A 56,494-nucleotide genomic window follows, 5' to 3' on the forward strand; every position below is an offset into this window, starting at 1 on the left:
GCCTGCTGCATAAATCTAAAGTAATGCTTCTCAGAAAAAAAACTTTTTATTTGCATAAACCATAGAATACGGGTTTATTTAACAGGGGGCTCTTGCCAAGACTCACGATTTGACAGATCCACAAGCCATCAGGAAATCGCTGGTCACGCTTAACGCTCACCGCAAAACGCCAGTCTAATTCACCTTCGCTGTTCTTACCTTTTTAGAAAAAATCTTCGGAAAAAAGCGTTTTAATAACACGGCTCTGGTTTCTTTTCCACCAATATAAACCTCTTCTTTTTTGTTGCTAACAGCCAGCACGATTTGTTTGGCACATTCAGCAGGTGTCATGGCATTTTCATGTGCATCGCCCATCATATTAAGTGGGTTGCCATCTCCGGTAAGTGCATTGTAGGTAACGTTTGTTTTGATAAAGCCCGGACAGATAATCGTGATATCGATGTTTTTGTCGTAAACTTCCGATCGGAGCGAATCGAAATAACCATGTAATGCATGTTTTGACGCCGCATAGGTAGAGCGGAATTTCGTGCCGAATTTCCCAACAAGGCTACTGATGATAACCAGTTGTCCGCCACCATTGCTTATCATCGAGGGCAAAACCGCTTTGCTCAAAACAACCGTTCCCCAGAAATTGGTGTCCATAATTTGCTGTTCGGTTTGCAGGTTGGTTTCGAGTGATAAACTCCGCTGACTTACGCCACCGCTGTTGATCAGTAAATCTATTTTTCCAAAAATGCGGATGGCATCGGCCGCTTTGTTTTCGAGTGTAGCCGTTTCGCTCAAATCGAATGGGAGAACATGTACATTAAAAGAGTTTTGGCAGTTTCCTTTTACACGGAACAACTCATCGCGATTTCTCCCTGAGATAATCAGTTTGTTACCCCCTTTAAAATATTCATATACCAGGGCCTCGCCAATACCTGATGATGCGCCTGTAATCCATACAATTTTTGACATAATTTTTTAATTAAATACTGAATGATTGGGTTTTGAATCAGTGAATGTTGTTTTTAAATCCTTCATGCTCTAATTCAATCATTTTCAATTCACTCATTCGTCTCCTACAATAAACAATTCTGAAGCAATATGATCGGCAAATAATTTTCCGTTCTGACTTAAACAAATTTTATCTCCGTCAATCACCAGCCAATCTTTATCCTCAAAATTTTTAAGGTTATGTTTTGTTTCTGCTAAAAAGTCTTTCCCGAAATCGGTATTTATTTTTTGTAAATCAGTTCCCCACATAGTTCTTAACGAAGTCATGATGTATTCGTTAAATCTATCGTTTAAACTCAATTCTTCAACAATTTCAGGGAGCTTGTTGTGGCCTAAGGTTTCCATGTACAAGGCATTATTGGCAGGATTCATATAACGGTTTTGGCCGTTAAAGCCGTGTGCCGATGGGCCGACACCAATGTAATCTATTCCCTTCCAGTAATTGGTGTTATGCACGGCATAATGATCTGGTTTGGCAAAATTCGAAATTTCATAGTGTTCAAATCCGGCATCGACCAGTTTATCCATCAAAATTACAAACTGAGCAGCACTTTGGTTATCGCTTACTGGTGTCTGTTTTTTGTTTTTGATGGCGTGGGCTAAAGCTGTACGGGGTTCTACCGTTAGCGCGTACGCCGAAATATGTGGCACCTCCAGCTCAATTGCTTTCTGGATATTGTTCAGCCATTTTTGGTCTGTAAGCAAAGGATAACCATAAATTAAATCAAGGCTTAGGTTTTCAAAACCGGCATCCTGACTTCTTCTGATACAACCTTCAGCTTCCTTTGCCTGGTGCGCCCTGTTCATCCAGGTCAGATCTTCATCGTAGAAAGATTGAATACCCACGCTAAAGCGGTTAACGGGTAATTGTTTCAGTTCTTTTAATTTTTGCGCGGTTAAATCATCCGGATTGGTTTCGATCGTAATTTCGGCATTTGAATCGACTGAAAAGGTATGATTAATCGTATCGAAAATCTTTTGCAGTGCTTCCTGAGACAGGATAGAAGGTGTTCCTCCGCCCAGATAAATACTTCCAATTTGTCCGCTAATCCGATCTTTTTTCATTTTAATCTCCTTGCAGATCGCATCAACCATTTCGTCAGCATATTTTAGAGAAGTGCTAAAATGAAAATCGCAATAGTGACAGGCCTTTTTACAGAAGGGGATATGGATGTAGATACCGGACATTTAATGATTTCTTATAATAAGGGTATAAAGCACCATAGAATGATGTAGTTAAGTTTTTGTTTTTTTAATTAGTTGTGTTTCTGTTTTTTGGCTAGCTTATTTTGTGCAAATTTTAATTAACCTACTTTTGTTACTGATAAAGCTAATCGTTCATTTTTCAAGTAACAAGAATAACAAATAGTAAGCGTAAGATATAAAGAACTTAAAAATGGTAAACACATGCCTGTCTAGATATTTATCTTAATACCGCAGGCAAAGGTAAGTGCAATTATGAATTTCTAAGCATGTATATAACCCCTGTCAAAATACGCTAAAAAATTGAGGTATATTTGTAAACAAGAAAGCCCCGGATGCGACCGAGGCTTTAAAACTTCACTTAGTTACGCTTTTCCGAAGAAAAGGAGGCTTGACTAAGCATAACATGACAAAGTTAAAAATATTTATAATTAAACCAAAATTTTTTAATGAATTACGCTCAATTAGAATCCTACCTTTCACAACCTAGATTAAATCGTTTTCTTCGAGCTACAGGTAATTCGAAAGTTAAGGCACAAAAATTATACAGGATAAATCTTCGTGTTTGCCAAGCTTTTTATCCCATAATGAATCTGTTTGAAACCTTTCTTAGAAATGCCGTTTATAATACAATTGCAGCACATTTTGCGGATAATGATTGGATAATTAATCAAAAAAGCGGCTTTATGAGCCACCTTTCTCTAGCCCCGTCAAGATATTATCTAAAAGGCCAGGTAGATAAGGGGGAGGTTGAAATTAGAAGAAAAAGAAATGTGGTTACAGCAAGTCGATTAATTGCTGAACAAACATTCGGTTTTTGGACAGCTTTTTTTGATAATCACCATTATATACTTGTCGGCGGTGCCCCACTCAATGCTTTTATACATAAACCTCAGAATATTAATCGTTCTGCGCTTGCTGCAAAGCTTTTGCGAATAAGAACTTTAAGAAACCGTATTTATCATAATGAGCCAATATGTTTTTCGGGGAATACTGTAGAATTTAGTTTGGCACGCAAGGTTTTAGACGATATTCATGATATTCTGGAATGGATAAGCCCCGATTTGAAAAGCTACACTGATTCATTTAATAGTATCGTGGCGAAAATTGATCAGGTAAATAATCTATAAATTTTATTTCCTAAGGACGGTTATGCGTTTAGATACTTAAATTTTAAGCCATATTTATTAATCGAACTCATGTTAAAAAGTAAAGATATAGCTTTACTTTATTGTTGTTTTTGTCAAGTAATAGCTTTACTTATGGTAATGCTTGATTGAAATTACTTCCGCATTTCTTTGCTGCTGTAAGTTTTTATATATCTTTTTCCATCTTTATCTCCATTCCAAACATTTGTAACAGCTGAAATTTTATGCGGTAGCCCTTTCTGTTTAATAATCAGGATTTTTGAGATTCTTCTAAAGGTTTTGTTCCATCGTCTTTTATCTAACTTTTCTGAAGTTGCAGTTGTTATTCCGATTATTGGCGTTTTCTTCTTTGAATTGGACATTATTAAAATTAAATATCGTACTGTTTTTCCATTATTGCTAAAGTTATTAATTAATCAACTTATTTTCTTTAGGTAAACAATGATTATTCAGCTACTTTTGCATCCTTAAGTTTTGATTTACAGCATGCCGAAATTCATTTTCATTTTGTTCGCGTTTTTATGTTCTACCCATTTTGTAGCAGCACAAGAAATTCCTGTTCAAACAGATAGCGTAACGGTAAATCAGTACCAGTATAGAAGGTATCGTCCCGATTCGGCAACACTGGCCAGGCAGAAATTTTCAACGGATTCGCTTGTTCGTCATACCTGGGTGCTGCCAGATAGTTTAATCAATAAAGGGGCACTGCTCGATACCATCGAAAAGGAATATCTTTTCCCTAAACTCGATTTACTGGCCTGGCAGAAGAAATACCAGCACTTAAAGAAAAAGGCAAATCCTTATCAATTGGGTACAAAAATTCCAAAAGGTAATGTTGGTTTGCTTGGATTTATTTTTGGTATGCTCATTATTTTTGCGATTCTAAAAAATGCTTTTTCTAAACAATTATCGGCCATTGTGCAATCGTTTTTTAGTAACCGGATTCTAAACAATATCAATAAAGAAGATAACCTGTTTAGTTCGTGGCCGTTTTTGTTGCTGTTTGTGCAGTTTGGTTTCGTTTTTGGGATGTTCTTTTTTCTGGTTGCCCAGTGGAATGACATGTATCAGGCTAAAGACGGATTTAAGTTTTTCTTTAGTATATCGATTACTATCATTGTTTTTTATGCCCTTAAACTGGTTCTTTTACGCTTTTTGGGTTACCTGTTTAATGTGCAGAAGCCAGTGGGCGAATACATCTCCATTTTGTACCTCAGCTACTTCAATGCATCGCTGCTGTTTATCCCTTTAGTTGTTGCTTTTGCCCTATCACCACTTAAATACGGTGCGGTTTATATCGTGTTGGCATTCTTGCTGTTAGGCATTATTTTTGCTTTTCAACTATTACGGGCAGGTATAACGATACTTTCTAATAATAAGTTTTCTAGAATGCATTTATTTTTGTACTTTTGCGCCCTCGAAATATGTCCTATCCTAATACTAATTAAAACGATAGGACTGTAGCAGGAAAAAGGAAAATGCAAGAAAAGAACGACTCTAGAATCCGCAAAGTAAAAAGTATTTTGGTTACTTTACCAAAACCTGAAACAGAAAAATCTCCTTACTACGATTTGGCCAAAAAACACAACTTAAAAGTTGATTTTAGGTCCTTTATTCACGTTGAAGGTGTACCCGCAAGAGACTTTAGAAAGGATAAAATTAACCTGGCCGATTTTACAGCGGTAATTTTTACCAGCCGTAATGCAGCCGATCATTTTTTCAGAATCTGTGAAGAAATGCGTTATGAAGTGCCGGCAGAATTGAAATATTTCTGTCTTTCTGAGACCATTGCTTTGTATCTACAGAAGTACATTCAATATCGTAAGCGCAAAATCTTTTTTGGTAAACAAACTGCAGCAGATTTAGCAGAGGTACTAAAAAAGCATGCCAACGAGAAGTTTTTATACCCTTGCTCTGATATGGCTACCGAAGACACGATGAAGTTTTTGGAAAAAAGCGGGTATAATTTTACCCCTGCTGTTTTGTTTAAAACAGTGGTGAGCGATTTATCTGATTTAGCCGAAGTGTTCTACGATGTTATTGCGTTTTTTAGTCCCTCAAGTATTCAGTCCTTGTTTAAAAATTTCCCCGATTTTAAACAGAATAATACCCGGATTGCCGCTTTTGGAACCAACACAAGTAAGGCTTGTACCGATATGGATCTGATCGTGGATATTGCTGCGCCAACCCCGGGCGTTCCATCTATGACGATGGCTATTGAAAATTACATCAAAATATCTAATAAATAATACGATTAATAATTTATTTTAAGTCAATACAATAAATGCGTAACTTTACTGTTAATAAGAGAGTTACGCATTTTATTGCACAAAATATAAGGTTGTTGGAAAAAAGTTAATCTAACTTTAATTGCCTTTGAGTGATGATTTAACGTAAAATATTTGCTTTTGTTGATAATTTCAGTGATTTTTGATAAAATTGCTCCTAATCGTGCTGTGCACACTATAAAAAATATGAAGAAAATCTACCTTCTAGCTATTGTAGGTATAACTGTAATGCTAGCAAGCTGTGGTCATGGCGGCCAAGGCGAGCTGGTTGGTGCTTATAACCGAAAATTCAAAAACGATAGAATCCCACTAGGAATGGTTTACGTGCCACCAGGGCATACGCCTCTGGGAGGTTCGGATGAAGATATCACTTTCTCTCAGAATGGGCCAAGTAAAATGGTAACCATTAGTGCGTTCTTTATGGACCAAACGGAGATTTCCAATGCAGAATATCGCCAGTTTACCAATTGGGTACGCGATTCGATTGCGATTGCGATGATGGGTAACCCTCAACAATTTATGATTACCCCGAGAGGAAATGCCGCAGCTGCTGTTGGTGGGGAGAAATACATCGACTGGAAAAAAGTTGGGCCAAACGGAGCCAACATTTGGCGTAATAAAGGTAGAGGCGCAGCCGCTGCTCAGGTGAGCCAGTTAGATGGGATGTATTATTCAGGTTTAGATGCGCTTCCGGGAAAAAAGGAATTAGATGTTCGTAAATTCGAATATTCTTATGCCGAATTAAATATGGAGAAAGCCGCTATCGGACATAAAGATCCAAACAGCAAACGCCAGGATTATATCGATCGTTATACCGTTGCCATTTATCCAGATACAATGGTTTGGAAAACAGATTATTCTTATTCACAAAACGATCCGATGGTGCGGGGTTATTACAACCACCCTTCATATGATGATTATCCTGTGGTTGGTGTAAGCTGGGAACAGGCAAAAGCATTCTCTCACTGGAGAACCAGGTTATATGATGGCGTTGCTACAGCAAGAAAATTACCTGTAGGATCTAGATCAGATTACAGATTACCAGCTGAAACTGAATTTGAATATGCAGCAAGAGGTGGTAATACCAAAACCAAATACCCTTGGGGCGGTCCTTATATCAGAAATACAAAGGGATGCTTACAAGCTAACTTTAAACCAGGCCGTGGCGATTATTCGAGCGATGGTGGTATTTATACGGTAGGTGTTAGGTCGTATTTCCCTAATGATTATGGTTTGTACAACATGGCAGGTAATGTTTCTGAATGGACATTAACCGCTTACAATAAAGGTGCAAGCCCGTTATTACACGATTTGAACCCGAATTTTACTTATGATGCCGGCGCAACCGACAGTAAATACAAAAAACGTAAAGTTGTAAAAGGCGGTTCGTGGAAAGACACCGGTTATTTTCTACAAAACGCTGTAGCAACATACGAATATCAGGATACACAAAGATCATATATTGGTTTCAGATGCGTTTCATCTTACCCTGGTACCGACTTAAGACATTAAACCAAACAAACTAAAAACTAAAGAAAAACATCAAAATTTTATGGCAGCAAAGAAACAACCAGGCTGGTTACACGTAGCGATTTCATGGGGAGCAAGTATTGTAATTATCGGAGCGTTATTTAAAATTCTACACATTGGTGGAATTTTGGGTAACTACATGATCGGTCTTGGTCTTGGTGTAGAAGCATTTTTATTCTTTTTAACAGGATTTTTCCCGCCAGAGCCAGAACCAGCTTGGGAAAGAGTTTACCCTGAATTAAAAGCAGATTTTAAAGGCGAGTTACCAACTGCATCAGCCAGACCAGTGGCAGCAACTGCATCGAATACAGCAGCTTTAGATAAAATGTTATCAGATGCTAAAATCGGTCCTGAATTGATTGAAAGCTTAGGATCTGGTTTACGTACTTTTGGTGATAAAGTGGCAACGATTTCTAATGTTGCAGATGCATCTACCGCAACCAACGAATTTACTGGCAAAATTAAAACAGCTTCAGCTGGTTTTGATAACTTAAGTGCATCTTTTGATAAAGCTACAGCTAATTTGAAAGCAATGGGCGAGAGCAGTGTAGATTCTCAGGCTTACCATGATCAGGTGAACAATTTAGCTAAGAATTTATCAGCTTTAAATGCAGTATATGAATTAGAATTGCAAGATTCAAGCGCGCATCTAAAATCGATGAATAAGTTCTATTCAAACTTATCATTAACCATGCAAAACTTTAACGAATCGATGGAAGATTCGAAACAGTTTAAAGAAGAGGTGAATAAGTTGGCTAAAAACCTATCATCGCTTAATGCAATTTATGGCAATATGTTATCGGCTATGAACGGCCCACGTGTATAATTTGTTTAGTTTTTAATTTTTAAAGGAAAAGCTACATCAAACATGGCAGGCGGAAAAGAAACAACAAGGCAGCGGATGATCAATATCATGTATTTGGTATTGTTGGCTATGCTCGCCTTAAACGTATCAGATACCATTTTAGATGCATTCAAAAATATCAACGATAGTTTGGATACCTCTAAAAACAATGTAAATACAAGTATTAATCAGTTATTTTCTGCCTTCGAAAATTCGAAGTTGAAAGAAGAGCCAGCCCGTGCCCAGCCAATTTACGATAAGGCAAAACAGGCGCAGAAGGCAGCTGATGACTTAAATAATTATATTGAAAGCATTAAAAAAGAATTTACCCAGGCAGGTGATGGAATAGATCCGGAAACCGAGGATTTGGTAAATAGATCAAATCAGGATATTGCACAGAATATCATGATCAATCAAAAGAAAGCGGATGAGTTGAAAAAGAGAATTAACGCCACGCGCGAAAAATTAATCTCTTTATTAGATCCGGCTGATAGGGCAAACGTATCATTCTCTCTTGAAGCTAAAGATCCGGCAAGAAAAAGAAAAGGAAACTGGCAGGAAACTTATTTTGGTGAGGGAACGCCTTTAACTGCTGCAATGACTATTTTAACCAAACTGCAAACTGATACTAAAAATGCTGAAGCAGAGGTGGTTAAAAAATTATTCGGAAATATGGATAAAGCACAGGTTAATTTGGATCAGTTTGCGGCAGTTGCAGTAGCACCTACTTCTTATGTAATTCAAGGACAACCTTATACTGCTGAAGTATTTTTAACCGCTAGTGATTCGAGATCTACTCCTGATATTACCGTTAACGGAAGTAAATTATCGGTTAAAGATGGTAAGGGAACTTATAGCGGTGGTACCAGCAGTGTTGGTCAGTTTACCTGGGTAGGTACGGTTCGTGTTCGCCAAACCGATGGTCAGGTAAAGGAATACAAAACCCAACCACAAACTTATCAGGTAGCGAAACCATCTGCATCGGTTTCTTCAACAAAACTGAATGTAATTTATGCCGGTATTCCGAATCCATTTACGGTATCGGCAGCAGGTTTTCCATTAGAAAGTATTCGTGCTTCCATTTCTGGCGGTTCAATGTCTGGTAGCAACGGGAACTACAATGTTAAAGTTCCGGGAAGCCTGGTTGGACAAGATGTTTCTATCAATGTATCAGCAAACAATGCCGGTAAAACCGTTAGCTTAGGCTCACAAAAATTCAGGGTTAAAGGGATTCCTACTCCGGTAGCTAAAGTTGGTGGCCGCGCTGGAGGCGATGTAGCTTCAGTACAATTAAAAAGTGAAACTGAAATTGAGGCAGATCTTGACGATTTTCCTTTCGATGTGAAGTTTAAGATACAACGTTATAAGTTAACAATTATCAAACCGCGTTCTGATGCTGTTACCATTCCAGGTAGCGGTGGAAGTTTCGCAGGTGCGGTTAAAGGTGCAATAAACTCGATTACACCAGGTACAAGAGTGTTTTTTGAAGATATTGTTTCGATAGGCCCAGATGGCCGTCAGAAAATTTTGCCTTCATTAGCGTTTAGCGTAAAATAAAAAGAAGATGAAAAGGATTTTAAGTATTGCTATTTTAGTGTTGTTAACCACGTTTGCTTTTGCACAAAAAAAGCCTACCAGGTTAGCACCGAAGAAAGCTGCACCAGTAGTTGCCGCACCTCCTGTGGCAGACACGGTGAAAGCTCCAGTTAAAACAGCTAAAAAGAAACTTAAGGTACCACCTAAAGATGGTTTTTATGCCCGTAAGGACATTGACAGTACTGAAATGGTTCCTTTGGCAGATGTGAGAGAAGAGGATGTTTTTTATGCAAAACGGATCTGGAGAGAAATCGATTTACGTGATACGGTTAACTCGGCCTTAAAATCGCCTAAATCTCGCCTGATTGATGTATTAATTGCCGCAATTAAGAAAGATGAACTAACAGCATACTCGCCAATTGACAGTGCGTTGAACGAAGATGATGCGTTTCTTAATCCAATGTCGGCAGATTCTGCAGCCAAATCGGCTTTAGGAACAGCAGAGGTTTCGAACAATAAAACCGGAACGGTTACTACGGTAGTTAATGATTTTAACCCGGAGTTATTCTTAAAATTCAGAATTAAAGAAGACTGGATTTTTGATACCAAACGTTCTGTTTTCGAACCGCGTATTGTAGGTATAGCACCATTAAAATACAATGAGGTTTCTAAACAATGGCAACCGGTATTTTGGGTGTACTATCCGGAGGCGAGGGAGATTTTAACGAAGAAACGTTTGATCAATACCAATAACGATGCTTCTTCATTGAGTTTCGATGATTTCTTTATCCGCCGCTTATTCAGCAGCTACATTGTAAAAGAGTCAAATCCTGGCGACAATAAGATCAGAGATATTATTACCGATCCCCGAGAAAGGTTGTACGAATCAGAAAGGATTAAAAAATCTGTTCTTGATTACGAACAAGGCCTTTGGGAATACTAAATATTACGAAAAAGCTCCGATGAAAGTCGGAGCTTTTTTTGTTTATATCGTTTCGACTATATGATAGAAATTGAGATTGCTTTTCAAAAAGAATGAGGATTAAAAGCGTTATTCCTGATTAAAATAAGCCTGAAGGGTGATGACCTGCTTTTTGTTCAGTATTTCGGCCAGCTCTTTCTCGGTAGCTTCTTTGATTTTTTTAACCGATTTAAAATGGGTGAGCAATTTATCCGCAGTAGTTTTACCGATACCTTCAATCTGTTCGAGTTCTGTTTTAAGTGTCCCCTGATCCCGTTTCTTGCGGTGGAAGGTAATCCCAAAGCGGTGGGCCTCATCACGGAGCTGTTGGATCACTTTTAAGGTTTCTGATTTTTTATCAAGATACAATGGATAGGAATCGCCAGGATAGAACAGTTCTTCCAAACGTTTGGCAATACCAATTACGGTAACTTTGTTTTCTATACCCAATAACTTTAAACTCTTCACGGCCGACGAAAGCTGCCCTTTACCGCCATCAATGATGATGAGCTGAGGCAAAGTCTGGTTTTCATCTAACATTCTCCTGTAGCGACGGAAAACAGCTTCTTCCATAGTCGCGAAATCGTTAGGACCCTCTACCGTTTTCACATTAAAATGGCGGTAGTCTTTCTTTGATGGTTTTGCATCTTTAAAAACAACGATCGCCGAAACCGGATATTTTCCCTGAAAGTTGGAGTTATCAAAGCATTCTATATGTTTTGGAAGCTGCGTTAAGCGCAGATCTTTCTGCATGGTCGTTAAAATACGATCGGTGCGTAAATCGGGGTTTAACTTTTCGTATTGATTGAGTTTCTCTTTTTTGAAAAACAATACATTCTTCTGCGAAAGTTCTAAGAGTTTTTTCTTTTCGCCCAGTTTAGGAACGGTAAATTTTAAACTTTCATCTTCTAACGAAGGCTCAAAAGGAACAATAATTTCTTTAGAGGTACTTTTGAATTTCGTTCTGAACTCTAACATGGCCAGGGTTAAAATCTCATCATCACTTTCGTCGAGCTGTTTTTTAACCTCGATGGTCTGCGTCTGAATAATCGTTCCGTTCATCACCTTCAGGTAGTTCACAAAAGCATAACGTTCATCTGATGCAATACTGACTACATCTACATTGGTGATGGCGCTATTTACCACGGTTGATTTGCTCTGGTATTTCTCCAGTACTTCTAATCTCCTTGCATACTGATGCGCCAGTTCGAAGTTCAGGTTTTCTGAAGCTGATTTGATGATTCCTTTAACGTCACGGATAACATTTCCGATTTTGCCATTCAGGATTTCTTTGATCTCCCCTATGTTTTTATCGTAGTCGGTTTCGGTCTGGTAGTTTTGACAAGGGCCCTTACAATTGCCGATTTGATACTCCAAACAAACTTTAAATTTTCCTTCAGCGATATTTTTCTCTGTTAAGGGCAAAGTGCAGGTACGTAACGGATACGTTTCCTTAATCAGATCCAAAATAGTATGCATCATACCTATCGAGCCATAAGGGCCAAAATAGGTAGAGCCATCTTTAATCACTTTCCTTGTCCAGTAGATTCGGGGATAATTCTCGTTTTTAACAATAATCCATGGATAAGTTTTATCATCCTTTAGGTTGATGTTAAATTTTGGCTGATGTTTTTTAATTAAGCTGTTTTCAAGTAACCAGGCATCAATCTCCGTATCAACAATAGTGAAAGTAATTTTACGTATTTTGGATACCAGTACCCTTGTTTTGCCATTAAACTGGTTTCTGTCACTATTAAAATAAGAGCCCACACGGTTGCGCAGGTCTTTAGCCTTTCCAATATACATCAGCTTTCCATCAGCATCCCAATATTGGTAAACACCGGGTTTATGCGGAATTGCGGTTAATGCTGTTTTATGGTCGAAACTGCTCATGGGAAATTAAAGGAGCAAAAATTAGGTAATTTTTAATAAAGAATAATGTTAGGCATAAAATCGAAATCTTTTTTGTTATAAGTAAACAATTCAATTTTATTTACAATAGCTGTTGCCCCAATGATTGCATCTGGTATTTGAAGATGATGACTTAGTTTGAAGTTTTCGATAAGTTCTACGGATTTCTGAGATATATAGTTGTCAAAATGGATAATATCGTAATACTTGATCTTTTTCTTCATCTGCGCTAGCTCTACTTTATTTCCCATGCCCTGCAAAAGTTCCATGGTCGTAATTGATGAGAGCAGAATGTTTTTGAAACCTATTTCTTCCAATATTTCGATGGTTGAGGTATTACCATTGAAAGCATGTATTAAAATATTAGTGTCACACAAAATCATAATTATTTTTTACGATCCCATGCTTTATCCCTTATATCTTCTAAATTTCTTGGTGAGTCCTTCCATATACCAAAAAGTTCTTTAGGATTAAGTGCTTTATCCCCTTTTAATATATTGGGCTTACTATCCTGCTGTGAAGAAATTATTTTAATATTTTCTAATTTCATAGTCTGAAATAAAGAAAGGAGTTTTTCCATCTCATCAAAATTTGATATTTCTAGTGTAACTCTCATATATTTCAATTTTCTATTACAAATTTAATATTTATCTCGAATAGTTTACCTGAAAACTTTTGGAATGACTATAGTACCTAGAATCCCAACTTCTCATCCAATTCGGTTGCGCCTTCTTCCTGTTGCTGGTATTGATTGCAATCGTAGGTGATGGAAACACCTGATTTTGGTGCCTCAAAATCAGCATGACTAATTTTTAAAGCAGGATTGGCGTATACTCTTTTGATAAAACCTGCAAAAATTGGTAGCGCGGTATTGGCACCTTCACCCTGATTGGTACTGATAAAGTGGAATGCCCTATCTTCGCAGCCCGTCCAGATGCCAGTTACCAATTGAGGGGTAATGGCCATAAACCAGCCGTCAGAGTTATTCTGCGTCGTTCCTGTTTTGGCACCTACTGGTGCATTTACATGGTATTTATAATTTAATCTCGAACCGGTTCCGTTGGTGACTACACCTTTAAGCATTCTGGTCATTATATAGGCAACTTCCTCGCTCATAATCGGCTTTGGTATCTCCTTTTGAGAAAACAATACCACCCCGTTTTTATCTTCAATTCTTAATAAATAAATGGGTTTGGTATAGGTTCCCTTGTTTGCAAAAGCACCATATGCGCCAACCATATTATAAATCGACGAATCGAATGTTCCCAAACAAATGGATGGAAACGCCGGAACGTTAGGAATTCCCATTTTGGTCGCTAAGGTAGATACCGCAACCGGACCAACCTGTTTCATTAAATAAGCGGTAACAAAGTTTTGTGAGTAGGCCAATGCCTTCTGTAAAGTGATATTACCAGGTAAAGGTTTGCCTGAGTTTCTTGGCGTCCATGGTTCTCCATAGCCATCAATCGTTACTGGCACGTTGGGTACGGTGTAACATGGCGAATATCCATTTTCAATAGCTACGGCGTAAGTAAATGGTTTTGCAGTTGAGCCCACTTGTCTGGTGCCCATTTTAACCTGATCGTATTTAAAATGCTCATAGTTAATCCCGCCAACCCATGCTTTTACATGGCCATTGGTTGGATCCATCGTCATCATCGCATTGCGCAACAACATTTTATAATAACGCACAGAGTCGATCGGTTTCATTACCGTATCAATATTACCTTTCCAGGTAAAAATGGTCATTTCTGTTTTGGTGTTAAAATCGTCTTTAATTTCATCGTCCGATTTACCTTCCAGTTTTAACGATTTGTAACGATCAGAGCGTTTAATACCCTGTTCAATCTGTAAAGCTTTATCTTTAAAAGGGTTTCTGCCTTTCCAGCTGGCGATAAACTGCGCCTGTAGAATCTTCATATATTCTTTTTGCGCTTCTTCGGCGTATACCTGCATATCATAATTCAATGTGGTATAAATTTTCAAACCATCGCGATCTAAATCGTAAGGTGTGCCATCAGGTTTGGTAATCGACTGCTCCTGAAAAATGGTTTTGATATCATTCTTCAATACAGAACGGAAGTAAGGTGCAATACCATCGTTAACGGTTGCGGCATTAAAATGCAGGTTTAAAGGTTTCTCTTTTTGCTCATCGAATTCCTGTTGGGTTAAGAGCTCAGATTTAACCATCATCGCCATTACGGTATTTCTACGGTCTCTCGAGCGCTCAGGATGACGTGTTGGCGAATACATGGTAATCCCTTTTTGCATGCCCACTAAAGTTGCTGCCTGTGTTAAGGTTAATTTATCGGGCGTGGTATTGAAATAAACCCTTGCGGCCGATTTAATGCCATAAGCCTGGTTACCAAAATCGACTGTATTTAAATACATGGTAATAATTTCTTCTTTGGTATAGTTCCGTTCTAATTTAACGGCAACTATCCACTCTTTAAACTTGGTTAATACCAGGGAGAAAAAATTCAGGTTCGATTCTCTTGGGAAAAGGTTTTTAGCCAATTGCTGTGTAATGGTACTCGCACCTTGTTTTTTGCCAATTAAATTGTAACCGATGATGGTAAAAGTACGTTTAAAATCGATGCCCGAGTGTTCTTTAAAACGGGTATCTTCTGTTGCGATTAATCCATTAATTACATTTTCAGAAATTTCCTTATAAGTCACATTCGATCTGTTCTGAACAAAATAAGTACCTAAGGGACGACCATCCTCAGCAATAATTTCTGAAGCCTGATTACTTTTAGGGTGTTCGATATCTCTGAAGGAAGGTAATGCACCAAAAAGCCCCAAACCGATCATCGAAATGAAAATCGCAAACAGGGCAATTCCCCCGATTAATATTTTCCAGATGATTAAACTATATCTTTTTGTTTCTTGTGCAGAAAGGGACTTATTCATTTTGTATTGTTATTTTCCATTAATCTCCAGAATAGAAGATTTTGGATGCAAATTTATTAATTTTTTATAGAACAGGTTTTTCACCACCGGCTCAAATCATGCTCCTTATTTGTAATTGTCTTTTAAAAACTCCAGATACGCATTAATATGTGAGCGATCTGTTAGTTTTTCGAAGTTTTCTTTACTGATGATAAAACCTTTATATAAGTTAGCCGGAACTTTCATAATGTTCTTTAATTGGCCTGTAATACTCGATTCGTAAAGTTTAGCATCTTCCAAATCGATAAAACTTGTAATGTAAATCAGCTGATCATTATCTAACTCTACCAATTTATGTTCCAAATCATTATCAGGATAATTGCCACGGTTAAATTGTCCTATTCCAAAACGCGATGAACTTAAGGTTAAAGTGGCATCCGCTACGTCGATTACATAATAGTATTCTTCTGATTTAGCTGCACTAAAAATGCTGGCCGGTTTGGCAAGATCAGCAGGTTTAACATCAACAGGTTTGGCTACAGGAGCAGGCTCTGCCGTTTTTACGGTTGCATTATCGGTTACCAAAGGTTTTGTTGGAACGGCAATTGGGGTAGCCTGGCTTACAAAACGTGGTGCGTTGGCATCGAAATCAACCAGGGCAAGTGGCCTTTGTTTAAATTCCTCCAGGTTCGCTTCAATATATTTTAAATGATCGCGCACCAAAGGCGTTATAATTTTATCGTTTGGATAAAGCGTGGTAATCTGGTTAAATTCGGTAAGCAGGGGATCAACTTTTGCTGTACGGCCAATGGCAATTGCTTTTAAATAAGCGTACTGCGGTGCAAGATCATTGTTTGGAAAAGCAGTGATGTTATCGTTAGCCTGTTTTACCACACTTGCATAATCTTTTTTCGCATAGGCATCAAAAGTCACATTATAATTGTTGATGGCAATGTTCTCCATTTCAGTTTGTTTGGCCGAATAGGATGGATCTAAAATGTTTTTGGCAAAGTTAGATTCAGGGAATTTCGTAAGCACCAACTGCTTGTACTGATCTGATTTTATCTCATCTGTACCTTTATAATTAAGGTACAAACTGTAATAAATGGCAACTAAATGATTGTTATCCGGATATCTTTTAATCAGTTCCAGGTATATTTTGTTTGCTTCTGGTTTATCGTTCAGTTCCTGCTGATAAAAGCTGGCGATTTCGAAATAAGCATCGATAATTTTCTGATCAGATGTGGCCAATAATGCCGGAGTAGTAGGAAGGCCATCTAAAAACTGTTTTTCTAATGAAGTTTGGTCCTGTGCAGCCTGATTGGTTTCTCCATTTGCGGGTTTTACTCCGGTGGCTACATTTCCGCCTGCCAAAACCTGATTGGTTTCCTGAGCAGAAGACCGGGTGCTTTGTCTCCAGTTATCTTCCAGTTGCCTGTTGCCCCAACGTTTCTTAAAATCGCCAAAGCCATTGCTAATCGCTGCATTATTATTAAAATAAAAAGTATTTCCGCCAATTTTGTTCGAGGCGTTTAACGATTGATTAGGAAAATCGGGGTCGTTTAAATACTGGTTACTGATTACTCCTCCGGTATTGCTCACCTCAACTTTTGGTGTTAAATAAGCTTTAACCTTTGCTTCACGCTCTCCAGCAGGAAGTTTAGCTATGGCCTGGGCGGTATCTTCCTTTGCAATAATGGTATACCTGTCGGTCAAATATTTCAGATTATCGGCTTTTTTAACAATGTTGTCGTAATCAGGAAAGTTTTTAGGCAAAATCATTACCGTACTATCGTAATACAACTTTGCTTTAATGTAGTTGTTAAATTCTTTAAAGTTTAAATCAGCAATTCTTAAGTACGACAAGGCTTTTTGATTTTGGTTTCTGGTACTTTTTGCAACCGATTTTTGGTAATTTTCTTCCGCTTTTACAAAGTTTCCTTCTGCCGAAAAAAGTTCGCCAACCTGGTAGTAAATCTGGTCGGTATAATCGAAGTTTTTATCGTCTTTAAGTAATGCTAAAAGCTGTTCCTCTTTGTTCAGGTTTACGCCGCTTAATAATGCTTTTAATTTAATCCGGTTTAAATTGGCATGAAAATACATTTCAAAAGGGGCGTTGCTTTTTTCAACTTTGGTGAAGTTGGCATAAGCATCCTGAAGATTTTTTTCTTTTTCCTGCAACTGCGCAAGGATAAAGCGCCAGCGTATACGGAGCTGTTTTTCGGCTGGAAGTGCAATTGCCGACTCTAAAAACAGGATTGCTTCCTTATTGCGTTTCTGGTAAATGCGCATCTGTGCGGCAGTAGCCAAAGGTTCTGCCAGATCTTTTTTTAGCTCATCAGAAGCACGCAACATGGTGTCGAGAATTTTATCGGCCAGCACCATATTGTTTAATTGCATTTGGCTACGTACTTTCCAGTTCATAGCCATAATAAATGTTTTTAAATCGTTGTTATAGGTTTTAGCCGTATAATCAAAGTATTCTGACGCAATAAAATAGTTGCCTTTTAAGTAATTCGCCTTGCCTAAAAGCATGTAGGCATCATCAATATAATTACTAAAACTTTTATCGTTTATAACAGTTTGTCCTTTGGTAATAACATCATCGAGCTGTTTATTGGCTACACCTGGTGTAAGTACCAGATTTACCTGAGGCTCGGGATCAAGGTAAACAGGCAGGGTTTTTTCGTAATTATCTGCATAACTTTGTAACAGGCTCTCATTATACTCGGTTAGTAAAACGTTGGAGTTATAGATATAGTTATACCTTGCCGTTAAGTTTTGAAACCTGCGATCTACTGCTGTATCTTTATTTGCGACACAGCCATAAATAAGGAGGACACTTATAAGGATGAGGAAGGGATTTAAGTTTTTGTTAGCGTAATTTTTCAAGTATGATAAATCTCTTAGGTGGATATACAATAAACAATATATGTAGAAAAATATTTTATTTGGCAACAAATTTTAATTATTCAAAGTTAATTTAATTATTGCATTAAAAAATGGAAAATCCGAAAGAAGAAGATACAAAGAAAAAGGTAAATGCAGCCGCCAAATATTCTGCTATTGGCTTCCAAATGATTGCCACCATTAGCCTTCTTACTTTTATAGGTTACAAGATCGATGAGCACAGAAACAGCAAAACTAATTTAATTACTGCTGCTTTTGCTTTGGCAGGGGTGGGGATTGCATTATATCAGGCCATCAGGCAGGCGACTAAACCGTAAGTTTTCAGTTGGCAGTTTTCAATTGGCAGTTGGCAGTTAACAGTTGGCAGTTTACAGTTGGCAATTTTCAGTTGGCAGTTTACGGTTCAGCCCTTGCTTCAGTTAACCAGTTAACCAATTCAACAGTTAACCAATTAATCAACCTCATAATAATTCTGCTTTGCACTACTTAATGATACTAAAAAGCTTATCTTTGCCGGAGTTTTTATCTGCTAAGAAATTATACATTGACTCTAGCCAAATTTACCAGTATCTATTTCATTTTCGTTGGCCTATTAATAGGTGTAATTGCCGTTTTACCTGTCGTATTTCCTAATCAACAATTGTTCGTGAATAACTTTTGGGTGATGTTTGGCTTTTTGGCCGGCATAACTTACGTGGCTTATATGCTTGTTGATATCGGTATAAAACGTGATCCTGAAGTAGGTGTGATGGCTATTATGGGATCAATTGCAGTGAAGATGATTTTTTGTATGGCTTTTGTATTGATTTACAGTATAAAAGCGAAGGGAATTGGGCTAATATTTATGCTTAATTTTTTTTCTTTATATTTATTGTTTACGGCCTTTGAAATTTACTGTTTGTTACGTAACTTGCGCCACCAAAATTTAAAGTAAAAAACTGCCAATAAATGGATTGTAACCGAGTTTTTGTGTCTAAAGTTAAAAGGCTAACTATTGTTTTTACGCTTTTAATCGCGTTTTTATCTATCAAAATTGATACTTTCGCTCAGGTTGATAGCGCTGTTGTTCCTGTTGATAGCGTTGTAGCCGGATCTGCCGAAGCAGTTTCTGGTGAGCATGGCGCTGCTAACCATGGTAAAGAAAAATTCGAGCCAACTAAAGTGATCATGGAGCACATTGCTGATTCACATATGTGGCACCTTTGGGGACATACTTCATTGCCTCTTCCGGTAATTTTATATACAGCTAACGGTTTAGAGTTTTTCTCTTCTGGTCACTTTCATCATGGTGAACATGATTATAACGGTAAATACAATAACTATCGTTTAGAAGAAGACCACATTAAAGTGGTTGGTGCTGATGGAAAAATCGATGAGGAAGCGAGTAAATCTGTTTTAGATTTCTCAATTACTAAAAACGTTGCTGCAATGTTCGTTGCGATTTTTGTCATACTGGTAATATTTATTTCGGTGGCAGCTTCTTATCGTAAACGTGTAGGTAAAGCACCTAAAGGTTTACAATCTTTTATGGAGCCAATTATCATTTTCGTGAGAGACGATATTGCTAAACCAAACATCGGTCATAAATACGCTAAGTTTATGCCTTATTTATTGACGACGTTTTTCTTTATTTTATTCAACAACTTATTTGGTTTGATTCCAATTTTCCCGGGTGGCGCTAACGTTACCGGTAACATTGCCCTGACTTTTGTAATGGCATTGGGAACTTTAATCATCGTTAATATTAATGGTAACAAATATTACTGGAAACACATCTTTAAACCAGATGTTCCCTTTTGGTTGTATCCGATTATGATTCCGGTAGAGTTAATTGGTATCATTTCTAAACCATTCGCTTTAATGGTTCGTTTGTTCGCAAACATTACGGCTGGTCACATTATCGTATTAAGTTTAATATCCTTAATTTTTATTTTCGAAACATTGGCTATTGCTCCGGTTTCTGTTGCATTCGTATTGTTTATGGATGTGTTAGAATTACTGGTGGCGTTTTTACAGGCCTTTATTTTTACATTATTAACTGCCTTATTTATTGGTATGGCAGTAGAAGAGCATCATTAATAGAAAACTATTTTTTACAAATTAATATAAATTAAATTAGTTATGGTAGGTTCAATCGCGGCAATTGGTGCCGGTTTAGCAGTAATCGGTGCAGGTATCGGTATCGGTCAAGTAGGTGGTAAAGCAATGGAAGGTATTGCTCGTCAACCAGAAGCTGCATCAAAAATTCAGACTGCAATGATTATCGCTGCTGCCCTTATTGAGGGTGCTGCTTTATTCGGTGTGGTAGTTGCATTATTAGGCTTAAACGGTTAATAATCACTGAAGAAATTAGGTTGGGTATTTAACGATTGGTTATTTACCCAGCCCTATTAAAAAGATTGTTTTTAAAAATTAGATAAAATGGAATTAGTAACCCCAAGCATAGGATTGGTTTTTTGGACGTCGTTAGCATTCATTTGCTTATTGATCTTACTTAGAAAATTTGCATGGAAACCTATTTTAGGTGCAATTCACGAACGTGAGCAAAGCATTGATGAGGCACTTAACAAAGCTGAATTGGCCAAACAAGAAATGGCTCGTTTAACCAGTCAGAATCAAGATTTGATGCAACAAGCTCGTGCAGAACGTGACGAAATTTTGAAGGAAGCTAAAACCTTAAAAGATGGTATCTTAAACGAAGCTAAAAAACAAGCTCAGGTTGAAGGTGCTAAATTGATCGAGAAAGCTAAAATCGAAATCGAGAACCAAAAGAAAGCAGCTTTAGCTGAAGTTAAAGACCAGGTTTCTTCATTATCATTAGAAATTGCAGAACGTGTTTTACGTACGCAGTTAGATGATAAAGCTAAACAAGAAACTTTAGTAGCTAACTTGTTAAAAGACGTTGAATTAAACTAGTTTGAGAAAATAGATTTGAGATACTAGATATTAGATAGGAGATTCGTTCTCACATCTTCCATCTCACATCTCACATCTCACACCTAAGAATATGTCAGAAATTAAAGTTGCAAGCAGATACGCCAAATCATTAATAGACCTAGCCGTTGAAAACAATGCGCTGGAAGCATCTTATAATGATATGGTTTTGTTTGAAAAAGTGGTTGATGAAACTCCTGAACTAGAAGCAATATTAAAAAACCCGATTGTACCTTTAGATAAAAAAACAGGTATTTTGAATGGTATTTTTGCTGATAAAGTAAGTAAACTAACCATCTCATTTTTCAAGATCGTAGTTAATAAAGGCCGTTCGGCAATTTTATTTGCCACTGCAAAACAGTTCGTTCAACAATATAACTTAATTAAAGGTATTGTTACTGCTGATGTAACTACTGCAAGTGCATTAAGCCCTGCAGCTAAAGAGCAGATTGTTGCGATTGTAAAAAGAGAATTAAACGCCAACCAGGTTATTGTTAACGAAAAAATTAACGAAAAATTAATTGGTGGTTTTATATTGAAAGTTGGTGATAAGCAATTTGATGCAAGTATTGCCAGCGGTTTAAGTAAACTAAAAAAAGAATTTGCGCAGTAAGCGCGTGGCGATAAACGTATAGCGGAAAACGCCGTGCGCCAAACGCCAAATAAAAGAATTGCGATAAGCGGATGGCGAATAAATGCCAAGCGCCATGCGCTAAGCACTAAACATTTACAAAAAGATATAAAGTAAAATTATGGTAGAGGTAAGACCAGACGAAGTATCGGCAATTATCAGACAGCAATTGGCGGGCTTCAAATCAGAAACCGAACTGGAAGAAGTTGGTACCGTGTTGCAAGTGGGCGACGGTATTGCCCGTGTTTACGGTTTAACTAAAGTTCAATCGGGAGAATTAGTTGAATTTGCAAACGGCCTACAAGGTATTGTATTAAACCTTGAAGAAGATAACGTTGGTGTGGTACTTTTGGGTGCTTCAGACGAGATCAAAGAAGGTGATACGATTAAACGTACCAAAAAAATTGCCTCTATTAAAGTTGGTGAAGGTATGCTTGGCCGCGTAGTGAACACTTTAGGTGAGCCTTTAGATGGTAAAGGTCCAATCTTAGGTGAAACTTACGAAATGCCTTTAGAGCGTAAAGCACCAGGTGTAATTTATCGTCAGCCGGTAAATGAGCCTTTACAAACTGGTATTAAAGCAATCGATGCCATGATTCCAATCGGTCGTGGTCAGCGTGAGTTGGTTATTGGCGATCGTCAGATTGGTAAAACTGCCGTTTGTATCGATACCATTATCAACCAAAAAGAATTTTATGAAGCAGGCCAGCCTGTGTTCTGTATTTATGTTGCTATCGGTCAGAAAAACTCTACTGTAGCTAATATTGTACGTACATTAGAAGAAAACGGCGCTTTACCATATACAGTTGTTGTTGCTGCTTCGGCTGCAGATCCTGCGCCTATGCAGTTTTATGCTCCGTTTGCAGGTGCTGCAATTGGTGAGTTTTTCCGTGATACAGGTAGACCAGCTTTAATTGTTTATGATGATTTATCTAAACAAGCTGTAGCTTACCGTGAGGTATCTTTATTACTTCGTCGTCCACCGGGCCGTGAAGCTTATCCAGGTGACGTTTTCTACTTACACAGTCGTTTGTTAGAAAGAGCTGCAAAAATCAATGCTAACGATGATATCGCAAAAGCAATGAACGATTTACCAGAATCGATTAAGCATATCGTTAAAGGTGGTGGTTCATTAACAGCTTTACCAATTATCGAAACTCAGGCAGGTGACGTATCAGCTTATATCCCAACCAACGTAATTTCGATTACTGATGGCCAGATCTTCTTAGAGTCGAACTTATTCAACTCAGGTATCCGTCCGGCAATTAACGTAGGTATCTCGGTATCACGTGTAGGTGGTAATGCGCAGATCAAATCGATGAAAAAAGTAGCAGGTACTTTAAAGTTAGATCAGGCTCAATACCGCGAGTTAGAGGCTTTCTCTAAATTCGGTTCTGATTTAGATGCGGCAACAAAATCGGTATTAGATAAAGGTGCACGTAACGTAGAAATGTTGAAACAAGCACAGTTCTCTCCATTTACAGTAGAGAAACAAGTTGCAATTGTTTACGCAGGTACTAAAAACTTAATGCGTAGTGTTCCGGTTAACAAGGTTAAAGAATTTGAAACTGAATTCTTAACTCAATTGGAATTACGTCATCCAGAAACTTTAGCTGCATTAAAAGCTGGTAAATTTGATGATAGCATTACTGGTGTTCTAGATACAGTAGCAAAAGAGATTTCAAGTAAATATTAAAAAGCTAAGCGCAGGGCGTAAAGCGTTTGTAACCCAAGCGCGCTACGCCCTACGCTCTTCGCACAAATAAAGAATGGCTAATTTAAAAGAAGTAAGAAACCGGATTGCATCGGTACAATCAACACAGCAGATTACCAAGGCTATGAAAATGGTTTCGGCAGCAAAGTTGAAACGTGCTACTAATGCAATTATCGCTTTACGTCCTTATGCAACTAAACTGAAAGAGATTTTAGGTAATCTATCTGCAAGTTTAGAAGGGTCTTCATCACCTTTTATCCAAGAGCGTGAGCCCAATAAGGTTTTAATTGTTACGGTATCATCAAACCGTGGTTTGGCTGGTGCTTTTAACATGAACGTAATTAAAGCGGCCAACAATTTAATTGCTGAAAAATATAGCGAACAGTTGAAAAACGGTAATGTGAGCATTATTTCTATCGGTAAGAAAACTCAAGACTTTTACGAAAAACGTAAATACAATGTTATTGGCAATAATAACGAGGTATACTCGGCGTTAACTTTCGAAAACGTAACTAAAATTTCGGATGCGATTATGGCTGGTTTTATTAAAGGTGAGTTTGATAAAGTAGAAGTAGTTTATAACCGTTTTAGAAACGCAGCAGTACAATTTATTACTACGGAGCAGTTGTTGCCTTTACCTAAAGCAGAAGAAGCCCCAGCTGATCTAAAAACAGATAAGAAAACAACAAATGTTGACTATATCTTAGAGCCTTCTCAAGAAGAAATTGTAGAGCAGTTAATTCCTAAATCAATTAAAATTCAGTTATACAAAGCCGTATTAGATTCTCATGCTTCTGAGCACGGTGCCCGTATGACATCAATGGATAAAGCAACTGAAAATGCCGGAGAATTATTGAAAGCTTTAAAACTTTCATACAACCAGGCACGTCAGGCAGCAATTACAACTGAGTTAACTGAGATTGTAAGTGGTGCAGCAGCATTAAACGGATAAGATCAAGTCTAGAGTCGGAAGCCTTTAGTCAACAGTCAAAATTACCAAAGCCCATTTCTGAATTGAAATGGGCTTTTTTATGACCCATGTTAAAGTAAATCCAAAATTATTATGGTTTTTGCGGATTGTAATCCAAAATTATTATGGTTTTTGCGGATTGTAATCCAAAATTATTATACTTTTGTATGGTAAAGATTTGCTATGATCATTAGGAAACAATTGGATTATGCCTCTGCAAGGCTCTTTAAGGGCAAGGCGTTTATTATATTTGGCCCAAGGCAAACCGGTAAAACTACTTTCGTAGAGCAGTTGTTAGCCAAAGTAGATAAAAGGACATTGTACCTGAACGGAGATGATGCAGATGTGAGGGAAGCTTTAGCCAGGCCCAATGCCACACAAATTGCGCAGCTGCTTGGTAATTATGAAATGCTTTTTATAGATGAAGCCCAACGCATAAATGATGTTGGCTTATTAATTAAAATTATTGTAGATCGTTTCAAAAACGTTCAGGTAATTGCTACAGGCTCGTCGGCTTTTGAGTTGTCAGGAAAGATTAACGAGCCTTTAACGGGCAGAAAATACGAAATGATGTTATTGCCTTTTTCGTATGCGGAATTGATAAACAATACCGATTTTCTTACGGAAGAAAGATCCCTAGAACAACGTTTAATTTACGGTTCTTATCCCGAAATCATTAATGATCCTCAAAATGCTGAAGAACATTTAAAGTTGCTTGCCGACAGTTATTTATATAAAGACTTATTTGCCCTGGAAGAAGTGAAAAAGCCTTTACTGTTCGAGAAAATAGTAAAAGCTTTGGCTTTGCAGATCGGGAGCGAAGTAAATTTTTCCGAGTTGGCTCAATTGGTAAAAGCTGATCAGAAAACGGTAGACAAATACATCAATTTACTTGAAAAATCTTTTGTGATTTTTACTTTACCAGCCTTTGCAGGCAATGTGCGTAATGAAATCAAAAAGAATAAGAAAATCTATTTTTATGATACCGGCATTGTGAATGCCATTACGCGTAATTTTAATTCAATCGCAAACAGAAATGATGTAGGTGCATTGTTTGAGAATTATATGATTGCAGAGCGGATGAAGTTTTTACATCAGCATCAAATGGAAGCAGATTGCTTTTTTTGGCGCACTACACAGCAGCAGGAAATCGATTATATTGAAAAAACGAAAGATAAATTATTAGCTGTTGAGTTTAAATGGAACGAAAGAGGTAAAAATAAAATTCCTACAACTTTTACACAAGCTTATCCGGAAGCAGAAACGCTAATCTTATCAAAAACCGATCGGGGAAGCTTTTTGAATGGTTAAATCTTATCTTTGTCCTTTATTTTACATGATGAGAAAATATATCCTAATTGCCTTATTGCTTGCCCCATTTTTTGTAATGGCCCAAAACCCTGCCCGCGATTATACCAATGCGGTGCTTTGGCAGCAAACGTCGGGCGAGTATAGGGCGTTATGCTTTCAGGCTTATAACTTTTCCCGTTTATCGCTAAAAGAAGCATTATGGGCCGATACCAGTAAAAAACCAAATTGTGTGATTGTTGATATTGACGAAACCGTTTTGGACAATTCTGCTTTTCAGGGGCATGAAATTAAAAAAGGACTAAGTTATGCACCCGAAGACTGGACCGAATGGACCAATCTGGCGCAGGCCGATACCGTTCCGGGTGCTTTGGCTTTTTTAAAGTTTGCCGCATCAAAGCATATCGAAACTTTTTATGTGAGTAACCGCGATGAAAAGGATTATAATGCAACACTGAAAAACCTACAGCACTTTGGCTTTCCCTATGCAGATGATGCACATTTAATCGTCTCGAAAGGAACTTCAAATAAAGAACCACGCCGTCAGAAAATTAAAGAAACACATGATATTCTCCTGTTATGTGGCGATAATTTAAGCGATTTCAGCAATATTTTTTATCGCGAAAATAAAAATACCTTTGCCCAGGTAAACGCAAATCAGAACCTGTTTGGAACAAAGTATATCGTATTACCAAACCCAATGTACGGCGATTGGGAAAAGCCTTTGTATCAGGGAGAAAAACTGAATGATCAGGATAAAGCGAAACAAAGATTAGAACGATTAAAAAGTTACTAAGTTTTATAATTATTCAGCAATAAGTATTACTTTTGCAGCATCATAAAAATAAACATTATGGAGAACAACGAATTAAAGCACAATACAGAAAGTATGAAAACGGCTAACCAGCCAGGAATTTATAAATTAATGATTTTTGGTGTACTGGTTTGCATGGTGGGTACTTACGCACGTTTCGCTTACGATTCGTGGCAAGTATCTTTAGCATCCTGGATTGTTTTGTTCATCGGTGCAATTATTGCCATTAAAGGTGTATTCAAAATATTAGATGCATAAGCGTTCTACTATCAAAATATAAAGCCGGTCATGTTCATTCATGACCGGCTTTTTTGTTTTATCATTCAAATTAAAATTAGTGTGTCTTTTTTTTGAAAAGCAAATTCAGAAGCAGTTTGGTTAAAACAGTCCCGCTATACGCTTTACTTCGTTGCACTACGTGTTCGCTCCTATCGGGATTTAGGATAGAAAGGGCTGCCCGGGTAACTTAAACCTGGCAGGAGCGGGCACCGAACGCAGAGAGGTAAAGAGGATGGCAGGGCTTTCGGAACCGATGCACACAGTAACCTGCTTTTCAAAAAAACGGTGAGGATTATCATAATTGCCCCTTAAACTCCTTTCCCGCTACTTCAAACCCAACATTGGGTTACCTAAATATAATTCTGGTATTAAGGGAAAACACAGCGTTAAAAGCTAACCAAAACGCTGTACTTCTTATGGCCATTTGAAGCAAATATTTAAATGATTATTTATTTAAAAACACACAATCATGAAAAGGAATATTATTGCTATAGCCATAATTTTGGCTCTGTTTGGCTGTAACGCTGAAAAAAAAGACTACGCCGGCGCCGATGTTGTAAGCAATGGAGAGCTCAACCGAGAAAGCTCAGATAGTACCGCTGTAGAGAAAATTGTCAAAACTGCTGATATGCGGTTTCGGGTTAAGGATGTGCAGAAGACCAAAGAACAGCTGAGTAAAACCATCAAAGCAGAAGGCGGAACGGTGGCTGAGTTTTCTATCGAAAGCTCTATCCAGGAAACCGATAAGGTTAAACAATCTACCGACTCGCTAAAAGAAATTACCTCCTATCGTACGCAGGGATACCTGGTGGCTAAGGTTCCATCCGATAAACTAGACGAATTTACCAATACCATTGCAAAAATGGCTGTCTTTGTCGATAACCAATCGATGAAAATGGATGACCAGAGTATCGCTTATCTCGCCAATAAACTAAAGGCACAGAACAGGATTGATGCGATTGAAAAAATTAATAAAGTAGCCACGAAGAAAAGTGCCAATGTAGAATCTTCTCTTTACATTAAAGATGATTATGTGGATAAGAAAATCGAGAATATGCAAATCGATAGCCGCGTAAAATTCAGTACCATTACCCTTAATTTTTATCAGGACAATACGGTTAAAACGATGATTGTTGCCAATGACAATCTGTACGATTACCGTCCGGCATTTATAAACAGGCTTTGGTTAGGTATTGTAAACGGCTGGACCATATTTAAAGAGATTATAATTGCTATTTCTAATTTATGGATGTTAATACTGGTGGGTATTGCAATCTTCTTTACTATAAAATATTTTATCCGTAAAAATAAATTAGCGATGGAAGAGGCCACCAAAACATGATCGATCAGGCCAGGCAATAAACAGTTATTTCATTATCGCTCCATGGCCCGTGTTCGCACGGGCCATTTTAAAATATACATTTAACAATAGACCCCGAAATAAATTTACTTCGTAACTTTCGTTAACTCAGGTAAGGGTGACGGGAACTTTTGGAACTATTTCTTCACCTTAACCGCTAAACCTTTAACCTTGGTTTTGTTATCGCTTACAAAGGATTCCCAACCCGAATAGTTTTTAGATTTACCACCTGTGGTAATTTTCTGAAAGGAATGGCAAACCGCTACGGCTAAACCATCGGTTGCATCTAAAAACTCTGGTGTTTCCTTGAAATTCAACAAGCGCTGCAACATGGCCGCCACCTGCTCTTTCGTGGCATTGCCGCTACCAGTAATCGATTGTTTGATCTTTCGTGGTGAATATTCGGTAACTGAGATATTTCTCGACAGGGCGGCTGCAATAGCAATGCCTTGCGCACGGCCAAGTTTTAATAATACCTGAATATTTTTACCGTAAAACGGGGCTTCGATGGCCAGAACATCAGGCTTATACTGATCGATTAAAACCACTGTTTTTTCGAATATCCGTTGAAGCTTAAGGAATGGATCATCTAAATGGGTCATCTTTACCACCCCTAAACTGATCAGTTCTGTTTTATTTCCCTTCTCTAAAATTACGCCATAACCCATCACCGCCGTGCCTGGATCAATGCCCATAATAACCCGTTCCTTTTTTTCGTTCAACATTACAGCAATATTAAGCATATTTGCAAACTAAAAAGATAATCTTGACAGGCAAGAACAAAAAAATATTATCATTTCTCATCAAAGCTGCAATCGTCATATTTGCTTTTTGGTTTATTTACCATAAGCTGGTGGCGAATAAAAATCTTCACGATTTCAGTACACTGTTAAAAGATATTCCGCAAACAGAAATTATTACGGTAATCGGTATCGTGGTGTTATTGATGTTTGTAAACTGGTTTTTAGAGGCCGGAAAATGGAAATACCTCATGAGCCACATTGAGCCCATTAGCTTTTACCGTGCCATCGAATCGGTATTTTGCGGATTAACACTGGCCATTTTTACACCCAACAGGCTAGGGGAATATGGCGGGAGGGTATTTTTCCTATCGCCTAAAAGAAGGATTGTGGGCATTGTAGCCATGAGTGTTGGCAGTATCGGTCAATTGGTACTAACCAATGTTTTTGGCGCTATTGCAGCCTGTTTTTTTGTTTACCGGTTTATCCCGATCGATCGTGTGCTGTTTATTGCAGTGGTATTTCTGGCTGTATTTTTCTGTCTGTTTTTCCTGGTCTTTTACTTTAATATCCGCTGGTTAAACGCGATTTTGCTCTCCATTAAATTCACCAGGAAATACAAGAAATTTTACAGCATTTTGGGCCGCTACCGAAAAAGAGAACTGTTTAAAATCATTACATACTGTTGTGCCCGCTACCTGGTATTTAGTTCGCAATATTTCATTTTGTTTATCTGGTTGATCCCGGGTTTGCATTATGCCGATATTATAATGATGACCTGTTTGCTCTTTTTGGTTCAATCGGCATTACCATCTTTAGATCTTTTTGATGTAGGCATCAGAAGTGTTACGGCGGTTGAATTATTTAAACATGTAACCGATCAACATGTAGCTGTTATTGCATGTACTGCAAGTATATGGCTCATAAATATTATAATTCCTGCTATCTTAGGCACTTATTTCGTTTTTAAACTCAATTTTTTTGGAAATCTTAAATCTAATTAGTCTTATATCCGCAGCTTTAACCTTAATTTATGGTTTTCTGGTGTTTAATTTTATTAGAGGATGGCATAACCTGATCTATTTTACGCCTCAAAAATCAGATCCGCAAACTAAAGTTTCTATTATCGTTGCTGCAAGGGATGAGGAAGCGAACATCACCAAAACCATTGATGACCTGATTGCACAGCAATATCCTAAAGTTTTAACAGAGATTATTATTATTGATGATCACTCTACCGATCGTACCGGCGAAATTGTATTGAGTTATGCAGACAGGAATGTGAAACTGATCAGGCTAAATGAAGACAGGGCCTTAAATTCATATAAAAAGAAGGCCATTCAAACTGCAGTAGGTACCTGCTCTGGCGATCTGATTATTACTACAGATGCCGATTGCAGGATGGGAGCCGATTGGCTGGCGACCATTGTAAACCTGTACGAGCAGAAAAATTATAAAATGATTTCTTCTCCTGTAGCTTACTTTCAGGAGAAAAGTTTCTTTGAGCGATTGCAATCTTTAGAATTTCTATATCTGATTGGTTTAGGGGCCTCTACCATTGGCAATAAGGAACCCTCTACCTGTAATGGTGCAAATTTGGCCTACGAAAAAGCAACTTTTTATGAGGTTGGTGGCTTCCAGGGAATAGATGATCTGGCATCGGGCGATGATGAGCTGCTATTGCATAAAATTGCAGCCAAATATCCAGATCAGATCGGTTTCCTCAAAAACAGGGAAGCCATTGTATATACCCATGCCAAAGAAACCTTAGGTTCGTTTATACAGCAGCGCAAGCGGTGGGCCTCGAAAAGCACCCGTTATAAAAACAAAGCCATTATCGTATTGGGCGTACTGATTTGGATTTTTAATCTTTCTATTCTCGCAAATTTTATTACCGGGCTTTTTGTTCCGGGCTTTTTAGCGATCACATTTTATCAATTATTGGTTAAAATGGTTTTAGAAACATTATTTTTATGGGATGTAACCGGCTTTGCAAAAAGACGTAGTTTACTCATTTTAATACCGGTTTTAAATGTGCTGCATGTAATTTATATGGTTTACATCGGCATTGCAGGAAACAGCGGCAAATACAATTGGAAAGGCAGAATGGTTAGATAATGGATAATAGCCCATCAAAAAAAGTATGGTTAAAGTTTAAACGGAATAAATTTGCTTTCGGCGGATTGGTTTTTATTTTACTTTTAATGGTGATGGGCATTCTGGGCTACCTCATTATGCCTGATGATTCTCCAAATGCCAATGTTCAGACGCTTCAGTTAAACAAAAAGAAACCCGGCAGTACATTCACTTTTTTAATTTTCAGCAGAAACCCGAAAGTAGAAAAGCTTAACTTTTTCGAAAGAATGTTAAACGGGCAGACACCAACTTTTAAAAGCATCCCGATTACTTCATATCAGATAAAAGATCAAGCCGTTTTTGTACAGGAATATATCGGCGACGATGAAAAAGCCAAAGAAACCAGGTACGAACTCAAGGACTTGTGCCCCTCTTGTGTATTGCCGTCGAAAATGGGTACACCTCAAGCGCTTTTCGAAAAAAATAACATCTACAAACAAACTTATATTTTAGGAACAGATATTTACGGACGTGATTTATTGAGCCGGTTAATTTTAGGTATCCGTGTTTCACTATCGGTGGGTTTAATGGCTGTGCTGATCTCCCTTTTTATTGGCGTGAGTTTAGGTGCTATTGCAGGTTATTTCGGTGGCCGTGTAGATGCTGCGATTAGCTGGTTTATGAATGTTGTTTGGTCGCTGCCATCATTATTGCTGGTTATTGCGATATCATTTGCTTTGGGTAAAGGTTTCTGGCAGATTTTTATTGCGGTGGGCTTATCCACCTGGGTAGATGTAGCCAGATTGGTACGCGGGCAGGTAATGGCATTAAAAGAGGTAGAATTTGTGGAGGCAGCAAGGGCCTTGGGCTTCAGCACGAGCAGAACCATTATCAAACATATCTTACCGAACATTGCAGGCCCGATTTTAGTGGTAGCCTCCTCTAATTTCGCTTCAGCTATATTATTAGAAACCGGCCTGAGCTTTTTAGGTTTTGGTGCCCAGCCACCGATGCCCAGTTGGGGGAGTATGATCAAGGAGCATTATGGTTATATCATTATGGATGCCGCTTACCTGGCTGTTTTGCCCGGTTTAGCCATTATGTTTACGGTTTATGCTTTTAATGTGCTGGCCATAGGCTTACGCGATGCCTTTGATGTAAAAGGACAGAACGTAACCGTTTAATCATAAAAAAAGCAGTACCAACTGCGATACTGCTTTACCCTCAAAAACAAAAATTTACGCTGTGGCAGTCAGTGTATTTCCTGAAACCGTAATCGGATAAACTTTTAGTGCACTCGTGGTGCCACCATCATTCGGTTGGGCTAAAATGCTTCCCGAAGTGGTATACCTCGAACTATGCAGGCCACATTGAATGTAATTGCTGGCCTGGATAAAACTTAAAGCGCCACCCTGGTGTGGACAAACGGCTTGTGTAGCCACAAATGAGGTACTTGCATTTCCTGTTGCAGTACGGATAAACAATATGCTGTTTACAGTGATAGATGCGCCAACAGTAAGTAACTGCGTACTCAGATCTACACTTGCGGTAGTACCTGAAGGAACACCCCCGCCATTAGGTTTGTCTGGTTCTGGTGAATCACTTTTTTTACCGCAAGCCGAAAAGCAAGCTCCGGTACAAACCATGGCAACACCCAGTCCCAATGATTTGATAAATTCGTTACGTTCCATAATTGTTTAGTTAATTTATATTTGGTTGAATTTGATCTACTTTGCTTTCTTCTTATCGAAGGAAAACCTTCGGGCAATACTAAAACCCCAACGGTATTGTCCTTTAAGCCAGGAAGTATTGGTATCGGTAATAAATTGCGATTCCTGTATAGCAGTGGCGTTGGTAAAATTAAGGTGGAAAATATGTCCGCCAGTTTCGAACTCTAGTCCGGCGCCAAGCGTTTTGTAATATTGTGTGCCCAATGTGCTTTCCAGATAAGTCTTTTTATCTTTATCCCTGAACGGAATGGTATAATCGGCAACAAAAGCCATGCGTTTGGTGATTTTGATACGGCCACCAACCGATAAGGCAAGCATATCGTTCTGATCGCCAAAAACAGTAAAATTACGATGGATGTAGGAGGGCATGATCAGCATCGAGAAGTTCGAATTGAATTTACGGGCAATTATGGCTTGTACTACATAGGTTAAACGGTCTTGAAATTCGCTGTAGGCATTCACGGCAGTTGGATCGGTTGAGGCTTTTACCGCCGCAATGGTGGTACTGCCAAATAATGTGACCGATACGGGTACTTTTTCATCAGATGTTTGTTCCAGCAGGCGATATTTTAAATTTCCTTCGTATAACTGAGTTACTATTCCAGCGCCTTTTGCCCTGGCTAAGCCTACAGAAAGTTTATCGCTGATTCCATATTCAAAACCGATGCGGATATCCGTTGATTGGTCCAGACCAAAAAAGTTTTTAATTCCACCCCCATGGCCAGCTATATCCCCAAACCGGTGGTCTACCCTAAAATCCAATTCGTTTTTAAAAATGGTTTCATTGGTTTGGATGTTAATGAGTTTAGTGGCCTTAAAAGTTGCGCTTACATTTTTCTTTTCAATGGGCATCTTCAGTGCATTTTCAAGCGAATCCTGGGCGAAAGCCAAAGTTGGCAAGCCAAAAATAAATAGGCATGTAAGAGATTTCAGATGATATTTCATAAGGTTTTATTTTTTAGGTTGATAAGTTGCGGTCATTTTTACCAGCACTGTTTCTGCAATTTTATTGAAAACAATTGTTGGGATTTTGATGGCGTGATCAGCAAGTTTCACATTAAATGCTGAAGTTGCCCTCACCTCATCAGCTGTAATCACCAGCGAACCTTTAACCTGATATTCTTTGGTAACGCCATGAATTTGCAGGTTCCCTTTGATGGTGATTGGATAAGTGCCCGGTTTTGAAAAATCAATTTGTTCTATAATTTTTCCTTTAAAATCTGAAGTGGGGTATTTATCGCTTTCGATATAGTTTTCGTTAAAATGTTCCTGCATCAACTTCTTTTTAAATTGAAAAGAAGTATTGTTGATCTTGAAAATGATCTCGTTGGTTTTGATATTAATGGCCGAAGCACCTGTTTTGCTCAATGCATCGATATCTTCAAGAGGTGTTGAAGAGAAAAATGAAGAAGTTACATTTTTACTTGTCCATATCTGCGCTTTTATACCGGTACATAATAACAAGGTTATTAAGGTGAAAAGTAGTTTTTGCATGGCTGTATTTGTTTAAATTTTTAATGAAACCATCTTGATTTTAGCGTTAATCTTTATTTATTATTCTGGCATACCTTTATCAACCCAGGCTTGTAGTAATGCTCTCTCGTTCGTGGTTAAAGAGCCGCCTTTGGGCATCGTTTTAGTAACCAAAACCGCATTAGCTACGCGGGCATCATTTTTTATGGAGGCTAATCCATTTAATGCCCATACACTTTTCATGGCCCCATTTGGCCCATGGCAACTATTGCATTTGGTTTGAAACAGTGCCCCGCTAAAATTAGTGTAGGTTACATTCGCCGTGGTTACAGGTGTTGGACCATTGGGTGTTGGTGTTTCGGGCTTTAATTCCTCTGCCTGTTTTTTTGAGCAGGCAAAAAGCAAGGCGGTAATGGTGGCCAGTAAAAAGATAGAATTTTGTTTTTTCATAGGTATTTAGTTAAGATTAAAATTGGTGGTAGATTCATTCTATATCATGTTCGATTGGTATGTGGCGCAATTGAAATTTTTGCCTTCACGTCTGAATTAGCTTTTGCTTTTACCGATATGCATAACATGATCAGAAATACAGCAAATAGAATTGCGATAACTTGTTTTTTTGCAGCCATATCCGATTTTTTAAAGATTTATGTTTTGTTTATTTAAAAACCATAACTGTTTTTACAGCAATCAAAGGTTTTTAAGTAATTTCTATTGAAATCTTAATCGTTACGTACACTTTTATGAATTGGTTGCCTGCAATAAAAAAAACACAAAAAAAAGCCGTCCCAATTTTACATCGGGACGGCTTTTAAGATAAATTATATCTAAAAACTAGTTAAAATCTTCAGCCTTTAATGGCGGATTAACTTTAATATCTTTAATTACAACTGAAAACTCCTGTGAACCTTGTGGGGTTGCCACCGATTGGGTTAAAGTAAACGGAAATAATACATCACCAACTTTCTTGTAGTTTGAATATTCCGTTGCCTGGCTAATTTCAGCTCCACCTTTGGTAGTGGTGCTCTCATCTTTTAAAAGCAGGCCCGATTTGGTGTCGTAATATTCAGTTTTCTTTTTGCCTGAAGGAGAGGTAATATTTAATTTAAATGCATCAGCAGTACCCACTTTGGCAGTACCTGCAGATTCAATTTTAGTTCCATCAGTGGCATAATACAGCTGACCACCATAACCTCTATCATCTTTCTTTTCAGCCAGGTCATCGCCAGTTAATTCGGCTTTTTGACCCATTTGCATTGCATAACCAGTTTTACCATTGTAAACTTGTTTCATCGCCGTTTGGCCTCCCATAGAAATTTCCATGCTGCTCAAGTTAGGGGCCATATTTTTGATGGTAACTGTAAGTTTTTGACCTTGCATTTCCATTTCACCATTTTGCTGTAATGACGTGATTTTTTTAATGGCTTCTTCGCCACCAATGGCTTTAATGTAGTTTTTGATAATTTCTGCAGGTGCAGCTGTTGGTACAGCAGCAGTTTCGGTTGCTTTAACCGAATTTGCATAGTTATCATAAACCTGTGTTTTAAAACCTGCTTTAGTTAAGCCTGCTGCAAATGCATCGGTTTTGCCTACAATAACAATACGTGTATTGTCGTGGTTAAAGTATTTTTTAGTTACCCTTAAAATATCATCGGTAGTTACCGCATTAATCTTTTGTAAATAAGTACGGTAAAAATCCTTCGGTAAGTTATTAATCAAGATATTGCTCGCAAAACCTGCAGTACGGGCCGGATTTTCTAAACCCAGTGCAAACGATCCGTTGAAAAGATTTTTCGCATTCTGTAATTCGTCAGCAGTTACCTTTGTGGTACGAATGGTGTTAATTTCTCTTAAAAATTCTACCACTGCACTGTCGACTTTCTCATTTCTAACCGCAGCATTGGCCGAAAATTTAGACTGGAAACGACCTGAACCTGTGCTCGAATACGCACCATAAGTAAAGCCATGCTTCTCACGAAGGTTGTCAAATAATCTCGATTCACTACCACCACCTAAAATCTGGTTGGCCAATAAAATCGGGAAATAATCAGGGCTGCTCATTGGCAAGTCGATTAAGTTTACAACCGTAATTTCCGATTGAACGGCGTTGCTCACATTAATGATATCAACTTCGGTTTTGGCAGGATTAGCAACTTTAGTCAGTACTGGTAAAGTTAATGCCGTTCCTTTCCAATCGCCAAAGGCCTTCTCTGCTAAAGCTTTTGCTGCTTCCAGTTTAATATCGCCTACAAAGGTTAAGTAACCTCTTGATGGGGTAATGTATTTCTTATAAGCTGCTTTTACATCATCTAAAGTAATGCCTGTGATTGAAGCTTCGGTTTCAAACTCTCCGTAAGGATGGTTTTTGCCATAAGCCAATGCATTTACAACACGTGCTGAAATGGCTTTTGCACTTTTCTCATTCGATTTTAATCCAGTGATGGTTTGCGATTTTAGTTTTTCGAAAGATTCTGCAGGAAAAGCAGGTTTACGGATGCTCTCTGCCATTAAAGCAAATGCCTGAGGGAAATAACGGGTTAAAGCCGAAACACTACCGCCATAAGCACCAGCACTTACATCGGCACCCAGCTGATCTACTGCCTCATCAAACTGTGCTTTTGTTTTGGTGGTGGTTCCTTCATTCAGCATATTGCCCATTAAACCAACCACGCCGGCTTTTGCGCCTTCAGTAATAGGACCTGCATCGATACTGTAACTGGCTGATACTTTTGGCAGTTTATGGTTTTCTACCACCAAAACAGTGATACCATTTGCTAATTTATAAATAACAGGATCGCCAACAGTAATAACAGGCGCCGGACCTGGTTTTGGTTTGTGACTTCGATCTATAGTTTGTGCTGAAATACCTTGAGCCAATAAGGAAACTGCAGCTATAATGAATAATTTCTTCATGTTTTTAATAATTAAAATGAAAAAGCGGTCAGCTTATTTCTTAGGTAAGTAATACAATACAACTCTTTGGTTTTTGTTCAGGTACTTTTTAGCAACGTCTCTGATCTCCTCGCGGGTAATGGATCTGATGACCTCAAGTTCCTTGTTGATATCGTTTGTATCCTTATCATGGAAAGTATAACCATCTGCAAGATTTTCGGCAACGCCTAACATTTTACTGTTTGCACTTACATAGTTGTTTTCGAATTTATTCTGCAGTTTTTTATAGTCGCTTTCGCTAATTAAATCGGTTTGAAGGCGTAAAACTTCTTCATCGATATCTTTTAATAAATCGTTAAGCGGTGTATTTTTATTGGGTAATGCCAGGGTGATGTAAGCACCGTAATCTTCAAGCGAATAGTTAAAAGCAGCAACCTGTAAGGCTGTTTTCTTTTGATCGACCATTTTAGTGCTTAATCTCGAGCTTCCGCCTTCTGATAAAACAGAGCTGATCATACCTAATACCTTGCTCTCTCTGCTCTTCATGCCTGGTACACGATAAGCCGCGAAGATGGCTGGGATCTGGATATTAGCATCGTAAGCGGTATCGATAATCTCTTTGGTAATTTCTGGTAACTTGAATTCCTGACGTACAATTGGTGCACCTTTAGGTACTTCGGCGAAGTATGATTTTACTAAAGCTTTAGTCTTCTCTATATCTAAATCGCCGGCAATGGTTAAAACCGCATTGTTTGGCACATAATACTTTTTAAAGAAGGCAATAAACTCACTCAGTTTTGCAGCATCTAAATGCTCCATTGAGCCAATTGGTTGCCAGCGGTAAGGGTGACCAGCAAACAAATGGCCGAAAATTTTCTCTGTAAATTTTCCATATGGTGAATTGTCTATGCGTAGACGTTTTTCTTCTTTTACTACTTCGTTTTGTGTTTTTACCCCGCCTTCGTTAATTACCGGGTGCAACATTCTTTCACTTTCTAACCATAAACCGAGTTCCAGTTGGTTTGATGGAAAAAGTTCGTAATAAAAAGTACGGTCCTGAGAAGTATTGGCATTGTTCTGTCCGCCATTACTACTCACTAATTTCATAAATTCACCTTTTTTGATATTATTCGAACCTTCAAATAATAAATGTTCGAAAAAGTGAGCAAAGCCTGTACGTTGGGTTTCTTCATCTTTAGAGCCAACATGGTACATTACTGAAACGGCAACAACGGGAGCGGTTTTGTCTTGGTGTAGGATGACATGGAGACCATTGTCCAGGTCGAATTCCGTAAACTGTACTTTTTGGGCAGAAGCACTTAAGCACAGACCGGAAATGGCCAAAGCAAAAAGAATTCTTTTTTTCATAGATAATTTGTTTTTAATGATTAGAAATAATCAAAAGCGAAAGCGAGCAACTATTTCATTAAATAAGTTAATTTGGATTTTTCACTAGCGTGAAGAATAACAAGGATGGGCCTAAATTATGGATTTAAACAAAAAAAGCGAGTATTTACACTCGCTTTTTTTAATATATTTTATCTCCAGACCTTGTATTGGTTAATTAAGCCGTTGGTAGAACTATCGTGGCTCGAAACTTTTTCGCTGCCGGCCAGCTCAGGAAGAATCTTTTTGGCCAGTTGCTTGCCAAGCTCTACGCCCCACTGATCGAAACTAAAGATGTTCCAGATAATTCCCTGAACAAATATTTTATGCTCGTAAATGGCTACTAAGCTACCTAAGGTATATGGCGTTACTTTTTTCAATAATATAGAGTTTGTTGGGCGATTGCCTTCAAATACTTTAAACGGCGCAATTTTTTCAATCTCTGCAGCTGATTTACCTTCTTTCTTTAACTCGGCGGTTACTTCTTCTTCGGTTTTGCCGTTCATTAAAGCTTCAGTTTGAGCAAAGAAATTCGATAGTAAGATCGGGTGATGATCGCCCAGTGGATTTAAACTCTGTGCCGGAGCAATAAAATCGGCAGGGATAATTCTGGTACCCTGGTGAATTAACTGGTAAAAGGCATGTTGGCCATTTGTTCCAGGTTCGCCCCAGATAATCGGTCCGGTTTCATAATCAACCTCATTCCCGTTTCTATCAACATGTTTACCGTTGCTTTCCATATCTCCCTGTTGGAAATAAGCCGCAAAACGGTGCATATACTGGTCGTATGGTAAAATAACCTGTGTTTCTGCATTGTAGAAATTAATGTACCAAACCCCTAATAAACCTAAAATTACCGGTAAATTGCTTTCAAATTCAGCAGTTTTAAAATGCTCGTCGGTTGCGTGTGCACCAGCCAGCAATTGTTTAAAATTATCAAAACCTATACTTAAGGAGATGGATAAGCCGATAGCGCTCCATAATGAGTAACGACCGCCAACCCAATCCCAAAACTCAAACATATTTTCGGTATCGATACCAAAAGCCGAAACATCTTTGGCATTGGTAGATAAAGCTGCAAAGTGTTTAGCAATATCATTTTCTTTTCCACCTTTATCTAAAAACCATGTACGGGCAGAGTGTGCATTCGTCATGGTTTCCTGTGTTGTAAAAGTTTTTGATGCGACTAAGAATAATGTGGTCTCGGCATTTAAATCGGCTAAGGTTTCGGCAATGTGTGTGCCATCAATGTTCGAAACGAAGTGAATGTTTAAGTGGTTTTTATAATGCTTTAAAGCTTCGGTAACCATTACGGGGCCTAAGTCTGATCCACCGATACCGATATTAACCACATCAGTAATGGCTTTACCAGTATAACCTTTCCATTCGCCGCTGATGATGCTATTGCTAAATTTCTCCATTTTAGTCAGTACTGCATTTACTTCAGGCATCACATCTTTGCCATCAACTAAAACTGGGGTATTGCTTAAATTACGGAGGGCAATATGAAGCACCGAGCGGTCTTCGGTTTCATTAATCTTATCGCCGTTATACATCGATTTTATCGCATCGTCCAATTTACACTCGCGTGCCAATTGAATCAATAATGCCAATGTTTCATCGCTGATGCGGTTTTTGCTGTAATCCAGCAGAATATCCTCAAAAAAAACAGAAAACTTATTGAAACGATCTGCATCTTCAGCAAAAAGATCTTTAATGCTTTTTTGATTAATATCTATAAAATGATCGGCTAAATACTTGTAGGCCTCTGTTTCTGTGAAATTTACTTTAGGTAACATAATCTTTGTTTTTTTGTAAAAGTAATAAAGCAAAAATTTAAAATGGTCTTTTTAATGTTCTAAATCAATAAGAATTTTTAATGTCGATTAAACCACTTAACTTTAATACACCGTCCCTGTTAGTTCATCAATTATTTTAACCTTTAATTCTACGTTATGTTAGAAAATTTAAATGAAATGGTGCGTGAAAACGTACAGGAGAGTGTTGTAAACAATACTGCTATTCCGAACGAACACAATGAAGCCGTAATTCAGGCTGCGTCGGGTTCGATTTTCGATACACTGAAAGACCAGGTATCATCAGGTAATATTGGCGCATTAACGGATATATTTAATGGTAACAAGGCAGAAGGTACTCAGGTTGCCGCGCAGGCTTCGGGGAGTTTTATAGATAAATTAAGTGGTCTGGGCATTAATGCCGATACCGCAAAGTCTTTGGCGGCAAGTATTATTCCGGGCCTAATAGCCAAGTTTACCCAAAAAACAAATGATCCGAACGATAGCGCTTTTAACATTAAAGATGTGTTGGGAAGTTTGGGAGGTGATGATGGTAAATTTGATGTTAGTGATGTAATCGGGATGTTTAATGGTGGCGGGCAGGCACAGCAACCCGGCCAAACCGGTGGTGGCGGTATTATGGATAAACTGAAGGGGATGTTTGGGTAAAAATTTCTCTTGCTCATTCTACAATTAAAAAACACAAATCTTTCTTAAAAAGAGTTGTCAACTTTAATAGCAAACCAGCCATTAAAGTTGACAACTATAAATTTACACCTAACACAAGGCACAATTCCATCTCTCCCCAAAATTGTTTAGCTTAGGGCACCTAAACTAAATAGTTCATATATGAAGAAAATATTCCTGATCGGTTTTTCGTTACTGGCATTAAATTCTTTTGCCCAAAAATCAGATTTAAGACCATTGGTTTCGAAAAAAGCGGATGCCATCGAACAAAAAGTAATTGCCTGGAGGCGCGATTTTCACGAACATCCTGAATTGGGAAATACTGAAGTACGAACAGCCGGCATTATTGCAAAACACCTGGAATCTTTAGGTATACAGGTAAAAACAGGTGTAGCCAAAACAGGCGTGGTGGGTGTGCTAAAAGGCGGCAAACCCGGCCCAGTAGTGGCCTTGCGTGCCGATATGGACGGCTTGCCGGTTACCGAGCGGGTAGATGTTCCATTTGCCTCAAAGGTAAAAACACAATATAACGGACAAGAAGTAGGTGTAATGCATGCCTGTGGACATGATAGCCATGTGGCTATTTTAATGGGCGTAGCAGAAGTGCTGGCTTCTATGCAAAAAGATATTCAAGGGACAGTGAAATTCATTTTTCAACCTGCCGAAGAAGGTGTACCTGCCGGAGATGAAGGTGGTGCAGCTTTAATGATTAAGGAGGGTGTGCTCGAAAACCCTAAGGTCGATGTGATTTTCGGTTTGCATATTAACTCTCAAACTGAAGTTGGCGATGTAACTTACCGCCCGGGTGGAACAATGGCTGCTGTAAACGATATGAAGATTACCGTTACCGGCCGCCAGGCACATGGGGCTTATCCATGGAACAGTATCGATCCGGTGGTGGTTTCGGCTCAGATTATTAACAGTTTGCAAACTATTGTGAGCCGGAATTTAAATGTGACCGAAAATCCAGGCGTGGTTACCATAGGAGCCATTAATGGTGGTGTTCGGTCGAATATTATTCCCGAAAAGGTAGAGATGCTGGGCACGGTACGTAACTTTAGCAAAGAAGATGAGGCCATGTTTATCGAAAGGATTAAAACCATCGTAACCAAAACGGCCGAAGCAGGTGGGGCTACCGCCGAGGTTAAAATCCCCTACAGCAACCATTATCCGGTTACTTTTAATCATATTGCCCTAACCGAAAAAATGCTACCAAGTATGCAAAATACAGCAGGTAAGGATCATGTGAAATTAAAACCACCCGTTACAGGCGCAGAAGACTTCTCTTTCTTTCAGGAAAAGATACCAGGCTTATTTGTGTTTTTAGGCGGAATGCCAAAAGGTAAAGACCCCTTAAAGGCCCCATCGCACCATACCCCCGATTTTTATCTTGATGAAAGCGGCTTCGTATTGGGTGTTAAACTGCTTTCAAACCTTACTTTAGATTATATGTCGATGAAGAAATAAGATGATGGTTAAATCATCTTATTTCTTTACTGGCTTTTTGCCAAACTGCCTAGGGTAATACGAAAAGGTCGTCATAAAGTATTGTTGTAATACATTTTGAGTGCCCAGGGTAAAACTGTTGGCGCCACCGTAATTAATGATGTTGGTGTTTTGATGAAGTAAGTCCATTGCTGAGAATTTAAACTCCGCATTATTCCCTTTCAGAAAGCGATAAACCGCACTGGCATTCCAGATGGCAAAATTAATACTGGCAGCACTGTTCGATTTGCTGGAGTTAAAGCTGATGTTACTGCTTAAGGTAAATTTTTTGGTCACATTGTAAATGCTGCTTAACGAAGTCGTTATATTTAATCCACTGTATTTGGTGTTAAAAGCTTCCTGCTCCGATCGATAAGTATTAAAACCCTGTGCTACTTCAGTAGCAAATTTATCCTTGTAGGTATAGTTTAAACTTAATTTTGCTTCTGTATTTAAAGTATTCGAAAAACTGAATACATCATTTAAATAACCTGGGTTTTTGGCAATATCTATACCTCCATTTAAGCCTAGCTGCAGTTCAGAAGTTTTTAGTTTTAAAGCTTTTCTTAAATAACCATCAACATTTAAATACTTATTTCCATTGGCATTGGTTAAATAAGCTGTACGCTTATTTTGGCTGTCGATAAAAATACTATCTACTATAGCATCATCAATCATACCCGCCGAAATACTAAAGTTATAATTTAAGGTGTTTTTGCTTTTCTGATCCGACCGGTCTAAGCTAAAGTTAATGGATCTGTTGGTGGCTTCCCGCAGTTTAATATTCCCCCGCTGCAAATTGTACAAATTGGTACTATCGGTTAAAGGGGCCAGTTGTTGTAAATTGGGTATGGTGATATCTGTTTTATAGGTTAATGATATTGAATTATAAGATTCGCCATACTGATAATTGCTATAATTGATATTTACCTCTGGCACAAATCTGTTGTAAGTTCGGTTAATATTTTGCTGCGCCTTATCCGATCTGTTATCCTGAAAAATAAACCGCTGTTTCGCAGAAATCCCAATATTTAAACTTTTGCTGAATCTGTTTGATAAACTCTTGTGGAAAGATTTACTTAAAGTTAAGCCAGGGGTTTCGTCAGCGGTACTGGTTTTGGTGTTATTGCTTAAATAGGTATTTGTAGCATAGGTACCAGCCGTTAAATCTTCTACCAGGTTATGATCGGTACTGTTATTAAGTGCTAAATTATTGTTTAAGGATAAATCGAAGCCTGCAAGATTTTTATAGCCGAACAACAATGATTTTAAATTCGGCAGTTCTAATGATAAGGTCTGGTTAAAAGATTTCCGCTGTGTATCATACCGCCTGTCATAATCTCTGTTAGTGGACGCATTTACAAAGGACCTGAAGGAAGTTAAATTCGATCTTTGGCTATCATTGTCATTTACTGATAACTGATAATTTGCGTTAAGCCCACCAAAAGTATGTTCTCTTCTGGTGATATAATTGGGAGACATACCGTACCTTATACCAAGATTAAAGCCCTTGTTATTAAAATCATTTTGACCTTTTGTATTATTGGTGCTTGTTAACACATTTTGGCCATTAAAAGCACTTCTTTGCGTGTCGTTACTCGAGTTGCCATTGTTTAAAGACATCGATTGGTTAATATTTAAACGGTGGTTTTTTTTAACAAAATCGAGACTGGAAGTAAAGTTTTGATTGGTTGAGGTGCTATTCCCCGTGGTGGTGTTGGTGTCGAATATTTTATCGGTAGCATTTATAGATGTGGTTGTTTGCGCATCATATCTATTTTCATTATTTCTATTCTGTACAAAATAGTTGGCATTTATGGTACTTCTTTTATCGTAAGCGGGCTTTTCAATGAAATTATAAGTAAAAGTTACGCCGCCAATATTCGGTTGATTGATACCTGATTGTCTGAAATCGGGCTGATACTCTACATTGGTCGTTAGGCCCTTAAAAGTACTGTTAGCGGTTAGCGATCTGATGCTACTGGCGGTTTTATTAATGTTGTTGCTTGCACCAATAATACCGAGTTGCATTTTGGGAGAAAACACATTAAAACTTGCATCAGTTTCGTACTTCTTAGTAGTGCCATAACCCGCACCAATTTTGCCAAAATAACCAATGTCTTTGCCTTTTTTAAGCTTTAAATTAACCGTTAAAGTACTGTCAAGCGGGTTGTCCTCTTTCCGTTGTCGATATACCTGTACCTTTTCTAATGCATTTTTTGCAATGTTTTGGGTAGCCATTTTAATGTCACCACCAAAAAACTGTTTTCCGTTTACCAATAAGCTCTCTACTTTACGACCGTTAACGGTAATCTGCCCATCACCCCAAAGGGTTACATTGGGTATTTTGCGCAAAAGGTCTTCTACAACCGCATTACTATCCAATTTAAAAGCTGCGGCATTAAATTCTAAAGTATCACCATTCATGGTAATGGGGGCTACCCTAATCTCTACATCCTGTAAATTGTTGTCTTTTATCGCGATAATTAATGTTTTTAAATCCAGTGCGGCTTTCCCGTCAATAATGGTGAAGTTTTTACGGAGCAGCTGGTAGCCGATATGGCTTATTTCTACATACATTTTAGCATTGAGTGGTAAGTTTTTGAAGCTAAACTCACCGTAGTTATTGCTCAGCTGATAGCTGATTAAGGTGCTATCACCTTTAAACAACGATACTGTTGCCGATTTTAAATTGTAGTTGTGTGTAGTATCTCTGATCACACCCTTTACTGCCCCAATTTGTGTGGGGTTAGCTTGTTGGGCTTTAGCATTGTAAGAACTGAATAAGATTAAAAATAAGATGAGGTAGCGTAAGGTATGGCGCATTTAGATGGGGAAATTAATTTTGTTTAGGTTTAAGTTTAATAATGATGGGGTTGCTCTTTTTATTCTGCGTTTTAAAATAAGCTTCCAGATTTGGCGGGTATTTTGTTGTTTTTCCTTCGCTTTGCTCTTTAAAAGTAAACATGGCTAAAGAAGAGTAATTGGTGTAGAAATAACCGTTTTCGTACATATGAAAGCCACGACTTTTAAAATCATAAAAATCACTGCTGGCATCAGTAACGGGTAAAAAAGACGAAAGTGAATCAGGCTCCAAATCCTGCACAGAGGTCAGCTCACCGGTTTTCAGGTTGTAAATAATTGCGCTTTTAATGCTTGGATCCCAGCCAAAATTATTCATTTGGAGGTAAAGATTATTGCCTACTAAATAAGTATTGCTTAAACCGTAAAAAATCTTAGGATTGTTTCTAAAGTACTCTATGCGCTTTTTAGTATAAACAGGGTTAGTTAAAAAATCGTTAGGTAAAGAATTTGTTGCAGGAAATATAATATGATAGGCAAGCGAAAGTTTAGTAGGACTTACCTTGAAGATGTCATTTGAATAGTAATTTAAAAAAAACATTTCATTTTCCGATCCATATTGATAAAAGTGTGAACCCGCGCTAATAAATTCATCTGTTTGATACCTTTTTTTGTTATAAGGGAAATAACCAACCGAATCCTTATTATTAATTATACCCAATTCATAAAAGGTACTATCCTTACCGGCTTTTAGGATGAAATCGGGCCTCACCAGCGCTTGGTTAGCCAGTTTAAAGTCGCGATTGTTGCCCTGTTTATTATGCTCTTTGAGGGGTATTTTTTTGATCTGCTTGCCATTTAGATCAAAATAAAAGGCATTGGATTGGGAAGAGAGAATTATAAATTCAGTATTGTTTTCCTTCCTGGTGGTAAAGCCATAAAATTGTGCCTTGTCTTTGTCGTTTTTTTCTTGCTCTATTTTACTTGCGTTAATTTTTGACCTGAACTTACCATCTTTTGTAAAAATAAGAATAGTTTTGGTGTCGTAATCAAAAATTACATAATGGCTGTCAATAATCTTCAATTTATGTATATTGCCAAAAAGACTTTCTTTAGTCGTTTCGAGGGGGATAAATTCTACTTCGCTAAAAACCTGAGAAACAGCTGCGCCACGCGCAGTTTGAGGGTCGATACGCAGTGTGGCCATTTCAGAGCTATCTATTTTACCTGTTTGCGCAAATGTTGCCGTACAGAAAAATAAATACCCTAAAATAAAAAAGAGCATTTTCATTTGTGTTGGTTAAGATGTTAATATTTGTTTGGTACTAACAGACTGATTTGAACTTCGCCACTTTATATAATGGCGTGTATTTGAATTCCGGTCGATCTGATAAATATTCCCGAAAATTAATCAATTAAATAGTTAGTTGATTGTTCATTTTTTGATTTTAACAAGTTTTAACAGCCAAGTTACTGGAAGTGTTAATTTACGGTTACCCGTGGTTAAAATATAAGTCATTTAATTTAGTCAAATGCTTTTTCGATATCCTTAATTTCTCAATGGTAAAAGGATCTAAATTATTGTAGACCATTAAGAAGTGAAGATAATTAAGGTTTTGGTTAGATCCTTATTAATGTCCTTAATTTCTCAATAGTAAAAGGATCTAAATTATTGTAAACCATTAAGAAGTGAAGATAATTAAGGTTTTAGTCAGATCCTCTTAATGTCCTTAATTTCTCAATGGTAAAAGGATCTAAATTATAAACCATTAAGAAGTTAAGATAATTAAGGTTTTGGTCAGACCCTCTTAATGTCTTTAATTTCTCAATGGTAAAAGTATTATGGCTGTTTTCTCCACCATTAATAAGGGATGATCGTTAAGGTTTTGGTTAGCGTCTCCTTAATAGTATCTCATATTTACTATATTTGCTACCATGACCAAAGAAAATATTCAAGATTTAAGGGACAGAGTAACGTCGCTGAGGAGGTATCTTTGACGTTGATGAGCTACTTTACGCCATACGCGAAGAAGAAAAATTAACAATGGCGCCCGATTTCTGGGACGACCCTAAAAAAGCAGAAAAAATTCTTGCCGAAATTAGTTCAAAGAAAAAATGGACGGATGGCTTTAACCAAACCAATAATGCGGTTGAAGATGCAGTTGTGATGTTCGAATTTTTTCAATCGGGCGATGCTTCTGAAAAGGAATTACAAGACCAGTTCGACATTAGTAAAACTGCCGTAGAAGAGCTGGAACTTAAAAATATGCTCCGTAGCAAAGAAGACCAGCTTTCTGCCGTTTTACAAATTACTGCCGGGGCCGGTGGAACAGAAAGCTGCGATTGGGCTTATATGTTGATGCGGATGTATATGATGTGGGGAGAAAAAAACGGTTATAAAATTACCGAGCAGGATAGTCAGGAAGGGGAGGTTGCCGGTATAAAATCGGTAACGCTTCAATTTGATGGCGATTTCTCTTACGGTTATCTTAAAGGCGAAAATGGTGTACACCGTTTGGTACGGATTTCTCCATTCGATTCGAATGCCCGCAGGCATACGTCTTTTGCCTCTGTGTATGTTTATCCCCTGGTTGACGATACCATACAGATTGATATTAATCCTGCTGATATAGAATTTGAAACATTCAGGGCTGGTGGAGCAGGCGGACAAAATGTAAACAAAGTTGAAACAGCTGTGCGTTTATACCACAAACCTTCAGGCATTATTATTAAAAACCAGGAATCGCGATCGCAGTTGCAGAATAAAGAGAATGCGATCCGTTTATTAAAATCTCAGTTATATGAAATTGAAGAACGGAAACGTAATGAAGCAATTGCTGCGGTGGAGGGATCGAAAAAGAAAATAGAATGGGGCTCACAAATCAGGAGTTATGTGCTCGATGACAGGCGTGTAAAAGATCACCGTACCAATTATCAAACCTCAAACCCTGATGCCGTTTTAAATGGCGATATAAACGATTTCCTGAAGGCTTATCTTATGGAGTTTTAAACTAAACCTTCAGCTCAGTTAATTCTAAATTTTGTATATTTGATTGAAACACGGCCTTACCAATCTTAATCTTTATGGATACATTGATCATAGAACTAACCAACCAAAAAGCTTATAAGCTTTTAAAGGAATTGGAAGAATTGCATCTTATTAGAGTGATTAAAAAAACCGTTAAAACTTCTGAACTTCGTAATCAAATTAAAAGTCAGATGAATGCAGAAGCCATAGATGCACAATTAAATGATTTGCGTGGAGAATGGCAGAGAGATATTTAATTGATACATCGGCAGCTATAAAATATCTAAATGGAACTTTTTCTCTGAAAGGTTTGAAATACATGGATCAGATTGTGGATGCGGAATCTGTGTTGTCGTTTATTTCAGAAATAGAACTCCAGGTATGGAAGCCAACTAATCCAGATGATATTATCATATATCAAAAATTCGTATCAAATTCAATTATTTTAGGTTTGGGAGATGGAATTATTGCTGAAACGATAAGCGTTAGAAAAACGTACAACTTAAAACTACCTGATGCATTAATAGCGGCAACTTGCTTATTAAATAACCTTACTCTTATAGGGGATAATGATAAAGATTTTGCTAAAGTTAAATCTTTAAAATGTATTAATCCGAGTCACTTATAGTTATGAACAAACTTTTTTTAATACCAATAATGGTTCTTTATTTCATTACAGCGAATGCCCAGGAAATTGTGCCGTTGTATTCAGGTGCAATTCCTGGTGCCAAAACTACTCCTGCAGATTATATAGAAAACACCGAGGTTCGCGCAAATGGTACTTTGAGTATTACTAAAGTATCGGTACCAACATTTACGGTTTTTGAAGCACCTAAAAATATCGCCAACGGAACTGCAATAATCATTTGCCCGGGTGGAGGTTATGGTGCTTTGGCGTTTAGCCACGAAGGAACCGATGTGGCCAAAAGATTTAATGCCATTGGCGTTACCGCTTTTGTATTGAAATATCGGTTACCAAGCGATCAGATTATGGTTGATAAAACCTGTGGGCCTTTACAGGATGCACAGCAAGCCATATATCTGATCAGGAAGAATGCCAAAAAATATGGAATTAAAACCAACAAAATCGGGATTATGGGCTTTTCGGCTGGTGGTCATTTTGCCTCTACCCTTGTTGCACATTATAATGATCTTAAAATTGCCAATCCGGAAAAGATAACGCTAAAGCCTAATTTTGCTGCATTAATTTACCCTGTAATTAGTTTTGAAGAATCGGTGCATACCGGTACCATGAAGAATTTATTGGGACCAAATCCTGCTGATAGTTTAAAACATTATTTCTCTGCCAATAAAAATGTTAACAAAAAAACGCCTCCTGTCTTTTTTGTACATGCTAAAGATGATAAGACCGTGCCTTACCAAAACAGTGTGTTGATGAATGAGGCGCTAAAGCAGCATCAGGTAGCAACCGATATTTACCTGTACGAAAAAGGCGGTCATGGTTTCGGTTTGATCAACAAAACTTCTGATGTAGATTGGTTTAACTTGTTGGCTACCTGGATGAAAAAAGAGAAATTTTAATATCTTTGCCGATATTTTAACCTCTTAACCAGAAATTTTAATGCAAAAAACAATTAAATATGCAATGGTGGCCCTGGTGGCGATTATTGCAATTGCAGGTTGTAAGAAAGAAATTAATTGGAATGCACGCCTGGATCCGAACAGCAATGGTTGCCAGTTAACGACAGTAAATACCGATTTAGGTATGTTTGGTCAATATTCAATTAGCTATACTTACGATGCTTCAGGTAAACTCACTAAGGCTACAAGTGATGGTGAATCTAGGGTTTATACTTATTCTGCTACAAAAATTACAGGTGTATTGCCTGATGGCGAAATTACAGAACTTACTATAGCTGATGGAAGGGCGGTTTCCAGCTATAATTCAGATTTTTTTAGTATAAATGGTTCAAAGACTCCAGTTACCCGGACCTATGCCTACAATGCAGATGGCTATTTAAGTGTGGTAAAAAGTTATCTCGATACCCAACTTAACTCTACTGCCGAACTTACATACACCAATGGTAACTTAACACAGGTAAAGGTTATTTATTTTGATGGGGTAGTGGAAACCACTATTTATGAATATTCAAATCAACTTGCTGTAAATACTTACGAAACATCTGATCCTATTTCGCTGGTTATAGACTACATGCCTGGAAATTACTTTGGGAAACATTCCAAGAATGTAGTGATCAAATCTACAACCCAATCTTCCGGAGATGCCAATGCAGTAATTTCAGATTACAGTTATAAGTTCGATGCCAAAGGAAATGCAACATCTATCATCGTAAAAAATACCCAGAAATCAAGCTCTGGTGCCATATTTGACGAAGTATCAACTTCCTATAATCTGGTATACAACTGTAAATAAACGATATACCTTAATACATCTGCAAGTAACGTAAAGAAATGCATAAGAGCCTGATCATGAGCCATGATCAGGCTTTTGTTTTTGATAACTTTTTCGTCAATAAAGTCAGATACCTACAATGATTGTAAATCAGAATAACCTGCCAAATTAGAAAAGGCAAGTAAAACGCCCATTTTACCACTTCATTTTTACCATTTAGACCCTCATTTTCTAGTGATACGTCGTCTACCTTTGTTTACAGGCATGTCGGTTGTAAGTTTAGATATGCCTTTTATCTAACCAAATATTTACCTAAATCAAAAAAAATGAGAAATGAAAAAATGAAATTATGCATGCTATTTGTATGCATGTTTGTATCAATTTTATCTTGTAAAAAAGATAAAGAAGAAATTAAAACAGAAAAAGGCCAGGTTAAAGCATGGGAAACATTGATTGACGGGAACTCTTTTGCCAATTACACTAATTTTGAGGCGCAATGGAATTATAATTATCCCTGGGGCACCGATCATAATGGATCTGCACGTATGGTGGGCAGCGCTTCTAACCATAATCAAATTTCGTTAAGTGGAGGTGTGTTAACGATTAAAGCTACGCGCTTAGCTTCATCTCCGGGAAACAGTACGGCTAACGGTTTTACTAATGTGGCGATATGGTATAACTCTGGTGCCTGCCATGCCAAACAGCAGGTGCTAATTAACGATCAGTTTCCCAGTTATACCATTTCTGGCGATTTCGCTGTACCAACAGGCAAAGGTACCTGGCCTGCTTTCTGGATTACAGGAGTAAACTCATGGCCACCTGAAAGCGATATTATGGAGTTTAAAGGCAGTAACACCAATTGGCAGAATACTTATGATGGTGGCTGGGAGAATAAACTCACAGCAGTTTCTAATGCTGGCTCGTACCATAATTACAAGTGCTGGTACAATAAAGTAAGCGCAACAGATGTAGACTGCCATTATTATATCGATAACGTTTGGGTAGCTAAGCACACCATGAGCAACTCGGTGAACAAACCCATGTGGCTCATCATTAACATGCAAATGGAAGGTGATAGTGGCTCTCCAGGCCCGTCTGGTAATACTTTTTACACTGGTAAAAATATTTACCTGGGCAGAGAAAGAGCCTTCTAATCTGGAAAATCAAACTTTTAATTTGGAGGTAGCCTTATGGCTGCCTCCATTTGCCATATAAAATAGAATATGAAAAAATACCTAATTGTGCTGACTGGTGTCTTGCTCTGCATTTTATTGGTGCAGTGCAAAAAGGAAGAAATAACCTTGCCGGAAAGCAATGTTGATTTATTGATTGGCAAGATTAACCTACTCAGACAAAGCGGATGTAATTGTGGTACGGAATACATGCCTCCAGTACCTGAGTTATCTTTGAATAAACAATTGCAAAATGCGGCAATACTTCATGCCAAAGATATGGCTCAGCAAAACTATTTTGATCACTTATCCCCAGATGGCGGTACTCCCGCCGAGCGGGCATTAAATGCTGGTTATAAAGGCGATTTTAAGGCAGAAAATTTAGCAAAAGGGTATAACGAGGTCGATCTGGTAATTACCGCATGGAAAAATAGTGTAAGCCATTGTAAAGCCATGATGGATGCTAAAAGTAAAGAAGCTGGAGCTGGTATGGCACAAAATTACTGGGTGGCTACCTTCGGTAGTCCCTTATAATTCTTTTATCGTTTTGTCAATCACATCCAGTAGTCCATTGCTATAAGCATCATCAGTCAACTCCCAAAACATGATGCCATTTAATTTTTGGTCGATAACATATTTGGTTTTTAATGAAATTGATTTAGGATCATCAAAAGTGGCGAGATACCTTGTTTGTTGGTTATAGTAATAAGGTGCTTTGGCTGTCTCATCCCAATAGTAGGTATAGCCATTTTCAGCAGAAAATTGTTTCGTAAAGTTTTTAAAAGAAACACCTCTTAAAAATTTGGTCGGCTGGTATAAACCCTGGTTTGCATCGGTAGTATTTTCGAAAATACGGGCGTAAAATGCTGCTCCTAATGCAATTTTTTGTGCGGGTACACCTAAATCGATCAGCGCTTTTACCGCATAATCGCCTGATAAAGCTTGTTGGGCGGTAGCGTACAATGGGGTATGATGGCCGCTTTGGGTGGCATATCCGCTTACCAGATCGTAACTCATTACATTAACCCGGTTTACCAGTGGCATGACTTTATCCCATTCGAAACAAGAATCGATGCAGTTTTTTGTGCCGCCTGCAGCAAAACTAATTTCGGCCTTTTTGCCTAGTTTTTTGCGCAATTCTTTAATCAGTAAGGTGAAGTTATGTTTATCCTCTACCGTGTAACGATGCCCGGGGAAGCCCACTACAGCGGGGTATTCCCAATCAATGTCTATCCCATCAGCATGAAAAAAGTCGAGTATTTCTTTGGTGGTTTTAGCAAATGTTTTTCGCCCATCGGCCCTGCTAAATACTTCAGAGCAGTTTTTACAAGCACTCCAGCCGCCCATGGCAATCATCACCTTTAAATCGGGATTACGCTTTTTTAAACTGATCATCTTCGAAATCAGCGCAGAATCTTTTGCCGATCGAATGTTTAAACTATCGCCTTTTAAGTGTCCAAAACTGTAAATTAAGTGACTTAGTTTTTCAATGGGGAAACTATCTATTACTGTATTTTGCCCGGTGTAGTATGCAATTACATTAGGTTTTACTGTTTTTTGCGCTTTTACATGGAAACTAAACAGTAGTGTCAACATCACCAAGGCAGTCATTCTGAATGTGATGGTGTGGTAATTGGCGTTTCTTTTCTGCACGGGCTAAAATTAAAGGGTTATTTTTCGGCAATAATATTTTGTAATTCGTTTAGTTCGGCAACTTTTTCTGTTGCACCAGCGTTTTCGTATGCCGAAATCAGGTTTCTGATTACACGGCGGATAATATCGGTATTGCTACATGGCCTGTAATATTCGGGCAGGGCTTCTAAATTAAGCTGGCGCAGAAACTGATCAACATCATGTTTGCCGAAGATGTTACCGCGGTTAAAGGCATTGATGTAAAAAAGCACACCATATTCGCTTCCTTCCTGTTTGCTATCGTCTATATAACCCAAAATAAAGTGTTGCGGCAAATTGATCCCATAAACAGGCAAATCTAATTTCTGTGCCAGGGTAGAATAGATGATGGCCAGCGAAATCTGGTTGCCTTTTTTACTTTCCAGCACCTGGTTTAAATAAGAATTTTGGGGATCGTGGTGATTTTTGGTATTACCCCCAAAACCATATTGTTGATACAAAACGTGATTGATCAGTTTTACTTTTTCAACCGAACTCATTTCGTATTGAAGCCCCAGCCAGATATCTCTTTTAATTTCTTCCAGCTGGTTAATTACCTTTTGCTCATCTAAATCTGGGTATTGGTACCGGTTAATAATTAATGCACCTTGCAATAAATCAAAAGCACCACTTAAATACCATAAGTTTAAATCTTCTTTAACCGTTTTAAACTGGATCTGATGAACAATATTTTCAATCCGCTCCTGCAACAGGCCATCAAAAGACTGTTCCCAGGCATTTTCTAAAAAATGTACTACCTCACCGCCATATTCAAGCAGTTTCTTCTCTACATGATGGAACACTTCCTCGTCAGGATCATCCAACAGTTTTACTAAAGCACTTATCTCTGCGTTATTTTCCATAAAACATACCTACGTTTGCAGTGTTTAATTACTTTTGCAATATTATGCTATTTCAATTTATTACAGATTACCTTAAACACCGTTTAACAGCAAAAAGCCGACATGGAACGCACTCACCATTCGTGTACAAGCTCGCTGATGAGGTAATTTACGATTTTACAGACAAATCTGAATACAAAAACATAGAAGAACAGCGAAAAAAACTTTTTAATGACGATTCGATAATCACGGTTACAGACCTTGGAGCGGGTTCTCACCTCAATAAAAACCGCACAAAGAAAGTAAGTCAGATTGCCAAGAATGCGTTAAAAAGTCCGAGGCTGGCCAAGCTTATTTATCGCCTGGCAAAAAATACACATCCAAAAAGTGCAATCGAATTGGGTACCTGTTTGGGTATTACCACGGCCTATCTGGCTAAGACAGATCCGCAAACCGAAGTAATTACGATAGAGGGTTGTCCGCAAACGGCAGAAGTGGCGAAGAAAAATTTCCAGGAACTTAATTTAGAGAATATCGAACTTCATGTGGGTAATTTTGATTTAATCCTGCCTGATATTATTGCCAAACAGCCCAGTTTAGATTTCGTTTACATTGATGGTAACCACCGCAAAGATGCTACCCTGAATTACTTTAAATGGTGTTTGCCTAAAATTAATGAAGATTCGCTCCTGATTTTTGACGATATTTATTGGAGCGATGGCATGAAAGAAGCCTGGGCAGAAATTAAAAACCATCCTGACGTTACCGTAACCGTCGATTTGTTCTGGATCGGTTTGGTTTACTTTAAAAAAGGGCAGGCCAAGGAACACTTTAAGCTTAAATTTTAAAAAATGAATGTAGAACCCAAGTTAGCAGGTATCCAGAAACGATCAGCCATGTTTATTTTGTTGATTAGCTTATTTTCGGGTATTGCTTTTTATTTGGTTTCGCTTTTTATTGAAATGAGTGTGCTTACGCACATCATGTTGGGTTGGGATGCGTTTTGTTTGATGCTGATTACCCTCCATTGGTACATGTTTTTTCATACCTCTGCTGCTGAAACACACCTGAAGGCCAAAATGCAGGACGAAACCCGTGGCGAAATTTTTGCCATTGTGGTGGTATCTACCTTTGCAGGTTTACTCGCTGTAATTCTGCTGTTAATTAATAAAGATATCGAGCCGCTCGATCTGGTCGTGGCTATTGCAGGCATGTTTTTGTCGTGGTTTTTGGTGCACACTACCTTTAGCATGCGTTATGCGCACCTTTATTATGGCGATAAGAAGAAATCTACTGATAAAAAAGGAGCCGGACTGGAATTTCCTGGTGATGACGAACCCGATTTTATCGATTTTGCTTATTTCTCTTTCGTGCTGGGCATGACTTTCCAGGTTTCGGATGTTGAAATTTCTGATCGAAAGATTAGAAGACTATCACTGCTGCACAGTTTAATCGCCTTTATCTTCAATACGGTTATTGTAGCCTTAACCATTAATGCATTGGCAGGCTTAAGCAAATAAGGATTTCAAATTCCGACTAACTAGAAGAAATCTATCATACCGCTATTTTTTGTCATCCTGAGCGTAGTGAAGGATCTTTAAAATTCAATATTTTAGCCATAGTGGGGCGTGGAAAGATTTATGCTCAACAATTACAACAGTTTTTAGGAAATGAGCAGTTCCGTTTTTGTGGCGGGCATCAGTCCCGCTCCCGCTGCTGCCGGGTTTGGGGTAGCAAGGATGGATGCCTTTTGACCCCATGTCAGAATCCTGACCTTTGGAGTTAGAATTTTAAATCCCATCCGGTAAAAAATATTAGATTAATCACCAAACGTTCCTAGGGAACGAAACGCCAATCGTACAATTGGCTACCCAGGAATCGTCCCGATGGGACGGTCTGCGAATATACGTCCCATCGGGACGGCTCTTGGGTAGAAAAAAAATTATGTTTTTTTTTCGTTCCGTTAGGAACGTTTGGTGTTTTGCACCATGGTGAGAGACCGTTGTTCAATAAACCTGTATTCTATGGTTTATACAAATAAAAAGTTTTTTTTCTGAGAAGCATTACTTTAGATTTATGCAGCAGGCTCCAGGAGGTATGGCGTACCTCTT

Annotated in this window: 53 protein-coding genes; 33 read left to right on the plus strand and 20 right to left on the minus strand. The window is 38.1% G+C overall.

Annotation, left to right across the window (positions count from 1 at the left end):
• Positions 1-174: 174 nt before the first annotated feature.
• Both AC07YT_RS21730 and hemW read right to left on the minus strand, forming a co-directional pair.
• Complete coding sequence (locus AC07YT_RS21730; protein WP_086547952.1) at positions 175-957, minus strand: SDR family oxidoreductase; 783 nt, start codon at positions 955-957, stop codon at positions 175-177.
• Between the two features lie 93 nt (positions 958-1,050).
• Complete coding sequence (gene hemW / locus AC07YT_RS21735) at positions 1,051-2,184, minus strand: radical SAM family heme chaperone HemW (protein ID WP_086547951.1); 1,134 nt, start codon at positions 2,182-2,184, stop codon at positions 1,051-1,053.
• Between the two features lie 464 nt (positions 2,185-2,648).
• On the opposite strand from hemW, the gene AC07YT_RS21740 reads away from it, so the two are divergent.
• Positions 2,649-3,329, plus strand: a complete 681-nt coding sequence (locus AC07YT_RS21740) for a hypothetical protein (RefSeq protein WP_086547950.1) — start codon at positions 2,649-2,651, stop codon at positions 3,327-3,329.
• 152 nt (positions 3,330-3,481) lie between these two features.
• On the opposite strand, the gene AC07YT_RS21745 is transcribed toward AC07YT_RS21740, so the two are convergent.
• Positions 3,482-3,709 (minus strand): hypothetical protein, encoded by a 228-nt coding sequence (locus AC07YT_RS21745; RefSeq protein ID WP_086547949.1) that lies wholly within the window; start codon positions 3,707-3,709, stop codon positions 3,482-3,484.
• 124 nt (positions 3,710-3,833) lie between these two features.
• On the opposite strand from AC07YT_RS21745, the gene AC07YT_RS21750 reads away from it, so the two are divergent.
• The 6 genes from AC07YT_RS21750 to porN all read left to right on the plus strand — a co-directional run bounded on the left by AC07YT_RS21750 (position 3,834) and on the right by porN (position 10,488).
• Entirely contained in the window at positions 3,834-4,811 is a 978-nt protein-coding gene (locus tag AC07YT_RS21750; protein WP_086547948.1) for a DUF4271 domain-containing protein, read from the plus strand.
• A 14-nt stretch (positions 4,812-4,825) separates the two neighbouring features.
• Positions 4,826-5,596, plus strand: coding sequence for a uroporphyrinogen-III synthase (locus AC07YT_RS21755; RefSeq protein ID WP_086547947.1), 771 nt, complete (start codon positions 4,826-4,828; stop codon positions 5,594-5,596).
• Between the two features lie 225 nt (positions 5,597-5,821).
• Entirely contained in the window at positions 5,822-7,147 is a 1,326-nt protein-coding gene (gene porK / locus AC07YT_RS21760; protein WP_086549431.1) for a T9SS ring complex lipoprotein PorK/GldK, read from the plus strand.
• Between the two features lie 40 nt (positions 7,148-7,187).
• Positions 7,188-7,991, plus strand: coding sequence for a type IX secretion system motor protein PorL/GldL (gene porL / locus AC07YT_RS21765; RefSeq protein WP_086547946.1), 804 nt, complete (start codon positions 7,188-7,190; stop codon positions 7,989-7,991).
• 42 nt (positions 7,992-8,033) lie between these two features.
• Positions 8,034-9,566 carry a type IX secretion system motor protein PorM/GldM gene (gene porM / locus AC07YT_RS21770; RefSeq protein WP_086547945.1) on the plus strand — a complete coding sequence of 511 codons (1,533 nt, stop codon included), beginning with the start codon at positions 8,034-8,036 and terminating at the stop codon, positions 9,564-9,566.
• A gap of 7 nt (positions 9,567-9,573) precedes the next feature.
• The gene (gene porN / locus AC07YT_RS21775; protein ID WP_086547944.1) at positions 9,574-10,488 is read left to right on the plus strand and encodes a type IX secretion system ring subunit PorN/GldN; all 915 of its coding nucleotides are present in this window, start codon (positions 9,574-9,576) and stop codon (positions 10,486-10,488) included.
• Between the two features lie 108 nt (positions 10,489-10,596).
• On the opposite strand, the gene uvrC is transcribed toward porN, so the two are convergent.
• From uvrC to porW, 5 genes are all read right to left on the minus strand, one after another.
• Positions 10,597-12,399, minus strand: a complete 1,803-nt coding sequence (gene uvrC / locus AC07YT_RS21780; RefSeq protein ID WP_086547943.1) for an excinuclease ABC subunit UvrC — start codon at positions 12,397-12,399, stop codon at positions 10,597-10,599.
• 32 nt (positions 12,400-12,431) lie between these two features.
• Positions 12,432-12,794, minus strand: coding sequence for a type II toxin-antitoxin system VapC family toxin (locus AC07YT_RS21785; protein ID WP_494945521.1), 363 nt, complete (start codon positions 12,792-12,794; stop codon positions 12,432-12,434).
• Positions 12,795-12,802: 8 nt separating this feature from the next.
• Positions 12,803-13,033: a hypothetical protein gene (locus AC07YT_RS21790; protein WP_086547941.1), complete on the minus strand. Its 231-nt coding sequence runs from the start codon at positions 13,031-13,033 to the stop codon at positions 12,803-12,805.
• Between the two features lie 77 nt (positions 13,034-13,110).
• On the minus strand, positions 13,111-15,330 hold the full coding sequence (locus tag AC07YT_RS21795) for a transglycosylase domain-containing protein (protein WP_086547940.1): 2,220 nt from the start codon (positions 15,328-15,330) through the stop codon (positions 13,111-13,113).
• 105 nt (positions 15,331-15,435) lie between these two features.
• Positions 15,436-18,201, minus strand: coding sequence for a type IX secretion system periplasmic lipoprotein PorW/SprE (gene porW, locus AC07YT_RS21800; protein WP_086547939.1), 2,766 nt, complete (start codon positions 18,199-18,201; stop codon positions 15,436-15,438).
• A 110-nt stretch (positions 18,202-18,311) separates the two neighbouring features.
• Between porW and AC07YT_RS21805 the strand changes: the two genes are divergently transcribed.
• From AC07YT_RS21805 to AC07YT_RS21860, 12 genes are all read left to right on the plus strand, one after another.
• On the plus strand, positions 18,312-18,536 hold the full coding sequence (locus AC07YT_RS21805) for an AtpZ/AtpI family protein (RefSeq protein ID WP_086547938.1): 225 nt from the start codon (positions 18,312-18,314) through the stop codon (positions 18,534-18,536).
• A 329-nt stretch (positions 18,537-18,865) separates the two neighbouring features.
• Entirely contained in the window at positions 18,866-19,153 is a 288-nt protein-coding gene (locus tag AC07YT_RS21810; protein WP_494945522.1) for a hypothetical protein, read from the plus strand.
• 14 nt (positions 19,154-19,167) lie between these two features.
• Positions 19,168-20,298, plus strand: a complete 1,131-nt coding sequence (atpB, locus tag AC07YT_RS21815) for a F0F1 ATP synthase subunit A (protein ID WP_086547937.1) — start codon at positions 19,168-19,170, stop codon at positions 20,296-20,298.
• Between the two features lie 42 nt (positions 20,299-20,340).
• On the plus strand, positions 20,341-20,553 hold the full coding sequence (atpE, locus tag AC07YT_RS21820; RefSeq protein ID WP_025144011.1) for an ATP synthase F0 subunit C: 213 nt from the start codon (positions 20,341-20,343) through the stop codon (positions 20,551-20,553).
• A gap of 87 nt (positions 20,554-20,640) precedes the next feature.
• Entirely contained in the window at positions 20,641-21,135 is a 495-nt protein-coding gene (locus AC07YT_RS21825) for a F0F1 ATP synthase subunit B (protein ID WP_086547936.1), read from the plus strand.
• A gap of 91 nt (positions 21,136-21,226) precedes the next feature.
• A complete protein-coding gene (atpH, locus tag AC07YT_RS21830) occupies positions 21,227-21,766 on the plus strand; it encodes an ATP synthase F1 subunit delta (RefSeq protein WP_086547935.1) in 540 nt (179 codons plus the stop codon).
• Positions 21,767-21,905: 139 nt separating this feature from the next.
• Positions 21,906-23,480: a F0F1 ATP synthase subunit alpha gene (atpA, locus tag AC07YT_RS21835; RefSeq protein ID WP_055912900.1), complete on the plus strand. Its 1,575-nt coding sequence runs from the start codon at positions 21,906-21,908 to the stop codon at positions 23,478-23,480.
• A 73-nt stretch (positions 23,481-23,553) separates the two neighbouring features.
• Complete coding sequence (gene atpG, locus AC07YT_RS21840; protein ID WP_086547934.1) at positions 23,554-24,450, plus strand: ATP synthase F1 subunit gamma; 897 nt, start codon at positions 23,554-23,556, stop codon at positions 24,448-24,450.
• A 201-nt stretch (positions 24,451-24,651) separates the two neighbouring features.
• Positions 24,652-25,779 carry an ATP-binding protein gene (locus AC07YT_RS21845; RefSeq protein ID WP_086547933.1) on the plus strand — a complete coding sequence of 376 codons (1,128 nt, stop codon included), beginning with the start codon at positions 24,652-24,654 and terminating at the stop codon, positions 25,777-25,779.
• 28 nt (positions 25,780-25,807) lie between these two features.
• Entirely contained in the window at positions 25,808-26,572 is a 765-nt protein-coding gene (locus AC07YT_RS21850) for a 5'-nucleotidase, lipoprotein e(P4) family (protein WP_086549429.1), read from the plus strand.
• Between the two features lie 57 nt (positions 26,573-26,629).
• Positions 26,630-26,848, plus strand: coding sequence for a hypothetical protein (locus AC07YT_RS21855; RefSeq protein WP_029278686.1), 219 nt, complete (start codon positions 26,630-26,632; stop codon positions 26,846-26,848).
• A gap of 490 nt (positions 26,849-27,338) precedes the next feature.
• Complete coding sequence (locus tag AC07YT_RS21860; protein ID WP_086547932.1) at positions 27,339-28,211, plus strand: DUF4349 domain-containing protein; 873 nt, start codon at positions 27,339-27,341, stop codon at positions 28,209-28,211.
• 155 nt (positions 28,212-28,366) lie between these two features.
• Here AC07YT_RS21860 and ruvC read toward each other — a convergent pair whose 3' ends face one another.
• The gene (gene ruvC, locus AC07YT_RS21865) at positions 28,367-28,954 is read right to left on the minus strand and encodes a crossover junction endodeoxyribonuclease RuvC (RefSeq protein ID WP_086549428.1); all 588 of its coding nucleotides are present in this window, start codon (positions 28,952-28,954) and stop codon (positions 28,367-28,369) included.
• Positions 28,955-28,995: 41 nt separating this feature from the next.
• Here ruvC and AC07YT_RS21870 point away from each other — a divergent pair, with 41 nt between their 5' ends.
• Genes AC07YT_RS21870 through AC07YT_RS21880 form a run of 3 tightly spaced genes read left to right on the plus strand, consistent with a single transcriptional unit; the run spans position 28,996 to position 32,229 of the window.
• Complete coding sequence (locus AC07YT_RS21870; RefSeq protein WP_086547931.1) at positions 28,996-29,973, plus strand: lysylphosphatidylglycerol synthase domain-containing protein; 978 nt, start codon at positions 28,996-28,998, stop codon at positions 29,971-29,973.
• Positions 29,951-31,087 carry a glycosyltransferase family 2 protein gene (locus tag AC07YT_RS21875; protein ID WP_086547930.1) on the plus strand — a complete coding sequence of 379 codons (1,137 nt, stop codon included), beginning with the start codon at positions 29,951-29,953 and terminating at the stop codon, positions 31,085-31,087. Before AC07YT_RS21870 ends, AC07YT_RS21875 begins: the two co-directional genes overlap by 23 nt.
• Positions 31,087-32,229 carry an ABC transporter permease gene (locus tag AC07YT_RS21880; protein WP_086547929.1) on the plus strand — a complete coding sequence of 381 codons (1,143 nt, stop codon included), beginning with the start codon at positions 31,087-31,089 and terminating at the stop codon, positions 32,227-32,229. The genes AC07YT_RS21875 and AC07YT_RS21880 overlap by 1 nt, the downstream gene beginning before the upstream one ends.
• A gap of 54 nt (positions 32,230-32,283) precedes the next feature.
• Here AC07YT_RS21880 and AC07YT_RS21885 read toward each other — a convergent pair whose 3' ends face one another.
• The 7 genes from AC07YT_RS21885 to pgi form a co-directional block, all read right to left on the minus strand.
• Entirely contained in the window at positions 32,284-32,736 is a 453-nt protein-coding gene (locus tag AC07YT_RS21885) for a QcrA and Rieske domain-containing protein (RefSeq protein WP_086547928.1), read from the minus strand.
• Positions 32,737-32,772: 36 nt separating this feature from the next.
• On the minus strand, positions 32,773-33,720 hold the full coding sequence (locus AC07YT_RS21890; RefSeq protein WP_086547927.1) for a DUF5777 family beta-barrel protein: 948 nt from the start codon (positions 33,718-33,720) through the stop codon (positions 32,773-32,775).
• 6 nt (positions 33,721-33,726) lie between these two features.
• A complete protein-coding gene (locus AC07YT_RS21895) occupies positions 33,727-34,269 on the minus strand; it encodes a YceI family protein (protein WP_086547926.1) in 543 nt (180 codons plus the stop codon).
• Positions 34,270-34,329: 60 nt separating this feature from the next.
• On the minus strand, positions 34,330-34,698 hold the full coding sequence (locus AC07YT_RS21900; protein WP_086547925.1) for a hypothetical protein: 369 nt from the start codon (positions 34,696-34,698) through the stop codon (positions 34,330-34,332).
• Positions 34,699-35,082: 384 nt separating this feature from the next.
• Entirely contained in the window at positions 35,083-37,161 is a 2,079-nt protein-coding gene (locus tag AC07YT_RS21905; protein WP_086547924.1) for a M16 family metallopeptidase, read from the minus strand.
• Between the two features lie 33 nt (positions 37,162-37,194).
• A complete protein-coding gene (locus AC07YT_RS21910) occupies positions 37,195-38,508 on the minus strand; it encodes a M16 family metallopeptidase (protein ID WP_086547923.1) in 1,314 nt (437 codons plus the stop codon).
• 170 nt (positions 38,509-38,678) lie between these two features.
• Positions 38,679-40,325: a glucose-6-phosphate isomerase gene (pgi, locus tag AC07YT_RS21915; RefSeq protein WP_086547922.1), complete on the minus strand. Its 1,647-nt coding sequence runs from the start codon at positions 40,323-40,325 to the stop codon at positions 38,679-38,681.
• Between the two features lie 156 nt (positions 40,326-40,481).
• On the opposite strand from pgi, the gene AC07YT_RS21920 reads away from it, so the two are divergent.
• The gene (locus AC07YT_RS21920; RefSeq protein ID WP_086547921.1) at positions 40,482-40,991 is read left to right on the plus strand and encodes a hypothetical protein; all 510 of its coding nucleotides are present in this window, start codon (positions 40,482-40,484) and stop codon (positions 40,989-40,991) included.
• Positions 40,992-41,171: 180 nt separating this feature from the next.
• Positions 41,172-42,476: an amidohydrolase gene (locus AC07YT_RS21925; protein ID WP_086547920.1), complete on the plus strand. Its 1,305-nt coding sequence runs from the start codon at positions 41,172-41,174 to the stop codon at positions 42,474-42,476.
• An 18-nt stretch (positions 42,477-42,494) separates the two neighbouring features.
• Here the strand turns inward: AC07YT_RS21925 and AC07YT_RS21930 are convergent, their stop codons facing one another.
• Together AC07YT_RS21930 and AC07YT_RS21935 are read right to left on the minus strand one after the other, a co-directional pair.
• Entirely contained in the window at positions 42,495-45,320 is a 2,826-nt protein-coding gene (locus AC07YT_RS21930) for a TonB-dependent receptor (protein ID WP_086547919.1), read from the minus strand.
• 13 nt (positions 45,321-45,333) lie between these two features.
• Positions 45,334-46,587 (minus strand): DUF4934 domain-containing protein, encoded by a 1,254-nt coding sequence (locus AC07YT_RS21935; protein ID WP_086547918.1) that lies wholly within the window; start codon positions 46,585-46,587, stop codon positions 45,334-45,336.
• Positions 46,588-47,231: 644 nt separating this feature from the next.
• On the opposite strand from AC07YT_RS21935, the gene prfB reads away from it, so the two are divergent.
• The 7 genes from prfB (at position 47,232) to AC07YT_RS21970 (ending at position 52,404) form a co-directional block, all read left to right on the plus strand.
• Positions 47,232-48,306 (plus strand): peptide chain release factor 2 gene (gene prfB, locus AC07YT_RS21940; RefSeq protein WP_145954278.1). Its coding sequence is split into 2 segments (ribosomal slippage): positions 47,232-47,291 and positions 47,293-48,306, totalling 1,074 coding nucleotides; the frame shifts between segments, so codons are not numbered across the junction.
• A 74-nt stretch (positions 48,307-48,380) separates the two neighbouring features.
• Positions 48,381-48,581, plus strand: a complete 201-nt coding sequence (locus AC07YT_RS21945) for a hypothetical protein (protein ID WP_086547915.1) — start codon at positions 48,381-48,383, stop codon at positions 48,579-48,581.
• Positions 48,563-48,952, plus strand: coding sequence for a type II toxin-antitoxin system VapC family toxin (locus tag AC07YT_RS21950; protein ID WP_086547914.1), 390 nt, complete (start codon positions 48,563-48,565; stop codon positions 48,950-48,952). The genes AC07YT_RS21945 and AC07YT_RS21950 overlap by 19 nt, the downstream gene beginning before the upstream one ends.
• Positions 48,953-48,954: 2 nt before the next feature.
• Positions 48,955-49,866 (plus strand): alpha/beta hydrolase, encoded by a 912-nt coding sequence (locus AC07YT_RS21955; protein WP_086547913.1) that lies wholly within the window; start codon positions 48,955-48,957, stop codon positions 49,864-49,866.
• Positions 49,867-49,906: 40 nt separating this feature from the next.
• Positions 49,907-50,719: a DUF4595 domain-containing protein gene (locus AC07YT_RS21960; RefSeq protein WP_086547912.1), complete on the plus strand. Its 813-nt coding sequence runs from the start codon at positions 49,907-49,909 to the stop codon at positions 50,717-50,719.
• A gap of 305 nt (positions 50,720-51,024) precedes the next feature.
• Positions 51,025-51,852 carry a glycoside hydrolase family 16 protein gene (locus AC07YT_RS21965; protein ID WP_086547911.1) on the plus strand — a complete coding sequence of 276 codons (828 nt, stop codon included), beginning with the start codon at positions 51,025-51,027 and terminating at the stop codon, positions 51,850-51,852.
• Positions 51,853-51,921: 69 nt separating this feature from the next.
• Positions 51,922-52,404, plus strand: coding sequence for a CAP domain-containing protein (locus AC07YT_RS21970; protein WP_086547910.1), 483 nt, complete (start codon positions 51,922-51,924; stop codon positions 52,402-52,404).
• Here AC07YT_RS21970 and AC07YT_RS21975 read toward each other — a convergent pair.
• On the minus strand, positions 52,399-53,523 hold the full coding sequence (locus AC07YT_RS21975) for a glycoside hydrolase family 18 protein (RefSeq protein ID WP_494945523.1): 1,125 nt from the start codon (positions 53,521-53,523) through the stop codon (positions 52,399-52,401). The genes AC07YT_RS21970 and AC07YT_RS21975 overlap by 6 nt on opposite strands.
• 17 nt (positions 53,524-53,540) lie before the next feature.
• Positions 53,541-54,404: a transglutaminase-like domain-containing protein gene (locus AC07YT_RS21980; RefSeq protein ID WP_086547908.1), complete on the minus strand. Its 864-nt coding sequence runs from the start codon at positions 54,402-54,404 to the stop codon at positions 53,541-53,543.
• Positions 54,405-54,448: 44 nt separating this feature from the next.
• On the opposite strand from AC07YT_RS21980, the gene AC07YT_RS21985 reads away from it, so the two are divergent.
• Positions 54,449-55,231, plus strand: a complete 783-nt coding sequence (locus AC07YT_RS21985; RefSeq protein WP_086547907.1) for an O-methyltransferase — start codon at positions 54,449-54,451, stop codon at positions 55,229-55,231.
• 3 nt (positions 55,232-55,234) lie between these two features.
• Positions 55,235-55,903, plus strand: coding sequence for a DUF1345 domain-containing protein (locus AC07YT_RS21990; protein ID WP_086547906.1), 669 nt, complete (start codon positions 55,235-55,237; stop codon positions 55,901-55,903).
• Positions 55,904-56,494 lie beyond the last annotated feature (591 nt).

The sequence above is a fragment of the Pedobacter sp. GW460-11-11-14-TSB4 genome (genome assembly GCF_059423705.1).

Bases quoted from the DNA above. Each gene is read 5' to 3' on its own strand.
- porK (WP_086549431.1), top strand. From the start codon at position 5,822: ATGAAGAAAATCTACCTTCTAGCTATTGTAGGTATAACTGTAATGCTA.
- AC07YT_RS21895 (WP_086547926.1), bottom strand. From the start codon at position 34,269: ATGCAAAAACTACTTTTCACCTTAATAACCTTGTTATTATGTACCGGT.
- AC07YT_RS21855 (WP_029278686.1), top strand. From the start codon at position 26,630: ATGGAGAACAACGAATTAAAGCACAATACAGAAAGTATGAAAACGGCT.
- ruvC (WP_086549428.1), bottom strand. From the start codon at position 28,954: ATGTTGAACGAAAAAAAGGAACGGGTTATTATGGGCATTGATCCAGGC.
- AC07YT_RS21935 (WP_086547918.1), bottom strand. From the start codon at position 46,587: ATGAAAATGCTCTTTTTTATTTTAGGGTATTTATTTTTCTGTACGGCA.
- AC07YT_RS21960 (WP_086547912.1), top strand. From the start codon at position 49,907: ATGCAAAAAACAATTAAATATGCAATGGTGGCCCTGGTGGCGATTATT.
- AC07YT_RS21845 (WP_086547933.1), top strand. From the start codon at position 24,652: ATGATCATTAGGAAACAATTGGATTATGCCTCTGCAAGGCTCTTTAAG.
- porM (WP_086547945.1), top strand. From the start codon at position 8,034: ATGGCAGGCGGAAAAGAAACAACAAGGCAGCGGATGATCAATATCATG.
- AC07YT_RS21985 (WP_086547907.1), top strand. From the start codon at position 54,449: ATGCTATTTCAATTTATTACAGATTACCTTAAACACCGTTTAACAGCA.
- atpH (WP_086547935.1), top strand. From the start codon at position 21,227: ATGTCAGAAATTAAAGTTGCAAGCAGATACGCCAAATCATTAATAGAC.
- uvrC (WP_086547943.1), bottom strand. From the start codon at position 12,399: ATGAGCAGTTTCGACCATAAAACAGCATTAACCGCAATTCCGCATAAA.
- porN (WP_086547944.1), top strand. From the start codon at position 9,574: ATGAAAAGGATTTTAAGTATTGCTATTTTAGTGTTGTTAACCACGTTT.
- hemW (WP_086547951.1), bottom strand. From the start codon at position 2,184: ATGTCCGGTATCTACATCCATATCCCCTTCTGTAAAAAGGCCTGTCAC.
- AC07YT_RS21885 (WP_086547928.1), bottom strand. From the start codon at position 32,736: ATGGAACGTAACGAATTTATCAAATCATTGGGACTGGGTGTTGCCATG.
- AC07YT_RS21970 (WP_086547910.1), top strand. From the start codon at position 51,922: ATGAAAAAATACCTAATTGTGCTGACTGGTGTCTTGCTCTGCATTTTA.
- AC07YT_RS21755 (WP_086547947.1), top strand. From the start codon at position 4,826: ATGCAAGAAAAGAACGACTCTAGAATCCGCAAAGTAAAAAGTATTTTG.
- AC07YT_RS21825 (WP_086547936.1), top strand. From the start codon at position 20,641: ATGGAATTAGTAACCCCAAGCATAGGATTGGTTTTTTGGACGTCGTTA.
- AC07YT_RS21790 (WP_086547941.1), bottom strand. From the start codon at position 13,033: ATGAGAGTTACACTAGAAATATCAAATTTTGATGAGATGGAAAAACTC.
- AC07YT_RS21805 (WP_086547938.1), top strand. From the start codon at position 18,312: ATGGAAAATCCGAAAGAAGAAGATACAAAGAAAAAGGTAAATGCAGCC.
- pgi (WP_086547922.1), bottom strand. From the start codon at position 40,325: ATGTTACCTAAAGTAAATTTCACAGAAACAGAGGCCTACAAGTATTTA.
- atpB (WP_086547937.1), top strand. From the start codon at position 19,168: ATGGATTGTAACCGAGTTTTTGTGTCTAAAGTTAAAAGGCTAACTATT.
- AC07YT_RS21740 (WP_086547950.1), top strand. From the start codon at position 2,649: ATGAATTACGCTCAATTAGAATCCTACCTTTCACAACCTAGATTAAAT.
- AC07YT_RS21945 (WP_086547915.1), top strand. From the start codon at position 48,381: ATGGATACATTGATCATAGAACTAACCAACCAAAAAGCTTATAAGCTT.
- AC07YT_RS21890 (WP_086547927.1), bottom strand. From the start codon at position 33,720: ATGAAATATCATCTGAAATCTCTTACATGCCTATTTATTTTTGGCTTG.
- atpG (WP_086547934.1), top strand. From the start codon at position 23,554: ATGGCTAATTTAAAAGAAGTAAGAAACCGGATTGCATCGGTACAATCA.
- AC07YT_RS21880 (WP_086547929.1), top strand. From the start codon at position 31,087: ATGGATAATAGCCCATCAAAAAAAGTATGGTTAAAGTTTAAACGGAAT.
- AC07YT_RS21930 (WP_086547919.1), bottom strand. From the start codon at position 45,320: ATGCGCCATACCTTACGCTACCTCATCTTATTTTTAATCTTATTCAGT.
- AC07YT_RS21905 (WP_086547924.1), bottom strand. From the start codon at position 37,161: ATGAAGAAATTATTCATTATAGCTGCAGTTTCCTTATTGGCTCAAGGT.
- AC07YT_RS21925 (WP_086547920.1), top strand. From the start codon at position 41,172: ATGAAGAAAATATTCCTGATCGGTTTTTCGTTACTGGCATTAAATTCT.
- AC07YT_RS21795 (WP_086547940.1), bottom strand. From the start codon at position 15,330: ATGAATAAGTCCCTTTCTGCACAAGAAACAAAAAGATATAGTTTAATC.
- AC07YT_RS21910 (WP_086547923.1), bottom strand. From the start codon at position 38,508: ATGAAAAAAAGAATTCTTTTTGCTTTGGCCATTTCCGGTCTGTGCTTA.
- AC07YT_RS21920 (WP_086547921.1), top strand. From the start codon at position 40,482: ATGTTAGAAAATTTAAATGAAATGGTGCGTGAAAACGTACAGGAGAGT.
- AC07YT_RS21965 (WP_086547911.1), top strand. From the start codon at position 51,025: ATGAGAAATGAAAAAATGAAATTATGCATGCTATTTGTATGCATGTTT.
- porL (WP_086547946.1), top strand. From the start codon at position 7,188: ATGGCAGCAAAGAAACAACCAGGCTGGTTACACGTAGCGATTTCATGG.
- AC07YT_RS21950 (WP_086547914.1), top strand. From the start codon at position 48,563: ATGGCAGAGAGATATTTAATTGATACATCGGCAGCTATAAAATATCTA.
- AC07YT_RS21860 (WP_086547932.1), top strand. From the start codon at position 27,339: ATGAAAAGGAATATTATTGCTATAGCCATAATTTTGGCTCTGTTTGGC.
- AC07YT_RS21980 (WP_086547908.1), bottom strand. From the start codon at position 54,404: ATGGAAAATAACGCAGAGATAAGTGCTTTAGTAAAACTGTTGGATGAT.
- AC07YT_RS21850 (WP_086549429.1), top strand. From the start codon at position 25,808: ATGAGAAAATATATCCTAATTGCCTTATTGCTTGCCCCATTTTTTGTA.
- AC07YT_RS21900 (WP_086547925.1), bottom strand. From the start codon at position 34,698: ATGAAAAAACAAAATTCTATCTTTTTACTGGCCACCATTACCGCCTTG.
- AC07YT_RS21745 (WP_086547949.1), bottom strand. From the start codon at position 3,709: ATGTCCAATTCAAAGAAGAAAACGCCAATAATCGGAATAACAACTGCA.
- AC07YT_RS21750 (WP_086547948.1), top strand. From the start codon at position 3,834: ATGCCGAAATTCATTTTCATTTTGTTCGCGTTTTTATGTTCTACCCAT.
- AC07YT_RS21990 (WP_086547906.1), top strand. From the start codon at position 55,235: ATGAATGTAGAACCCAAGTTAGCAGGTATCCAGAAACGATCAGCCATG.
- AC07YT_RS21730 (WP_086547952.1), bottom strand. From the start codon at position 957: ATGTCAAAAATTGTATGGATTACAGGCGCATCATCAGGTATTGGCGAG.
- AC07YT_RS21955 (WP_086547913.1), top strand. From the start codon at position 48,955: ATGAACAAACTTTTTTTAATACCAATAATGGTTCTTTATTTCATTACA.
- atpE (WP_025144011.1), top strand. From the start codon at position 20,341: ATGGTAGGTTCAATCGCGGCAATTGGTGCCGGTTTAGCAGTAATCGGT.
- atpA (WP_055912900.1), top strand. From the start codon at position 21,906: ATGGTAGAGGTAAGACCAGACGAAGTATCGGCAATTATCAGACAGCAA.